We start from the raw sequence: 57,352 nt of genomic DNA, 5'->3' as shown, positions 1-57,352 counted from the left end.
TCTGCAGCGCACTCCACGATGTCGGGGCGGACGTCACCATGGTTCAGCGCTCGTCGACCCACATCATCCAGTCCGACAAGCTGATGGAATACGGGCTCGGCGATCTTTACTCGGAGCGGGCGGTCGAGAGCGGCGTCGACACTCATAAGGCGGACATGATCTTCGCGTCCCTGCCCTATCGCATCCTCCACCAGTTCCAGAAGCCGGTCTATGACAAGGTGAAAGAACTCGACAAGGACTTTTACGATGGGCTGGAAAAGGCCGGCTTCAAGCTCGATTGGGGCGATGACGGCTCTGGCCTCTTCATGAAATATCTGCGCCGCGGGTCTGGCTATTACATCGATATCGGTGCGGCCCAGCTCATCATCGACGGCAAGGTGAAACTCGCGTCAGGCCAGGTGAAGGAGTTCACCGAGACCGGCATCAAGCTGGAGGACGGCACCGAGCTGCCGGCCGATCTCGTGGTTTTCGCCACGGGCTACGGCTCGATGAACGGCTGGGTCGAAGACCTGATCGACCGCGACACTGCGCTGAAGATCGGTAAGGTCTGGGGCCTTGGATCCGACACCACCAAAGACCCTGGCCCGTGGGAAGGCGAGCAGCGCAACATGTGGAAACCGACGCAGGTGGAGCACCTTTGGATGCACGGTGGCAATCTCCACCAGTCGCGTCACTACTCGCTCTATCTCGCGCTTCAGTTGAAGGCCCGATACGAGGGCATACCGACGCCGGTCTACGGGCTGCAAGAGGTGCACCACCCGGGGATCTGATCCAGCATGCATCGGCCAATGCCAGTTCAGGAAGGGTCGGTCTTCGGATCGGCCCTTTTATTCAGCCATCCAAAAGATTCTTTTTCATCAACGGGATCACATTGCAGGGTGCGACGTTTTAACAACTGAAATCACCGTCGATACGGCCGGGAGTAAACGGGACGGTCTCGCGCGGATGATCAAAACCCGATCTCGAAAGGACCGTCATTATGTTTGGTTGGGCAATTCTCTTTCTCGTCGTCGCCCTTGTCGCGGCTGTTCTCGGCTTTGGCGGCATCGCCGGCACCGCTGTCGGCATCGCAAAGATCATCGCGGTCGTCGCGATCGTTCTGTTCCTGATTTCGCTGTTCATGGGTCGCCGCGGGCGCTCGCTTTGACGTAAACACCACCTTATCAGGCGCGGCGCCTTCAGGCGCCGTGCCTTTTTCAGCCACGCCCCTTCCGGCAACGGCCTTTACGCTCTTCTCAAAATCTCACCATCCACCGCTCCCGATCTTCCGTGCCATCGATCGCAGTCAGTGCGTCGTCGGTCGGTTGAGCCGTTCGGCCGTCGTAGAGGATGTGTCCGCCCCTGCGAACTCGAGAGCCATGAGCGTTTTCTTTCCAGACCCAACGCAAGTCGACCTTACGCAAATCGGTTGACTTCCGCCCATCAAACTTGTTGGCCTTTTCGCCGTGTCAGGGAGTATCGAGATGGCGACGAGTTCAAACCAGGACGCCGACAACGGTCGACAATATCTGGTCCAGTGCTTGAGCCAGATCGGGGCCGGCGACAAGGCCGCGCTCAAAGCCCTTTACGATCGCACCCAGGCGAAGCTTTTCGGCGTGGCCTTGCGTATCTTGAACGACCGGCGAGAAGCCGAAGACGTCTTGCAGGATGTCTATCTCTCGGTCTGGATGAAGGCCGCCGATTTCGACCCCGATCGCGCAAGCCCGATCACCTGGCTCGCGACGATCGCGCGGAACCGTTCCATCGATCGGGTCCGTCAGATCGGCCGGCGAGACGAAAAAGACATCGACACGGCCCTCGACGTCGCCGACGATACGCCCGACGCATTCGCTCATCTGAGTGCGGAGGACGATCGCAAACGCCTGGACTCTTGCATCGACGAACTCGACGAGAGGACGGGCACAGCCATTCGTACCGCGTTCTTCGGTGGGCAGACCTACCAGGAGCTTGCGGATAAAGCCGAGGTTCCTCTCGGTACCATGAAAAGTGTCATCAGGCGCGGCCTGATCAAGCTGAAAGGATGTCTCTCCCAATGAGCGACCTTCAGGATCAGTCAGAAGCAAGGCCCGACCTGGCGGCAGAGTATGTCGTGGGCGTCCTCGATGGCGCCGAGCGCCGGGCGGCCGAGCGCCGGATGCGCGAAGATGGCGCGTTCGCCTCCAGCGTCGTGTGGTGGGAAAACCGTCTTGCGCCGCTGGTTTCGGAAATCCGCAGCGTCGATGCTCCCGCCGTCGTGTGGGACCGTATCAGTGAAGATATCGACCGGATCGCCCGGGTCAGCGCCACATATCGCGGAAGAGCCGAGCAGACGAAGACGAAAACGAAGGCCAGCAGTGGCTACAGCGGCGTCTCGCCGATCTGGCGGACGCTCGCCGGCGCAAGTTCGCTTCTGGCAGCCGCCGCCTTCGTCGCCCTGGCGGTTCTCGTTCCGCCGGAGGGGTTCCGGACTGGCGCGCCGGAGGGGCAGATGCTGGCCGCGCGGCTTGCCTCCGATACGGGCGAGACCTTCTTCACCGTCCTCGTCGATCTGCAAAACCAGACGGCGACGCTGATCCCGGTCGACGGGATTGCCGATCAGGACCGCGTCCCCGAACTCTGGCTCATCGAAGATCAGGCGCCGGCACCGCGCTCCCTTGGCCTGCTTCAGGACGGGCAGCCTTTGACGCTGAAGCTTCAGCAGGTCGGCGAGAACGCGTCCGGCTCGACGCTCGCAATTTCGCTTGAACCGCAAGGCGGGTCGCCGACGGGCGCTCCGACGGGACCTGTCGTTGCGACCGGTGCTCTGGATCGCATCTGAAGCCGGAGTGCCAATGTCGTTTCAGGCAACGCAGAAACGAACATCGTTCGATGAAAGCGAAAGAAGTGAGGACTCCAGCCCCCTTTCGCGACTAATAGGCGCTGGATCGAGCTGAAGGGAGACACCCGTCTCAAGACCCGCCGGTCTTGAGACGGGTGTCATATTATTTCGCTTTGAATGCCAGCACGTTCGCGTCTGCGTCCGAACCAAAAGAGGCAGCCAGTCTCGTCGTGTTTCGACCGGCGCTCTTGGCTTCGTACAGGGCCTTGTCGGCGCGACTGTAAAGCGATCGAGCGGATTCACCGGGCCCCGTATCCATGGCTATGCCGATCGAAACGGTGACACTTCCACATGGCGTCAGGTCATGCATCGCTTTAGCGCGGACTGCATCGTGTATGCGGTTCGCGACGATAAGCGCCTGGTCCTGACGGGTCGATGGTAACAGGATTGCGAATTCTTCTCCTCCGATCCGAAAGAGGGCGTCGTCAGGATGATGAAGCTGCGCCTGCAAGGTGTCGGCCATGGAGCGCAGAACGTCATCGCCGACATGATGGCCGAACCGATCGTTGATCGACTTGAAGTGATCGACGTCGACGATGAGGAGAGACAACCGGTTTTCGAGGCGTTTCGGCGACATCAGGTCCTGCTGAAGAGCGGTGTCGAAATATCGTCTGTTGTTGACGCCGGTCAGCGCGTCTCGTGTCGCCAGACGGGCCATTTCCCTTACGGCGGACATCGCTTTTTCTTCGGCCTGTTCAGCCTTTCTCAAAGCAGCCGAAAGCGCGCTTGTCCGTTCCGCGATGCGATATTCGAGCAGATCGTTTGCCTCCTTCAGCGCATCCGCCTGGGCGGAGAGTGTTTTCGCCTGCTCGCCGATGTCGATCGATGCTGAAACGATCGCAGCGCCGAGCTTGTTGGCTTCATGGATCGGAAGCGTCGGTATTGTGACAGGACGGCCGGAACGCATGCCATCGGCTGCCGATGTAAGGGCTTTGCAGGACGCTTGAATGCGGCGTCCTGCAAACCAGAAGCCAGCGAAGAGGGCCGAGGCCATTGCGAGCGCAAACGATCCGACGATGACATGAGAAGCCCAGATTGGCGCTTCGACGAGCGACTTTGAAATACCCGTTGTCAGGGTCCAGTTGGTCCGACTTTCGGTTGTCCAGAAGCCGTAGACCTCGACTCCGGCCGGATTGACGCCTGACCAGGTACCGCTCAATGAATTGACGCTGCTGAAGCCGGGAAGGATCTGCCCCGTCTTCTCAGCGTCCCTGTCCGTTCTTGCGATGATGCGGCCTGTACGATCGACGAGAGAGCCGAAATATCCGTCGCCCAAATTTCTTTCGGCCAGGAGATCAGCAAAGGTCGCCATATCGATGAACGCCGTCACGACGTAACGTACATCTTCCGAAGGCGAGCGCCGCTTTCCCGGTCCCGCTTTGACCGGAACGGATAGGGCAATGGCGTAACCTTTTCCCGTCGGCGAGGGCAAAAGGTTCGAAACGAAATTCCCTTTCGTCTCCGCGACTATTTTGGCCTGATCATAAGCAAGCACTGACTCGAGCGTTTCGTTTACGCGCTCACCCGAAGCGTAGACTTCTTTGAAGAGCCGCATATCGAAAACCGATATTTCGCCCTTGAAAGCGAGCGCCTCCGCCAGGATGGCAAGCATTTCGCGGTCAATGCCGTCTGAGAACGCTGGAGAGCCGGCAATGGCATGAAGCGCTGCGATTTCCGCATCGACGACGTCGTGAACGACATGGAGCAGTTCTGCGTTCTGTTGTTGGCCAGCGGCAAGTCGCTCCTGCTTTTCTTTATAGGCATAATAACCAATCGTACCGCTGAGGATGCCGAGGAACGGCAGGGCGACAGCGACGCCGCAGACGATCACATATGTCTTCAAAAATCTTGGTCTTCGCAAGAACGAAACAATGTCCATTGTGATTCTCCGCCCCCTCACAACCACACCAATTTTAGATAAGACAAACTGAATTATTATCAGTCGATACGATTATCGAGACGACCAGAATAACTAATAAAAGCTTTGTTACGTATTCATATGTCGTTTTCCGACAACGTCGAAACATCCAGAGACAGCAGTTTGCTGCCAAGAAATACTTCTTCTTGCTTATCATCAGGACAGCTTCACTGAGGCCTTTCCATCGGATGGTCTCGAAGCAATCTGTCGCTTGCGTGCTCAGTTGGCCGGCAAACGGTGGCGGCAAGCGGACACCGATCAAGCGCCCGCGTTGGTTCACGCGGGCCGATGCGCTTGAGATTCCACGTTCTTTTCATGAGAATTTTCGCGCTAAGCCTCGCTCGAAGGCGTCTCGCCGCTATGCTTTTGAGAAAGAAAATGCTCGCAGAGGGATGAAGAACAATCCGATTGCGGGCAGCATGGCGTTGGGAGGCGCAGCGAGATGAAAGACAAGCCGCCCTTTTTCTATTCGGGAATGACAGTTCCCTTCGTTCTTCTCGTCACCTGCTTTGCAGCCTGGGGCATTGCGGCGAACATGACCGATCCCCTGGTCAACGTCTTCTCGAAGATCTTTTCCATGTCGGCCCTGCAATCGGCCTTCGTGCAGTTTTCCTATTACGGGGCCTACTTCCTGCTTGCCCTCCCCGCAGCCTTCATCACAAGGCGCTATTCCTACAAGACCGGCGTTCTCGTCGGCCTCGGCCTCGCGGCGATCGGGGCCTTCCTGTTTTATCCGGCGAGCATCTGGATGACCTTTGGCCCGTTTCTCGCCGCGCTCTTCGTTCTGGCGGCGGGGCTGTCGGTGCTCGAAACATCGGCCAATCCCTTCGTCATAGCCATGGGGCCGGAAGAGAACGCGACACGGCGGTTGAACTTCGCCCAGGCTTTCAATCCGGTCGGCACGAATATCGGCGTGTTTCTCGCCGCAACGCTCATCCTGCCGCAGCTCAATCCCGCAAGCGAGGCCGAGCGCGCGGCGATGGCGCCCGAACGGCTCGAACAGATCCAGCAGGCCGAGCTGAGTGCCGTGATGACGCCCTATGTGGGCATGGCCTGCCTGCTCGTCCTCATCTGGATCGGTATCGCCCTGTCGAAGGTGCCGAAAACGCGCGACGAGGAGGCCGGTATCTCCTCTCTCGACGTGGGGCCGACGATCAAGCGACTGGTCAAGAACCGCCATTACCGCTTCGGCGTCATCGCCCAGTTCTTCAACGTCGCGGCCCAGACTTGCACCTGGACGTTCACCATCCAGTATTCCCAGTCCGCGATCGGCGCCACGGAGTCTGCGGGTGGCGCATGGCTGCAGGCGAGCCTCATCGTCTTCCTGATCTCGCGCTTCGTGATGACCTATCTTCTGGGTTTCTTCAGGCCGTCGCTTCTGCTCTGCGCCATGGCCGCTCTCGGCGTCGTCCTGTGTCTCTACGCGGTGATCGTGCCAAATCTCAGCGGCGTCATCGCGGTCGTTTCCCTGTCGCTCTGTCTCTCTCTGATGTTCCCGACGATCTACGGCATCGCGCTCGAAGGCCTTGGCGAGGATACCAAATTCGGCGCGGCCGGCCTCGTCATGGCCATTCTCGGCGGGGCCTTACTGCCTCTCGTGCATGGCGCAACGATGGACGCCTATGGCGCGACCACCGCCTATGTGGTGCCGGCCGTCTGCTTTGCGTTCGTCGCGGCATACGGCATCTTCGACCTGATGGTGAGCCGGAGGCGGCACGAGGGTCAAACGATAGGCACGAATGCATGAAGGTTGCGTGAAACCACCCATGCATTGAGGCATGGGCGCATCCCACCCCGATGCGTTGTCGTTGCCCGTCGCAAAGGTCATATTGCAGTGCAGCAGAGACAAGAATGTCCGCACTGGAGTACCAACGATGCTGACGAGCTTCACAGCCCTCGACCACACCAAGCTTCAGAAGATCGACGAAAGCGCCGACCGTCTGTCGGGTGAGCCAAGAACCCGCATCCGCTTCTCGCTGCTTCCCCACCGGATCGCGGCACGCAACGCCCGCTGATACCGGCGGACCTTCGAAACCATCGGTTTCATGGGTCGTCGGCAGCCCGAGCGGCGTTTGAGACGTTTGCCGGGCGTGGATTGACCCAACGGGTCAATTCATTCGTCCGGCGGTATTATACCGTGCCCGGCCGGACTTGAAGCCGGCCAGACCCGGCTAAACGACCGCCGGGATCAGATGGACCCGGCCTCGACCATGTAGTTGTTGGCCGTGCACATCGCCGCATCGTCCGATGCGAGGAAGAGCACCATCCGCGCCACGAAGACCGGTTCGATGAGATCGGGCAGGCACTGGTTCGCCCTGTGGGCCTCGATCGCCTCATCGCTCACCCAGAGCTCTTTCTGGCGCTCGGTCATGATCCAGCCCGGCACGACCGTGTTCACCCGGATGCGATGGGGGCCGAGATCGCGCGCGAACGCGCGGGTCATGCCATGCACACCGGCCTTCGAGGTCGTATAGACCGGCATGCCGCCGGCTTTCTCCCACCAGGAATTCGAGCCCATATTGACGATCGAGCCCTTTCCGGCCTCGATCATATGCGGCGCAACGGCCTGCGTGACGAAGAACATGTGCCGGATATTCGTCGCGATGCGCTCGTCGTAATATTCGGGCGTCACGTCCTTCCAGTCATGCCGGTCGTCGCGGGCCGCATTGTTGACGAGGACGGACGGGGCACCGATCCGCGCAATGAGCGCGTCGATCGCCGGCTTGATGGAGGCCGCATCGCGCAGGTCGCAAAACTCGAAGGCGATCGAGGGACCGAGATCGGCGGCGAGCGCCTCACCGCCATCGCGATCGAAATCGAGAAAGCCCACCTTGCTGCCCTGATCGGCAAACGCGCGAACCACGTCCGCGCCGATCCCCGAAGCGCCGCCCGTGACGAAGACGGTTGCGCCGTCGAGGCTCGGATATCTGGCGAATTGCATGTGATTCTCCCATCTTGCCGCCGCTCGCGCGGCAGCTTTCGACGGGGTTCTAGCGAAGGGACCACCGGTCCGTCCATCGCAGTTTCGGCTGGGACCGACGGCCGATTGAACCCATGGTTTCAAAGGCCGTCGAGCGTCACATGCCGAAAATGCTCTCAAGCAGTGAGGGATTGCGAACCCGACCCTGAACGCTGACGCCCGGAGGCGGAGGCGTGTCGAACACCCGGCCGCGTCCGTCTGCGGTCCGCTGGCCACCGCCCACATCTTCGGGCGGGACCTGGCCGGCGGGCGCATAATAGGGATCGCCGTTCGGATCCATCGCCGGATCGTAGAAGCCGCCATCGGAGCCATCGGCGACCAATGGCTGCTGCGGCCCACCGATCTCGTAGCCGCCCGGCAGTGGCGAAGCCGGAATCCCCTTATGCGCGGCGGTCATGAACTTCTTCCAGGCTTCGGCCGGCATCGAGCCGCCCGTCACCTGACGCATCTTCGCGCCGTTGTCATTGCCCAGCCAGACGCCGGCCGTCAGGTTCGAAGTGTAGCCGATGAACCAAGCGTCCTTGTAGTCGTTGGTCGTGCCGGTCTTGCCGCCGGCTTCCCAGCCATCGAGCTGCGCGCGACGGGCCGTACCCGACGAGACGACGCGCGAAAGCATCGCATTCATCATCGCCACCGTATCGGGGTCGACGATCACCGGCGGAACCTCCGCACCACGCTCCCAGAGAAGCTTGCCGTCCTCGGTCGTGACCCGGTTCACCAGATGGGGCGTCGCCTCGTAGCCGCCGTTCGAATAGGGAACGAAAGCATCCGTCAGCTCCAGGAGCGAAACCTCGGACGTGCCGAGCGCGATCGCGGCATTGTCGGTAATCTCCGACTTGATCCCCATGCGATTGGCCGTCTCGATGACGGAAGCAGGGCCGACCGCCTCGATCAACTGGGCGGCGATGGTGTTGAGCGACTTCTGAAGGGCCACCGCGAGGGTTACCGGGCCGCGATATTTGTTGTCGTAGTTCGATGGAGTCCAGTTGCCGATCTTGACCGGCGCGTCGTTGAGCACCGTTTCCGGGCGCCATCCCTGCTCCATCGCCGTCTGGTAGACGAAAGGCTTGAAGGCTGAACCCGGCTGGCGGCGCGCCTGGAAGGCGCGATTGTACTGGCTCTTGGAATAGTCGACACCGCCAACAAGGGCGCGGATTGCGCCGGTACCGTCGATCGCGACGAGCGCGCCCTGAGACACGTTCTGCTTGGCGCTGTAGACGGTTTCCTTGATGACCTTCTCGGCTTCTTTTTCAAGGTCGAGATCGATCGTCGTCTCGACGATCACATCTTCCTTCACCTCGCCGATAAGGTCCTTCAGGTCGTCCATGACGACATCGGCGGCGTAGTTTTCCGCGCCGCTCCAGAAGCTCTTGGCCTTGATCGGCTCTTCGGCCCGCGCAGCCTTGAATTCCGCGTCGGTGATGTAGTTTTCCTCACGCATTGCGGCGAGCACGACATCCGCGCGCTCCTTGGCCGCTTCCGCGTCCCGCGCCGGCGAGAGGCGCGACGGTGCCTTCAGAAGGCCGGCAAGAAGCGCCGCCTCGTGCAACTCGACCTCTGACGCGCTCTTGTTGAAATATCGCCGGGCAGCCGCTTCGACGCCGGTCGCGCCGGAGCCGAAATAGACCCGGTTGAGATACATCTCCATGATCTGGTCTTTGGTGAACTTGTGCTCCAGCCACAAAGACAGGATCGCTTCCTGGATCTTGCGCTGAAGCGACTGTTCGGGGCTGAGAAAAATGTTCTTGGCAAGCTGCTGGGTCAGGGTCGAGCCGCCCTGCACCGTGGAGCCGGCCTGATAGTTCTCGACGGCGGCGCGGGCGATACCGATCGGATCGACGCCGAAATGGTCGTAGAAGCGGCGATCCTCGATCGCCATCACCGCCTGTGGAATCCAGGGGCTCATCTCGTCGAGCGCGACTTCCTTGCCGCCTGTCAGGCCGCGATTGGCGATCATCCGGCCATCGACCGAGACGATCTTCACATTGGGCGGACGATCGGGGATCGCCCAGGCTTCGCTCGGAAGCTTGACCGCGAAATAGCCCAGGAGAACCGCGACGCCGAGCGCACCCCAGACAGCAAGCGTCAGGCTCATGCGGACGAAATGGCCGAGGAAGCTGCGCTTGCGCCGCCCGTTTCCGCCACCGCCGCCGCCACCGCCGCCGGAACCAGACCGGCTCGCAGTTGACTTCGACCGGCCAAGGCCGAAGAAAGAGCGGCGCTCCTTGGGTGCGGAGCCGGATTTCTTGCGTCCGCGAGAGTTCGCGGCCATCGGAACGGCACGATCGTCCGCGGTCACGCGAAAATCGTCGCCGCCTTGTTTTTCGAAACCGCCATCGAAATTCGGTTCGATCCGTTCCTGCCGTCTGGCCGCCATCAGCGTGGCCCCCGCTTCTCAATCCATGCGATCATCTTTACCGCGTCATGCGGTACTCGGACCTTGAGGCGCGCCCCGCACCGGTCCCATCGCTTCCCCTCGTCCGCCTTTCGCAGCGAGACGGGTTACCGTTCGGTGCGCCCCTTAGCGGACGCCTTCCCTTCCAGACTCTAAATGCGGCGATTTAACGGGACCTGAACCAATTGTGGCAGCGCCCGCCGAAGCGGGCAGGCCCTATCATGCAAGCTGCCCATGAATCTCGAAAGCTGCTCCGTCGCAACCTTATCGAAAGCGGTGGGTTCGCCTAGCGAAACCCTTGTCGCCACACTGGAGTCAACATGCATATCGATCTCAGCGGAAAAACCGCACTCGTCACCGGATCGACCGCCGGCATCGGCCTTGCGAGCGCCATCGGGCTCGCGAAAGCCGGCGCGAAGGTCATCGTCAACGGACGCAGCGAAGACCGCGTGGAGGACGCGGTGCGCAAGGTCGTGAACGCCGCCTCCGGCGCCGATATCTCCGGCATCGCGGCGGACCTTTCGACAGCCGAAGGCGTGAACACGCTCGTCGGGAAGGCGGGCGATGTCGACATCCTCGTCAACAATGTCGGCATTTTCGGGCCACAACCCTTCTACGAGGTGGACGACGAGACCTGGGAGAAGTTCTTCCAGCTCAACGTCATGTCGGGCGTACGCCTGGCCCGCGCGCTTCTGCCGAAGATGACCGAGAAGGGCTGGGGGCGCATCGTCTTCCTGTCTTCGGAATCGGCCCTGAACATTCCGGCCGACATGATCCATTACGGATTTACGAAGACAGCGGTCCTGTCGCTTTCGCGCGGCCTTGCCAAATTCGCGGCCGGCACGGGCGTTACGGTCAACTCCGTTCTGCCGGGGCCGACCTATTCCGAAGGCGTCGAGGCCATGCTCGAAGACATGGCGAAGGAGAAAGGCATCTCCGTCAAGGAAGCCGGTGTCGAATTCGTGAAGTCCGAACGCCCGTCCTCGATCATCCAGCGCCCGGCCGAGGTCGAGGAGGTCGCGAACATGGTGGTCTATGCCTGCTCGAGGCAAGCATCGGCGACATCGGGTGCGGCTCTGCGCGTCGATGGCGGTGTAGTCGACTCGATCGTGCCGTAAGGACCTCCCCAAGGCCCTACCGACCAAACAGAAAGGCCCGCCGGTGTCTGTCCGGCGGGCCTTTTTCGTGAACCTCGCGAGGCCCCGTTCAGCTCTTGGCGAACGCCGCGATGTCGTCCACAAGCCTGTCCTGGCTGGTGTAATGCAGCCCGTGGGGCTCGCCGTCATAGGCCTTGAGTTCAGCGTCGGACAGCATTTCGGCGGTCTTCTTCCCTGAAATCTCGAACGGGACGATGCTGTCGCCGGTGCCATGAATCACGAGCGTCGGAACATCGAACGCTTTCAGGTCCTCGCGGAAATCCGTCTTGCCGAAGGCGTTGACGCAAGCGATCGTCGCCCGCAGCGAGCCCATCATCGCAAGCTGCTGGGTCCAGTTCAGATAAGCCGGGGACACGGCATCCGAGCCGTCGTCGACGCCGTAGAACTGCTTGCCGAAACCCGACAGGAAGCCCGGTCGATCCTTGTTGAGTTCAGCGATGAAGCTGTCGAAGGTGTCGGTGGGCAGGCCGTCCGGATTGCTGTCGTCCTTGGCCATGTAAGGCGTGACGGCCGATACCAGCGCGGCCTTGCCGACGCGTCGGCCCTCCGGCTGGTGCCGGGACATGTAGCGGGCAACCTCGCCGCCGCCCATGGAAAAGCCGACGAGAACGGCATCCTCGACCTGAAGATAATCCATGATGGCCGCGAGATCGTCCGACAGCTTGTCATAGTCGTAGCCGGAGGTCGGCTGTTCGGACCGCCCGAAGCCCCGGCGATCATAGGCAATCACCCGAAAGCCGCGCTCGACCAGCTCGTTCGCCGTATAGGCCCACATGTCCGCGTTGAGCGGCCAGCCATGGACGAGGACGATGGGCCGGCCCGTTCCCCAGTCGTTGAAGAACAGATCGACGTCGTCATTGGTGGTCAGATAGGGCATTGCGAACCTCTACGCGGAATTTGCAGTCGGTCCAGAAATGCAGAAAGGCCCCGCATCGTTGCGGAGCCTTGTAAAATGCCGTCGAAAAGCTCGCCGGGCTGAATCAGCCGGATACGATCTTACCAGAGATCGAGCGAGAAGCGCTTGGAGACGCCGAGGCCGAAATAATACTGGTCCTTGTCGCCTGCCTGCGTCGTGATCGGCGAATCGGCCGCATCACCCACGAGGCGATCCCAGGAGGCATCAGCCGTGACGAAATAGTCGGTGAAGATCTCGTAGCGCGCCTCGGCCGCAATGCCGACACTGGTGAAGCCGCCATCGGCATCATAAACGCTGAAGCGACCGCCGGAATTGACGAATTCCGCCGGGCTGACCGAGAAAAAGTCGCCCACATAGTCCGAGTCGCCGAAGGTGGCCGTCGGGCCAGCCTTCAGAAGAAGGCGGTCGGTCGGTCGCGCGATGAGGTTCGCGCCGATATCTCCGGTGAAGCCTTCCGCACCGTTAAAGGCATAGCGAACAGCGCCGTAAACCTCGGCATTTTCCCACTCATACCCGATCTTGACGCCGAGCTCGTAGGTGTCGTCCAGGGGATCGAGGCCGGCGAGGTCCGGGAAGTCCGATGGCTTGCGATCGCCGATATAGTTGATTGAGGGGCCGATCGAAAAGCCGCGTCCATCGCGGCCGCCAAAGGAGCCGATCCCCGGAATGTTTACATATTCGACCGAGGCGATCCCGAAGACCGCGGCCATGTAGTTGTCCGAGCTCAGATATTCCGGCTGGACAGCACCACCGATGCCGAGCTCGAAGACGAGATCCGCGTCGCCGTAGTCGTATGCGGCCGGCGCCGGCGGAGCCGGGTTCGGCTCATAGGTCTGATAGACGTCCGCCGCACCGGCATGAACTGCCGTGGCAAGTAGGATCGCGGTGACCGAGGCGGCGAGACGCATGCGCATGTCCTGATACTCCAGCTTGCAGCGCTTCTATGGTGCTGCCGCGTGCCGGAGCTTGTCTTGCTTCGTGTCACGGGCGGTCGCTGCTTGGATTGCAAACTGGAACGATTGCGCTTGGGGCGCAATTCACACAGGCGCCAAAAACGCTTGCCCCCAGCGGCTTTACCGTGAGCCGTTGCAGCGAGGGCACAAGTTGCGAACGCACGGTGAAAGGCCGGCTGCGACAATCAGGTAAAATTCCTCCCCGATAGGATGTGATTTCCCACCTTCCCTCCCTTGTAAGGAGACGTTCGCGCTTGCGAAACAATGCCCACCGCCGCAATGTAATGCGACCGAACCGGCGGACCTCGGACGATCGCATCAGACCGCCAGTCTTCTCAGGGAGTTGCCCGCGTGCCCATTCGCAAGATCCTCGTCGCCAACCGTTCCGAAATCGCCATCCGCGTCTTCCGCGCCGCCAACGAGCTGGGCATCAAGACGGTGGCGATCTGGGCCGAGGAAGACAAGCTCGCGCTGCACCGCTTCAAGGCGGACGAAAGTTACCAGATCGGACGCGGCCCTCATCTCGAGCGCGATCTCGGCCCCGTCGAGAGCTATCTGTCCATCGACGAGGTGATCCGCGTCGCGAAGCACGCCGAGGTGGATGCGATCCATCCCGGATACGGACTGCTCTCCGAAAGTCCTGAATTCGCCGATGCCTGCGCCGAAAACGGCTTCATCTTCATCGGCCCGTCCGGCGACACCATGCGCAAGCTCGGCAACAAGGTCGCCGCGCGCAATCTGGCGATCGAAGTCGGCGTGCCGGTCGTGCCTGCGACGGAGCCGCTGCCGGCGGATATGGGCAAGGTGCGCGAGATGGCCGAAGCGGTCGGCTACCCCCTGATGCTGAAGGCCTCCTGGGGCGGCGGCGGGCGCGGCATGCGCGTCATCCGTTCGGTGGACGAACTCGAGCGCGGCGTGACCGAAGGCAAGCGCGAGGCGAAGGCCGCCTTCGGCAAGGACGAGGTCTATCTCGAAAAGCTGGTCGAGAAGGCGCGTCACGTCGAGGTTCAGATCCTCGGCGACACCCATGGCAACGTCGTCGACCTCTTCGAGCGCGACTGCTCGATCCAGCGCCGCAACCAGAAGGTCGTAGAGCGCGCACCGGCGCCCTATCTCAACCACGAGAAGCGGCGCGAGATCGCCGGCTACGCGCGTCAGCTGGCCGATGCCACGAACTATGTCGGCGCCGGCACGATCGAATTCCTGATGGATGCCGACACCCAGGAATTCTATTTCATCGAGGTCAATCCGCGCATTCAGGTGGAGCATACGGTCACCGAGGAGGTGACGGGCATCGACATCGTCAAGGCGCAGATTCACATTCTGGGCGGCAAGAAGATCGGCGAGCCTGACTCGGGCGTGCCGAAGCAGGAGGACATCAAGCTCAACGGCCACGCCCTGCAGTGCCGCATCACGACGGAAGACCCCGAGCACGAGTTCATTCCCGACTACGGCCGTATCACCGCCTATCGCGGCGCGACCGGCTTCGGCATCCGTCTCGACGGCGGCACGGCCTATTCGGGCGCGGTCATCACGCGCTTCTACGATCCGCTTCTGGAAAAGGTGACGGCCTGGGCACCGACGGCGGAAGAGGCGATCCAGCGCATGGACCGGGCGCTGCGCGAGTTCCGTATCCGGGGCGTTGCGACGAACCTCACCTTCCTCGAAGCGATCATCGCGCACCCGCATTTCCGGGACAATTCCTACACGACCAAGTTCATCGACCAGACGAAGGAGCTGTTCGAACAGACCAAGCGCCGCGACCGCGCGACCAAGCTCCTGACCTATCTGGCCGACGTCACCGTTAACGGACATCCAGAAACCAAGGGCCGGCCGAAGCCTTCGGCCGATCACGCGAGCCCCGTGGTCCCGCGCTTCGATGCCCCGATCGTCGACGGAACGCGCCAGACCTTCGAGAAACTCGGCGCCCAGGGCTTCGCCGGCTGGCTAAGCGAGCAGAAACAGGTGCTTCTCACCGACACGACCATGCGCGACGGCCACCAGTCCCTGCTTGCCACGCGCATGCGCACCCATGACATCGAGAAGATCGCCGAGTCCTATGCGCGCGGCATGCCGAACCTCTTCTCGCTGGAATGCTGGGGCGGGGCGACCTTCGACGTCTCCATGCGCTTCTTGACCGAAGACCCGTGGGAACGGCTCGCGAAGATCCGCGAAAAGGCGCCGAACATTCTTCTTCAGATGCTGCTGCGCGGCTCTAACGGGGTCGGCTACACGAACTATCCCGACAATGTCGTGAAGCACTTCGTTGCCGAAGCCGCCAAGGGCGGGGTCGACGTGTTCCGCGTGTTCGACTGCCTGAACTGGGTCGAGAACATGCGCGTTTCCATGGACGCGGTCATCGAGTCGGGCAAGATCTGCGAGGGCGTCGTCTGCTACACCGGCGACATCTTCGATCCCGAGCGCTCGAAATACGATCTCAAATATTACATCCAGAACGCCAAGGAAGTGCGGGACGCCGGCGCTCACATCCTCGGCGTCAAGGACATGGCCGGCCTTCTGAAACCCGGCGCGGCGCGGGTTCTCTTCAAGGCGCTGAAGGAAGAGGTCGGGCTGCCGATCCACTATCACACCCACGATACATCCGGCATTGCTGCCGCGACCGTTCTGGCAGCGATCGAAGCCGGCGTCGATGTTGTGGATGCGGCGATGGATGCCCTGTCCGGCAACACCTCCCAGCCCTGCCTTGGCTCGATCGTCGAGGCATTGAAGCATTCGGACCGCGATCCGGGCCTCGATGCCGAGGCGATCCGCCGGATTTCCTTCTACTGGGAAGCGGTTCGCAACCAGTATGCCGCCTTCGAGAGCGATCTGAAGGGGCCGGCCTCGGAGGTCTATCTCCACGAAATGCCGGGCGGCCAGTTCACGAACCTCAAGGAACAGGCACGCTCGCTGGGCCTCGAGACCCGCTGGCATCAGGTCGCCCAGTCCTATGCGGACGTCAACAAGATGTTCGGCGACATCGTGAAGGTGACGCCCTCCTCCAAGGTCGTCGGCGACATGGCGCTGATGATGGTGAGCCAGGACCTGAGCGTGTCGGACATCATGTCCGGCAAGGACATCTCCTTCCCCGATTCGGTCGTCTCGATGATGCGCGGCGATCTCGGGCAGCCGCCGCAAGGCTGGCCGGAAGACATCCAGAAACTCGTGCTGAAGGATGAAAAGGCCTCCACAGCGCGGCCCGGCTCACTCCTCAAGGACGCCGATCTCGATGCCGAGCGCAAGACGATCGAGGAGAAGCTCGGCCACAAGGTCTCCGATCAGGACTTTGCGTCCTACCTCATGTATCCGAAGGTCTTCTTCGAATTCGCCAAGACCATCGAGAATTACGGCCCGGTCTCCATGTTGCCGACGCCATCCTATTTCTATGGCATCGAGCAGGACGAGGAGATTCTCGTCGATCTGGAGAAGGGCAAGACGCTCGTCATCCGCTGCCTCGGCTTCGGCGAGACCGACGAGAAGGGTGACCGCACGGTGTTCTTCGAGCTCAACGGCCAGCCGCGCCGCGTGAAGGTTCCGGACCGCGCCCATGGCGCCTCGGGCGGTGCCGCGCGGCCCAAGGCGGACGCGGCGAACCAGAATCATGTGGGCGCGCCGATGCCCGGCGTCATCTCGACGCTTGCCGTCGCCAAGGGCCAGGAAGTCAAGAAGGGCGACGTCCTCCTCTCCATCGAGGCGATGAAGATGGAAACGGCGCTTCACGCGGAACGGGACGGCACGATCGAGGAGGTCCATGTCTCGGCGGGATCACAGATTGACGCCAAGGACCTGCTGGTCGTCTACGCGGCCTGAACCCGCAAGACCGAAGACAGGAAAAAGCGAAGAGGGAGGCTTATCCCTCTTCACGCATGATGGCGCGGTGTCCGATATCGGAGCGCCAGAAGCCGTTCGACCACTCGACGCCCGCGAGCACGTCATAAGCCTTGCGTGCTGCCTCATGGACGCTCGCGCCCTTGGCCGTGACGTTGAGAACGCGCCCACCCGTCGCCGTCAGCCTATCGCCGTCGCGCGAGGTTCCCGCGTGGAAAATGAAAGCGTCCTCCGCCGTAAGCGGCAGCTTCGCGATCTCCGTTCCCTTCTCATAGGCACCGGGATAGCCGTTCGAGGCCATGACGATCGTCACCGCCCGATCGTCGGACCATTCCGGTGAGATGCCCGAAAGATCGCCCTTTGCCGCGGCGAGTAGGACCGGAAGGAGGTCGCTCTTCAGGCGCATCATCAGTACCTGGCATTCGGGATCGCCGAAGCGGACATTGTATTCGATCAGCTTCGGCCCCGTCTCCGTCAGCATCAGGCCGGCATAAAGCACGCCCTTGAAGGGGGCACCGGCCTCCGCCATGCCGCGCATTGTCGGCTCGACGATCTCGCGCATAGCGCGGGCAACGAGCGTGTCGCTCATGCCGATCGCGGGCGAATAGGCGCCCATGCCGCCAGTATTCGGTCCACGATCGCCATCGAAGACGCGTTTATGATCCTGCGCAGTTCCGAACAGGAGCGCGCGGCTGCCGTCGCAGACGCAGAAAAGGCTTGCCTCCTCGCCTTCGAGAAACTCCTCGATCACGAGTTCCGCGCCCGCGCCACCGAATTCGCCCTCGAAACAGGCGTCGATCGCGGCCAGGGCTTCTACTTTGGTCTCGGCGATGGTGACGCCCTTGCCGGCCGCAAGACCATCGGCCTTGATGACGATGGGACAGGCGCGGTCTTCGATCGCCGCACGGGCGTCGGGCGCGTTGTTGAACCGCGTGTAGCGTCCGGTCGGAATGTCATGCAGCGAGCAGAGATCCTTGGTGAAGCCCTTGGACCCTTCCAGTCGCGCCGCTGCGGCGGACGGGCCGAAGACGGGCACGGATTCGGCCTCCAGCCTGTCGGCAAGGCCTGCGACCAGCGGCGCTTCCGGCCCGATCACCACGAGGCCGATCGCCTTGTCCTTGCAGAAGGCAACGACCGCGTCGTGATCGCCGGCATCGAGATCGACGAGGCTTGCGCATTCCGCGATGCCGGGATTGCCCGGAGCAACGTAGAGCGTACCGAGCTCGTCCGACTGGGCGAGTTTCCAGGCGAGCGCATGCTCTCGTCCACCCGATCCGATGAGGAGTACGTCGATCGCCATTGAATGCTCCGTCTGGTAGAGGCTTCGGGTTCAGTCACCCGTGGCAAACGCGATACGAAGTGCAGCGATAGCCGGTCAAGTCATCAGGGCGTCATGCTGGTTCGCCCGGCCTGGCCGATCGAAGCTTCAGGCGGCGCGGACCTGTCTTTGAATTTCGATGTTGTAAGGCCATCGAACGGATTTCCGTTCAATGCCCGATGCAAGCCCATGCGGCAGGATATTTTCCGTAGAATGCGGACGAAAAAGCTTGACTGGCGCGCCGCGAACACGCTTTTTCCGGCACATGGCGAATCCCGATCCCAGCACCTTGGCCGATAAAGACCGCGTCGCAGACGCCCCATCCGAAAACTGGGTCTATCGCTACCTTCCACAGGCCCTGTGGCCCTATGCGCAGCTTGCGCGCTGGGACCGGCCGATCGGCTGGCAGCTTCTGATGTGGCCATGCTGGTGGTCGGCTGCCCTTGCGCCGCTCGCAGCGCCAACGACGGCCGTCCATATGGGCCTTCCAAGCCTCTGGCACCTGTGCCTGTTTCTGGTCGGCGCCATCGCCATGCGCGGCGCGGGCTGCACCTATAACGACCTCGTCGACCAGGACATCGATTCATCCGTCGCGCGAACGCGCTCGCGCCCCCTGCCGTCCAAGCGCGTCAGCCGGCGCGATGCCAAGCTCTTCATGGTGGCGCAGGCGCTGACCGGATTTCTGGTGCTGCTCCAGTTCAACCCGTTCGCGATCTTTCTCGGCATCGCCTCGCTCGGCGCCGTTGCGATCTATCCGTTCCTGAAGCGCTTCACCGACTGGCCACAGCTCGGCCTCGGCCTCGCCTTCTCATGGGGCGCGCTGATGGGATGGGCCTGCTATTGGGGCAGTCTCTCGCTCGCCCCGGTGCTGCTCTACCTCGGCTCGATCCTCTGGGTGATCGGCTACGACACCATCTACGCCCATCAGGACAAGGAGGACGACGCCCTTGTCGGCGTTCGCTCCACGGCGCAGCTGTTCGGCGAAAAGACCAAGCAGGCGATCATCCTCCTTTATGGCGGCACGATCGTCCTGTTTTTCCTCGCCTTCGCCTTCACCGGGAACGCGGTCGGGTGGCCCGCCTATCTCGGCCTTGCGATCGGCGCCGCACAGATGGGCTGGCAGATCATGAGCCTCGATATCGACAACCCGTCCGAATGCCTGCGGCTGTTCAAGTCCAACAGCGCATTCGGCTGGATCGTCTTCTTCGGGCTCGTCTTCTCGGCTCTGTGGTCCATCACCGCCGTCTGACCGGCGTTCGAAGGACGGTCCTTCGGGATCGGATCAGGCTTCCGCGACCTCGGAAGGGGCGCAGCGATAGCGCTGGAGTGCCCATTTCGGTCGGCCTTTCATGTGCTCGATGGCAGCCATCTGCCCGAACATGGCGCACTGCATGAGCGTGCCATGGAAAGACACATTTTCACGATGGCAATCGGTCGGTTCGGATTTCAGGCAAAGAAGCAGGGTCATGGCGATCATGGCGAAACCTCGTTCGCGTTAATGATTATCGCCGATCGACCTCCCGCTTGGATCGACGGGTTTGTCCGGATCGTCCACCCCGAATATCCCCCGGATATGACCTAGTGTAAGAAAAAGCTTGCACTGCACAATCCTAAAAATTAGGCATGCGACATATTTGTGCAGCGCGATATGGCGCTGCGCATGCTTTGGATCAGGAAGAGGCGATTCCGGGCGCGCTATGCGCCGATCACGCCGTCGCCGAGCTCAGCATGGCGCGGCCGGGTCCAGAGATCGGCCGGACGGACACCGTTTCGGCGAACGGTCCGCGAGCCAAACGTCCGCCCCGCACCCTTCACGGCATGCAGGACCTTCGTTCCCACCCCCGTCGAAGCGCGATCGTCCCACGCCTTGTTTCGGCGCGTTCGGATAACCGTTCCGATTTCACGATAGACGCCAAGCGCGGTCGCGACCGCCCAGGCCGCGCGCGCCGGCAGGGCAGCCAGTCCATCGGAGGCCGAGGCGTAATAGGGTTCGGCGAGATCGAGAAGGCGAAGCGCAAGGCCCGTGGCAGCATCGCGGTTTCGTGGCAAATGGATCGCATGCGCCGGAACGCCGGCCTCATCGAGCCATGTCCTCGGCACGTAGACGCGGCCCGCCTCCCCATCGTCGACGATGTCCCGCGCGATATTGGTGAGCTGGAAGGCCATGCCGAGGTCTGAGGCGCGATCGAGCGTCAGTGTCACATCGAAGCGCGAGCCGCTATCGGGGCGCACACCCATGACCCTCGCCATCATGACGCCGACGACACCGGCGACGCGATAGCAATAATCGAGCGTGTCATCGATCGTCTCGTAAACCCGGCCCTCGACATCCATTCGAAAGCCTTCGAGATGGGCCATCAGAAGGCTCTCGGGAAGATCGTGCCGGAGCGCGACGTCGCCGATCGCATCGAACGGCGCCTCTCCCGTGCTGCGCCCTCGCACGGCTGCGAGCGTCTTGTCCTCGATCTCCTTCAGGCGAGCGTGCTCATCGGCCTCGCTGACATGGCCCGGCCGGCGAAATCCGAGGATCTGATCGTCCACGACGTCGTCGCAATACCGACACCAGGCGTAGAGCATAAGGGCACTGGCGCGGGTTTCCCGGTCAAAAAGGCGGGCAGCGGCCGCAAAGCTCTTGGAGCCCTTCGCGATCGTCGCCTCGGCTTCTGCGGCCAGTGCCGCACGCTCACGCTTCTCGAAGGGGAGGCTTCCGGCGATCGGCCCGTCGAAGCGATCGGCAAAGCTCACGCCGGCACGCTCGCGAGACCCGCGTCCTCGATCATCAGGCCGGCCGTTGCCTTGGCCGAACCGACGACGCCGGGCACGCCCGCACCCGGATGGGTGCCCGCGCCGACGATATACATGTTCGGGATGCGGTCGTCGCGGTTATGCGGGCGGAACCATGCGCTCTGGGTCAGAACAGGATCGAGCGAGAAGGCCGAACCGAGATGGGCGTTGAGTTCGCTCTTGAAGTCGGCCGGGGTGAAGATGCGGCTCGTGACGAGATCGTCCTTCAGGCCCGGAATGTAGCGTTCTTCGAGGTAATCGAGGATCTTGTCGCGATATTTCGGCCCTTCGACCGCCCAGTCGATATCGGCATTGCCGAGATGGGGCACGGGCGAGAGCACGTAAAACGAACCCATTCCATCCGGCGCAAGCGATGGGTCGGTCACGCACGGGTTATGCAGGTAGAGCGAGAAGTCTCCCGCGAGTTCTTTGCCCTTGAAAATCTCGTCGATCAGCGGGCGATAGCGCGGCCCGAAGCAGACCGTATGATGGGCGATATCCGGGCGATGGGTCTTGAGGCCGAAATAGATGACGAAGAGCGACATGGAAAAGCGCTTCTTCTTGAGCGCGGCTCCGTGCTTTTCGCCCCGCTCGCTCCGGCCCATGAGTTTGGCATAGGTGTGGACGACATCGGCGTTGGAGGCGACGAGATCAGCGGGATAGCGATTGCCCGCCGCCGTCGTGACGGATGTCGCCCTGCCGTTCTCGATCGCAATGTCCTCGACCTCCGCATTCAGTTCGATCCTGCCGCCGATATCGGTGAAGAGCTTGACCATGCCGCGCACCAGCGCGCCGGTTCCGCCGCGCGGAAAGAACACGCCCCATTTGCGCTCAAGCGCATGGATTAGCGCATAAATCGAAGAGGTCGCGAACGGATTGCCGCCGACCAGCAGCGAATGGAAGGAAAAAGCCTGCCGCAGCTGGTCGTCCTCGATGAACTGGGAGACCTTGGCATAGACCGAGCGATAGGCTTCGAGCCGCACGAGCTGCGGCGCGGCGCGCATCATATCTTTGAAGTTGAGGAACGGGACGGTGCCGAGTTTCTCGTAGCCTTCGTGAAAGACGTCCTTCGAATAGGCAAGGAAGCGGCGGTAGCCCTCCACATCCTTCGGGTTCTTCGCGCCGATCTGGCGGTCGAGATCGTCCTGGTCGTCGGCATAGTCGAAGACAAACCCGTCTTCCCAGGCAAGGCGATAAAACGGTTTGACCGGCAGCAGCTCGACATAGTCGGAGAGCTTGGCCCCTGCCACGTTGAAAAGCTCTTCGAGCGCGGAGGGATCGGTGATGACCGTCGGGCCGGCATCGAAGGTGAAGCCCTGATCCTCGTAGACATAGGCCCGGCCGCCGGGCTTGTCGCGCTTTTCAAGGAGGGTCGTCTGGATTCCGGCTGCCTGGAGGCGGATGGCGAGGGCAAGCCCGCCGAAGCCGGCACCGATTACGACGGCGGTCTTCGTGTCTGAGGACAGCTCACGCGGCATCTGGTTCATGCGGGTGCCCCTTCCACCGAACTCGGCGACAGCACTTTCAGCGCGCTGATGACGCTGACGGGAGGCTTACCGGTGAGGATGCGCACCTTGTCTGCCCGCCGCAGCTTGGCGGCATAGAAGCGCGAGACCACCGGCTCGGGCAGACGATAGAAATGCTGCAGGATAACGTAACGCTTCAACGGATCACCGGCGAGATAGAGGAGTCGGTTCAGCATACGGAAGAAGCCCCGCTCCTTCCACGTGTCGACCGAGTGACGGCATGTCGCAGCATAGAGCGTTTCGGCGGAGTGGTCCGGCAGCCCGGCGATGATATCGGCGAGATGGACCGCGTCGGGCAGCGAATAGCCGGTGGTCGGATGGAAGAGCGCGGCGTTGAGACCGCTCGAAGGAACGCCCTGTTTCTCGCGCCAGAAGGCTTCGATATCGCCGGCAAGCGCAATCGGCAGGACACCATCTTCCTCTCGGACCACCCTCCCCTCGGGCCAGCCCTTTTCAAGCCGGTAGCGATCGATGTTCCGGCGGATCACGTCCCGGTCGAGCGCTCCGCCATCGGCATAGTAGGTGTCCTCGACGAGAAGCCGCGTCGCCGACATGGGCAAGAGATAGACAAACCGGTAGCCGTCCGCCTGGGGAACGGTCGCATCCATGATGACGGGCCGCGGAACGCCGTGCGGCTTCGCGAACTCGATCTCCTGGCCGAGAAACTTCTGGAAGCCGAGGCGCAGGTGCTCGCTCGCGCGATGGCCGCGGCCATCGATCACCGCACCGGCCTCGATCGTCTCTCCGCCCTCGAGGACCACCCGTTCGGCCCCAACTTCTGCGGCGCGACGTCCGGTCATAATCCGATCGCCGAGCCTTTCCATGAGGCAATCGCGAAACCGGTCGGACGGGGCGCTCATATATCCGGTCGACAAAGACCTGCGACGATCGGGGAACTGCACTTCGTTGGTCTGCCAGCGATGGCCGATAAAAGGTTTCATCCAGCGATGTTCGGCACTCGTCAGATCGTGCTCGTGGAAGGACCAGGTGTGGTTGCCGCCCACCTCGTCGCCGGCTTCAATGATCACGACATTGAGATCGGGGCGCAATTCGGCGAGGCGCCAGGCGATGAGCCCGTTTGCCAGTCCACCACCCACGAGGGCGATGTCGATCCGGTTCCTGTTCGAAGACGAGGTCAATCCCGCATTGCCTCGCCTGATTGAAGCATGGTCATTGCCATTTCGTCCCGCCTGCCCTTTCGGAATGCCGATCGCATTCGCAATTTGCCTTTCAGGCAAGGTAATCCATCGCGGTCCCGGCTCAAGTCTTCCGCAGTTTTGCGGTTTGCGCGAAAGGACGCGGGGCTCACCGGCTCAGAGCAGCTTGCGCTTCGCGACCAATCCGTGAACGAACCCGATCATATCATCGATTGCAGCCACGCCGCCGCTGGGATAAGCGCGTGTTACGACTGCCTCTCGGGCCGAACGAGACTTGGGGAGGAACACTCACCCCGAGGCCCGCCCCTTGACCGACGACATTCCTGACGACCTCGGCGCAAAGCCCGGTGCCGGCTCCGCGAAAACGCCCGATGACGACCGGTTCGCCGCATTCCGGAACGATCGGTTCCTCAGATACTGGCTTGCCCGTTTCCTGTCCGCCTTCGCGGTTCAGGTCGTCGTGGTCTCGGTCGGCTGGCAGGTCTACGATCTGACGCGCGATCCCTGGGATCTCGGGCTCATCGGGCTCTGCCAGTTCATGCCGGCGCTGGCTCTCGTTCTCGTCACGGGTGCCGTCGCGGATCGCTATTCGCGGCGCTGGATCATGGGCGCGATGGCTGTTCTCGAAGGCGTGAGCGTCATCGTTCTGATGATCTTCACCTGGGAAGGGCTCGTCTCGCCTGCCCCCATCTTCCTGATCCTCATCGTGCTCGGGATCGCGCGGGCGTTTTTTGGACCCGCCTCACAGGCGCTCGTCGTCAATCTCGTGACCCGCGACGAGCTCGCCAACGCGATCGCCTGGAATTCCTCGTCATGGCAGATCGCCTCGATCACCGGCCCCGTCGTCGGCGGTCTCCTCTACGGGCTCTCGCCCCTCATCGCCTATGGCACGGGCGTGACCCTGTTTTTTCTCTCCAGCGTTCTGGTCCTGTCGATCAAGACGCCTGCCCAGCGCCTCCCCACAGAAGCACCGAGCCTTGAGACGATTATCGCAGGCTTCCGCTTCATCTGGCATGAAAAGGTCGTTCTCGGCGCGATCTCGCTCGATCTCTTCGCCGTTCTTCTCGGTGGAGCCGTCGCGCTAATGCCGGTCTATGCGCGGGACGTTCTGGAGGTCGGGCCTTGGGGTCTTGGTCTTTTGCGGGCAGCGCCCGGCGTCGGCGCCATTCTCGTCGCCCTCTGGCTCACGGCCCATCCGATCAAGGACAATGCGGGGGCGATCATGTTCGCCTTCGTCGCCGCCTTCGGTGCATTCACCATCGTCTTCGGCCTCTCGACCGTCCCGTGGCTCTCCATCGTCGCGCTCGCCTTGATGGGCGCATCCGACATGATCTCGGTCTATGTGCGCGAAACCCTGATGCAGCTTTGGACGCCGGACGAGGTGCGCGGCCGGGTGAACGCGGTGAACATGGTCTTCATCGGCGCGTCGAACGAACTCGGAGAGTTCCGGGCTGGCACGATGGCCGCCTTCATCGGCGCGGTGCCGGCTGTCGTTCTTGGCGGCTTTGCCACGGTGGGTGTCGCGGGCCTCTGGGCCTATATGTTCCCGGATCTGCGCAGGGCAAAACACCTCGCCGCGCGGGACTGAGGCCGGGTTATCGTCGGCATCCAAACCGACTCAACAGGTCTGGGAGTTCGGCAAGCGTCTCGATGCTCCTGAACCGGTCTTCCATAACACCGGCGGGCGAATCGGCCAGCTCGTGTGCCCATGTCAGATCATGCGGGACGTGGACGGCACAGGCCCCGGCATCGAGGGCCGGCAGAATATCGGACTTGAGCGAATTGCCGACCATCACGGACCGCTCGGAACCGTCTCCATGAGCAGTGAAAATGCGTCGATAAACGTCGGCCGTCTTTTCGCTGACGATTTCTACGGCCTGAAAAAGATCACCGAGCCCTGAAGCCGCTAGCTTGCGCTCCTGATCGAAAAGATCGCCCTTCGTGATCAGGACGAGGCGATAGTCACCGGCAAGACCCTCTAACGTCTCGCTAACATTCGTCAGGAGTTCGACCGGATGGGTCAGCATGTCGTGGCCCATGGCGAGGATTTCGCTGATCGCCTGGGTTTCGATCCGCCCTTCCGTCATCTCAAGGGCGGTCTCAATCATGGAAAGGACGAAGCCCTTCACCCCGAAACCGTAGCGCCCAAGGTTTCTCTTTTCGATTTCGAGAAGCCGGTTCGAAACGAAAGCGCCATCCGCATGCGCATCCAGAAGACCGCGAAAGCGCTCCTCGGTGAGCTGGAAATGCTTTTCGCTGTGCCAAAGCGTGTCGTCGGCATCAAATCCGACGGTCGTGATGAAATTGCCGGCCATTTGAAATCTACTCCACGGCGACCTTCTCACCGAAGATCTTCGTCAGAAAGGCGTCGAGCCAGCGCTTCACCGGCTCGTCGTAGAGCGCGCGGCCGTGAAAATGATCCTTGCGATGCTGAGCACCGGGCAATGTGAGACGTTCGTGGCCTTTCGTAGTCCAGCGATAGACCATCGCAAGGGTCAATTCTGCGTGGAACTGAATGGCAAAGGCCTTCTCGCCATAACGAAACGCCTGATTCGGATACCAATCGCCCTCGGCCAGAAGGTCGGCCCCTCTCGGCAGGTCGAAGCCGTCCGTATGCCATTGATAAATCATGTCCGGCCAGTCGGGCAGAAATTGACGGCCTGCCTCTGTCGCCCGCAAAGGATAGTAGCCGATCTCGGCGAGCCCTTGCCTGTGCTGTTCGACCCGCGCGCCCAGATGCCTCGCCAGCATCTGCGCCCCGAGACAGATGCCGAGAAACGGCTTTTTCTCGTCTAGGGGTATGGAAAGCCAGTCCGTCTCGCGGTTGATGTAGTCGAGATTGTCGTTGACGCTTGGCGGCCCGCCGAAGACGATCGCACCGGAATGCCCATCAAGGGATTTCGGCAGTGGCTCGCCAAGCACAGGACGGCGAATGTCGAGCCGGACATTGTGGGCGTTCAATACCTGCCCGACACGGCCGGGCGTCGAGTTTTCCTGATGGAGGACGACCAGAATCGGCTTCATCCGCCGACCATCCATGCGATATCGCACGCCGTCCATCATGCCATTCGTCCGTTCGCGCTCATCGGTGTGAAACCGTGCATGCTCGTTCATGGGTCAGGTTCGCACCTTGTCGGCGAACTCCTTCTTCAAAAGCATCCGCTCGCGCCCCGAAACGCCGAGAAGTTCCGAAACGCGCCAGACGACATTGTCTTCCAGCTCGTGAACCTCGCCGTCTGCAAAGGTCACCTCCCAGAGATTGCGGACGAACTCGATCCGCGCCTCTTCGTCGAGGCGGCGCTTGAGAACGGATGTGAAGCGGTAAAGATCGACCGATTCGTCGCTCGCCCGCTCCCCTGCCGCGGCAACGTCGAGTGCCTGATCGCCGGAAAGACCGTAATCGTCCCTCAAGAGGTGGAGAAGACTCTGGCGTTCCTCTGCCGTGACGATTCCATCGGCGGAGGCGACGTGGAACAGAAGCGCCGCAACGGCGACGACGAGTTCGTCCTGACCTTCCGTTTCGCGCGGAGACGATTCCACGACGAACTGACCGAGAAAATCACGGAAACCGGAAAAGAGCGATCCTGCCATATCCTCGAAAACCTATCCTGACCCTCTGCGACCCGATCCCGTCGACCAGCACCAGACTAGCAACATTCGAAATTGCCGTCGCGCCGCATTCCACGCCAGCACGCTGAAGGGAAAGGCATCGGCAAAGCGTAATGCCGACCGCTTCATGGCCGCTCGGACCACATTTCGCCGCACCGCCAGACCTCAGATACGAAGGCCGATAACCGCCTGATCGCAATCCGCTTCCGCCAAGGGGAGCACATGGCTTTTTCAACCAGGTTGCCCCCCGTTCGGTTGCATCAGGACGCACGCAAAAATCGTGCAGCCAGCAGAGACAGCGCGTTTTGCACCTTAACGGCTGCTGGACGCACCCGTATTGTCGACCTTACCCTTGATGGCGAGAAGCGCGCTCGGATAGGCCGTTTCGCCGTTCCCGGAACTGTTCTGAGAAAGCGCGTATTTCGGACTTGGCCCGCCATTCTGTCCCTTCGTTCCATCGTCGGGCGCGGTCTGGATGGGTGTCGAAGCAGGGCTGGCCGAGCCACCGGACGATCCGATCACCCGTGCGCTTTCGCCATGATCGCGGGGGCGAGCATCGATCACCCGGCTCTCATTGCCGCTCTGATGTTCGACCGGTGATTTCCACTCGACGATACCGAGCTTGTGGGTGACCGGCGAGACCGGCCGCCATTCGTCGAGAATGACCCCGTCGGCCATCCAGACCGCATCGCGCGGCGCGGTGATTGCCTTGGCAAGCCATTCGCGAATACGTCCGACTTCTCCGCTCTGCTCTTCCTCGATATCGGCAAGCAGCAGGTAGACGCTCTCGGTCGGCCGCTTCTGAGCAGCTTCGAGCGCCGAAGCCCGCGCGAGATCGTATTCGCCAGCATCGAGAGCCGCGCGGGCGACCGCAATGACGGCCTCAGGATGCTTTTCGTGGAGCGACTGCAGCTTTTGTGCCCGGCGAAGCCTGTCTTTCGGCGAGTCGCCGGCCTTTGCATTGACATAGGCGTCGGCGATCTCCGGATGGGGCGCGTTGACCCAGGTCGCTTCGAGATAGCGCATCGCGCGGCGCGAATCATTGGACCGCAGGGAAGCATCGGCTGCAGCGAGAGCCGCCGGAACGAAATCAGGCGCGATCTTCTGGGCACTGCGCGCAGATGAACGCGCACCCTTCGGATCGGAATCGAGCTGATCCTTCGCCTTTGCCGTCAGAAGGATCGCGCGCATCCGCTTGGCGTCCTTCTCGCCGAGCATGTCGATCGAGCGCTGGGCTTCGAGAACTCTCAACGCGCCATCCCAATCCTTGCTGGAAGACTTGCGTTCGAGAACCGCCTCGGCCGCCCATGGCAGATTGGGCGCGATTCGCAGGGCCCGCTCGGCATAATATTCCTGGGCATTTTCGTCGCCGACGCGCTTGGCTTCCAGGAAAAGACCGCGAAGGGCGAGAAGCTTCGTATCCGGATCGCCTTCCATGTCGCGAAAGATCGAAACGGCGCGCTGGTGGTCTCCCTCGATCAATGCGGTCTGGGCATCGAGAAATCCGAGGATAGCCTTGTCGTCCTTGCCGACGCGGCCACGGCTCTTCTTGATCATCTGACGGGCAAGCATCGCGTTGCCGGCACCGGCCGCGAGAACACCACGCGAGAGATAGTCATGGCCCTTGCTGTGACGCCGGCTTGAACTCCACGAGGAAAACGCGCCTGGCGCCTGAAACAGCTTAGCGATGATCCAGACGACGACGATGGCCGCGACGATGATCGCAATCGCGCCCCCAAGGAACAAAAGCAGCGACGTCTCGACCGTCTGGCCGTGCCAGACGAAGGTGACGGATCCCGGATTGTCCGCCAGCCAGCCGAAGCCGAGGTAGAGCGCAAGGATCAGGATGAAGAATGTCAGTATGCCCCACATGTTTGGCAGTGGCTCCCGTTATCCTTGGTTGGTCTTTTCATTGGTGCCCGAGCCCGACGCGGAAGAGAGCGCGTCGGAAAGCACCTGATTGGCTGCGAGCCGTGCCTGAACGTCGGCGAAGAAATCGCTGCCGGCCTTCTGGGCATCTTCGGGGAGCGTCTTCCACTCCTCGACGAAGCCCTTGAGGTCGCCGGTCGAGATGTCGTTGTCGAGCCGGGCGATGATGGCATCGGGTGTGTTGACGTCTTCCGGGACTTCACCGCTCGACCGGGTTTCGACGAGCGATCTCAGGCCCGCCATCACCTGATCTGTCACCGGTGCATCCGTGCCAGGTCCGGTCAACGCCGCCGAAACCTTGCCCTCGACATCGGACCAGCGCTGGGCGAGCATCCCGTCCGTCGGAATGCCTTTGTCGGCATAGGGCTGCAGCGCCGCGACGGTGTTCGCCGAACCACCCGCACTGCTGTAGTTCTGAAGCTGCGTCGCGAAGGGATTGCCGTTGTCGATCGCGCTTTTCAACCCGGCCGCGGCAAGCGCGAGCTGGGCCTTGGAATTGCTCTCTTCGAGCGCGGAGATACGTGCATCGGCCGCTTTTGTAGCCTTCTCGATCGCGGCCTGCAGCTCCTGACGGGTTTCTCCGATAAAGGCATTGGCCTGATCAGCAGACTTCTGGGCGGCGGCAGCGGCTTGCCCGGCCCCGGTCGTTGAGGCCTGCAGGTCCGAGACACTGCCCTGCGTATCGCTCAGCGCCTTCTTGAAGGCGCTGATGTCGTCGGTCGCGCCGGTTGCATCCTGCTGACCGGAAGCGGCGGACGCTGCAGCGCTTTCGAGGGCTGTGATGCGATTGCCGAGCTGCTCAAGCTCCGCAGGCGAAAGGCCGGGGATGCCGTCGCTCGCCCCCTGATTGGCCGCAACGCTCGCTTCGATCTCCCGGCGGAGCGTCACCAGCTCGGTGGAGAGACGTTCGATATCCTGGCCGGTCAGGTCTTCGGAAACCACCGGCGCACCGGCGAGGCCGGCGCGGATTTCATCAAGATAGCCATAGGAATAGAGATAGGCCGTGACAACCAGCGCCACGAGGGCACCGACGAGACCGGCCACCAGAGCACCGCCGAAACCAAGGCCCGAACTCGCGCGGGGCGGAGTGGTGCCGGAACCTGAGCCAGCCATCGACGGCGTTTCTCCTCGTTCGGATGCGGGGCGGGCCGAAGCCTCCGTACGCCTCACCGGTTCCGGTGTGCGGGTCACGGCAGCCGGCCCCTGATAGCCACCTGTCTTCGACCAGTCCGAATTGCGCCCACGACCTTCTGCCGCGACGGGTTCGCCGATCGACGCATCGACATCGGCTTTGTCAGACTTGTCCTGAGGCGGAACGGCCGAGGCAGGCTGCTCGGCTGGGGATGCGAGAGTGCCCTGCGTCGTCTTGTCTGCGGAGGCTTCCACCGTCTTCGGCTCACCCTCGACATGCTTCGCGACGATGGAATCGCTCTCTTCGGACACCGTTTCGCTTCCGGTCCCGGCCGCTGCCGGCGTCACCGCAGCGTCGGATTTCGTGCCTGCGCCTTCGGGCGCGGCGCTTTCCGTCGCTACTGCTTCCGCCGACGGCTCGGCCTTCGACTGAGGCGTGTCCACCTTGGTCGACTCACCGTCGATCGTCTTGTTGCGCGAACGGTTTGGGCGAGAACGCCGCGGACGGTTCGTCATCGAGACAGCTCCATCGCTTCATGCGAAACCTTGAGCCAGCCATTCCGGCCGGCAAAATTCGTTGTCGCCAATTCGTCCCCCATTCACAAACCGAGCGCAAGTTTGCGCCCGCATATTTTTGAAACTAGGCCTTTAAAGCTGTTCGAAAAGCGAAACGAGCTTTGGCCGGTCCGAAATTTCGGCTTGCGAGCGCAGCTCCGGCATCAACGCCTCGGCGATTCGCCCGGACAGGCAAAGCAACCTGATCTTGTTGACGTCAGCCCCTAGATAGGGCGCGACACAATCTTGAAAGGCCGCAGCCTGAGCCTGCGAAAGAATTAACGCGGCATCGGCGCCATTGGTGCCATCGACGCCGAAACAGTCTTCAAATTCCGTCTTGCCTGGAACGCGCCGGACGACGTCGTAGACCTCCCAGGTCGACAGGCGAAGCGACGTGCCCGCGACAGCGGCTTCGAGCGATCCCGAGCGATTTCGTCCGGCCGCATACAGAAGCCGGGCTCCCCCGGACGGCTGGCCGAGGACGGTGCCGACCAGACGCGGAAGAAAAGACGCCTCGCCCGAACCCGCATGAACATTTGCAAAACCGGCAGCCCGAAGTGCTGCTCCAGTCGCCTCGCCGACGGCGAAGACCGGGAGCATATCCCTCGCGAACGCCTCGGCCATCGCAGGCACGGCCTGCGCGCTGGTCACGACAAAGCCGTCGAAGGAGGACGTGGGCGGCCCCTCTTCCAAACGAACCACGATTTCCAGCGGAAGAAGGCGCGGCTCGTGTCCAAGCGCGAGAAGCTGGCGCGCCGTTTGCCGTGCGGCGCCCTCCTCGCGAAGAACGAGGACCCGCGCCATCAGCCGGAGCTCATGGCTGCGGATCACCCCAACCATCGAAGAAATGGGGGCCGGCAGCATCGAGGACCGCGCGTCCGGCGCGCTCGCCGATGGCGATGGCCTCGTCCGCATCGCCTTCGTCGTGGACCTCGTGCACCTCGGTCCCGTCCGGCCTCAGGATCATACCGTGGAAGGTAATCCGCCTCTCACCATTCAGGACCGCGCGGGCGGCGATCGGCGTGCGACAGGAGCCATCGAGCACCCGCAGGAATGCCCGCTCGGCGTGGAGCGCGATCGAGGTTTCATCGTGGGCGATCGCCGTGACAAGCTCCAGAATCCGTTCGTCACCCTCGCGGCTTTCGATGCAGATCGCGCCCTGTCCGGGCGCTGGCGGAAAATCCTCGGGCTCCAGAATGTCGGTCGCATGGTGCTGCATGTCCATGCGGTTGAGGCCGGCGATGGCGAGCAGTGTCGCATCCGCCTGCCCCTCTCCCAGCTTGCGCAACCGGGTCTGCACATTGCCGCGAAAGATGATCGTGTTGAGATCGGGCCGAAGTCGCTTGATCAGCGCCTGGCGGCGCAGGGACGCCGAACCGACGGTCGCCCCTTCAGGCAGATCCGCGAGGGTCTTTGCGTCGCGTCCGATAAAGGCGTCGCGCACGTCCTCGCGCTCGAGAAAGGCGGTGATCTTCAGGCCGTCCGGCAGCGCTGTCGCCATATCCTTGGACGAATGAACGGCCAGATCGATCCGATCCTCGAGCAGGGCCGCCTCGATCTCTTTGGTGAAGAGGCCCTTGCCGCCGACCTCAGAAAGCGGCCGGTCGAGAATCCTGTCGCCGGACGTCGAGATCACCTCGATCGCGAAATCGTCTTCGGTGAGGCCATGGGCGGCGATCAGGCGGGCCCGGACCTCGCTTGCCTGTGCCAGCGCGAGCGGACTGCCGCGTGTGCCGATCCGGATGATCTTGTCCGCTTGCGCCATTTCGCCTCCGTTCGATAAGCTCGTCATTACCGGGCCCGACCTCGTTGAGATAAGTGCCGGGCTGATTCACGTTTCAATCGCATCGCAAGTCCGGCGTGGCAACGCTTGCCGCGCTTTTTGTCTGTCGTCGTCTGTCAGGCGATAGACAGAACAAGGTCTTCCCAGGCGCAGTTCGACCTGCCAAAAGGCCGCGGCAACAGGAGCGACACGGTCCATGACAATCGCCAATCCGACGAAAACAAGCCCTGTGATTCTGGGGATCGAAACGAGCTGCGACGAGACGGCGGCGGCGGTCGTGACACGCGGTAAAGATGGCGCACCCGCGATCCTCTCAAACATCGTCTACAGCCAGATCGAGGACCATGCCGCCTATGGCGGGGTCGTGCCGGAGATCGCGGCGCGCGCCCATGCCGAGGCACTCGACGGCATCGTGACGGCGGCGCTTGAGGAGGCCGGACTCTCGCTGGCGGATATGTCCGCGATTGCCGCAACCGTCGGGCCAGGCCTCATCGGCGGGCTGATCGTCGGTTCCGTCACGGCGAAGGCCATCGCCCATGCGCGCGGCATCCCCTTCATTGCAGTCAATCATCTCGAAGGCCATGCGCTGACCCCGCGCCTTACAGGCGACCTTGCTTTTCCCTATCTCATGTTGCTTGTTTCGGGCGGCCACACCCAGATCGTCCTCGTTCGCGGGCTGGGCGATTACGAGCGCTGGGGCACCACGATCGACGATGCACTGGGCGAGGCCTTCGACAAGACGGCCAAGCTCCTCAACCTCGGCCATCCGGGCGGACCGATGGTGGAACGCGCCGCTGCAAGCGGAAACCCGAAGCGCTTTGCCTTTCCCCGGCCCATGCGCGGCGAAGCGCGCCTCGACTTCTCGTTTTCCGGCCTGAAGACCGCCGTCCGGCAGGCAGCCGAAAAGAGCGCGCCTTTGAGCGAAGCCGATGTGAGCGATCTTTCGGCGAGCTTCCAGGCGGCCTGCGCCGATACGATCGCCGACCGCATGACCCGCGCCTTCGCGCGCTTTCGTGATGAGCTGCCAGATATCGCACGGCCGACGGTCGCCGTCGCTGGCGGCGTCGCAGCCAACCAAACGATCCGAACGGCGCTTGAAACCGCTGCGCAGAAAGCCGGATTCGCACTTGTCGCGCCGCCACTCCGCCTTTGTACGGACAACGGCGCGATGATCGCCTATGCCGGCCTCGAACGTTTCGAAGCCGGAATCGCCGATCCGCTCGAAACGCCGGTCCGTTCGCGCTGGCCGCTCGACGAGGCGGCCCAGCCCCTGATCGGCTATGGACGCAGAGGAGCCAAAGCGTGAGCCGTCTTACAGTCATTGGAGCGGGTGCCTGGGGCACCGCGCTTGCAAGCCTCTATTCACGGGCAGGACACGATGTCCTGCTGCTTGGCAGGAATGCCGATGCCATGGCCGCGATCAACGAGACCCGGTCCAACGCGGTCTATCTGCCCGATGTGGTTTTGCCGCCCTCCCTCCGGGCGACCCATGACGCGGAAGAGGCGTTGAACAACGCCGAGGCCGTTCTCTTCGTCGTACCGGCGCAATCGCTTGGCCAGGCGGCGGAGGCTTTCGGCGATCTCATTCCCGAAAAGGCGCTGCTGGTTCTCTGCGCCAAGGGCATCGAGCGCCGGAGCGGACGGTTCGCCTCCGCCATCATGGCGGATCGCTTTCCGCAAAATCCCATCGCGGTTCTGTCGGGACCAAGCTTTGCGGCCGACGTCGCCAATGGATTGCCCACAGCCGTGACGGTCGCGGGCCAGTCGATCGACATCGCCGACGACGCGGCCGAACTCCTGTCGACTGGAACCTTCCGCTGCTATGCGAGCGACGATATGGCCGGCGTCGAGGCCGGCGGCGCGCTGAAGAACGTTCTCGCGCTCGCCGCCGGAATGGCGAGCGGCAAGAACCTCGGCGAATCGGCGAAGGCCGCTATCGTTACGCGCGGCTTCGTGGAATTGCGGCGGCTCGGCGCGGCCTTCGGTGGCCGGGCGGAAACCCTGATGGGGCTATCTGGGCTGGGCGATCTCATACTGACCTGCTCCAGCACCCAGTCGCGCAACTTCGCCTATGGAATGGCGCTCGGCAGCGGGATCGACCGTACCAATATGAAGCTTGCCGAGGGCGTTTATTCGGCGGGTATCGCGGCCCATCTCGCGCGGGAGCATCACATCGAGGCTCCAATCGTTCAGGCCATCGCGGAAATCCTCGCCGGGGAGATTTCCGTGGATGATGCCATGCAGGCTCTTCTGTCCCGCCCCTTGCGCCGGGAAGTCGAGAGCGCGTAACGCTTCGGCCTGTAATTTACAGTGAGGAGACCCCGATGCAGTTTGCCATCATTTGCGAAGACAAGCCGAATAGCGTCGACAAGCGCCAGTCGACGCGCCCGGCCCATGTCGACTACCTGAACGGCCTCGGAAAGACCCTGATCTTCGCAGGGCCCTTCCTGAGCGAGAACGGCGATCCCTGCGGCAGTCTCGTCGTCATCGAAGCGGCCGACCAGACGGAAGCCGAAGCAATCGCGGGCCGCGATCCCTATGGCCACGCCGGCTTGTTCGCCAGCGTCACCGTCCGGCCCTACCGGCTTGCCTTCAACACCACCACCAGCTCTTAAAGGACAGATCCTGCATGCGTTACTGGCTGTTCAAATCAGAACCGTTCAAATGGTCCTTCGAGCAGCAGAAGGAAAAGGGCGATGCCGGCCAGGAATGGGACGGCGTTCGCAACTATCAGGCCCGCAACTTCATGCGCGATATGAAGGTGGGTGATCGCGGCTTTTTCTATCACTCGAACGAGGGCAAGGAAGTCGTCGGCATCGTCGAGGTGATTGCCGAAGCCCATCCCGATTCGACGACCGACAGCGACAAGTGGGAGTGCGTCGACATCAAGGCCCTGATGGACGTGCCGAACCCGGTGACGCTCGATCAGGTGAAGGACGAGCCGCGCCTCAAGGACATGGTTCTCGTCAACAATTCGCGGCTCTCGGTTCAGCCGGTCGAGGAAGCCGAGTTCAAGCTTGTCTGCGAAATGGGCGGGCTCGACCCGAAAACGGCGATGGGCGGCTGATCGCGCCGCCCGCTCGCTTATGATCCTAGACGAAATCCAGCTGTCCGCATTGCGATAGCGGATTTCAGAGTCGCGTTCGTGGCGGATCAGCCTGCGGCGTTTTCGCCGAAGCCAAGCGGATTGCCTTCGACGATCGTGCCCGAACCCTCGTCTTTTCCGTCCTTCGACCACTGAAGCTGGTTGCCGTCGATGGTCGCCTGATAACAGCCGAAATCCGTGCCGGGATAGCAGACGCCTTCATCCGTGATCTCGTACGTCCCAGAGCCGGAGGCATCCATATAGGTGCCGTCCTCGCCGAAATAGCTGGTATATTCGGCGCTGCCCATATCACCCTGAAAGGTGTTGCCGACGAGGGCTTCACGGATGTCCTCGGCAGAAGACTGGGCGAAGGCCGGCGCTGTGAAGGCAAGGACTGTGGCTGCGGCGGAGGCGAGAATGGAAATGCGCATGGATGTCTCCCGGTTGTGAGTGGATGCCGGCGGAAAGCCGACGTCTCCTCTTTCAACTTGGGCGAACCAGAAAATTGGCGAGTACGCGATCGCTCACGGAGGCGTCATGCCGCTGCGGATTTCCTGTGTGCCACGACTCGCTTCGTCACTTTTCCGGCAATTTCAGCCATCGTCGTCTCCAGCCGATTGCGCTGGGTGAGAGTGCCGAGCAGATCCGGCGCGTATCGCGACACGAGATAGTCGCGCTGCTCAGACAAGATGGCCAGATGCCGGGCGGTCTTGACCCTGAGGATGAGCTTGGAGTTTTGCGCCATGTCCGCGCGCTTGTTCAAATCGTGGTGCAAGGACCGGATGACTGCCGGTTCGATGCCGTCCATCAACAGCCAGACGTTGAGATAGAGTTCGATCGCGTGGATTGCGGCAAGGCGAAACGGTGCCATGGTCTTCGGTGAACCGGCCTTGCATAGATTTACAAGCGCCGTGGCGGCATGCCGATACTCCTCGGCGAGCCGGAAAATGTCTGCCGGGTCGCTCCGGCTTCCCGGATATGGATCAGCTTGCAATTCCATCGCCTCGCGACATAGGTCGGAAGACGAAAGATATTGCTACCCGAGACGATAGGGGAGACGAACGGTTTTCATTTCGCTTGTCTTGGTAAATCCAAACGGACCCAAGATGCGTCGAATTGACGATACGAGGCCGGGAACGATGCGTGCTTCAGAACATTTCAGGAACAATTGAAACGAGTTTGGAGTCCTGACATGTCCGATGCACCGAAGATCGATGCCCCATCCAATGCCGAGAAGGATCCGGAGGACTGGACGACCGGCAACGAGCCGATGACGGGTGCGCAGGCATCCTATCTGAAGACCCTGTGCGAGGAGACCGGAACGCCCTTCGACGAGACGCTCGACAAAGCCAATGCCTCGATCATGATCGACAAGCTGCAGGAGGCCAGCAACCGCGTCGACAACGGCTGACCGACCGCGTTGGTGCGGACCGCCTCCGGCTTGGTGAACACTGTGGCAAGACCTCGCATTTCGCCGTCAGGGCTTGAACCAGTTTAGAAGAATTCCAGACTCTTTGCGACGATTAGCAAGGAGTCTGGTTCATGAGCCTGGTCGGCAATGTCGGGGAACTGTTCTTCGAAGACGAGGAAAATCGGGTCTGCAAGGATATCCCCGAAGAGGCCTGCCGCGATCAGCCGAAGAATGCCGGGATCCATTTCATCAGCTTGACGGCGACGAAATCCGGCGACGGGTTTCTCGACCCGAAATTGATCCTGCCCTGGCTCCTGCAATCGGTCGGGGCGCCGGGTGCTGCCATCGGCCTTCTGGTGCCGATACGCGAGTCGCTCGCTCTTTTGCCACAGATCTTCGTCGCCCACCGGGTGCGCGCTCTGGCGCAAAGAAAATGGGTCTGGGCGCTGGGCAGTGCGATCGAGGCCGCCGCGATCTTCGCGATGGTCGCCTGCCTTCTGGTGTTGGATGGGGCGGCGGCTGGATGGACGGTTGCGCTGCTTCTGGCGATCTTCGCCCTTGGCCGGTCGCTGGCCTCGGTGTCGTACAAGGATGTGCTCGGCAAGACGATCTCGAAAACCAAGCGCGGATCGATCACCGGCATGGCCGGCTCGATCGCGGCTGCGTTCGTCCTTGCCTATGGAGCGGCGCTGGCGTTCGATATCCTGCCGCTCGAACGGACGGTTCTTCTCATCGGGCTCGCCGTCGGCGGCGCGCTTTTCGCGCTCGCAGCGTTCTCCTTTACCCTGCTCGCTGAGGAAGCCGGCGCAAACGAGGGCGCGGAAAACGGGTTGAAGGCCATCATGACCTATGGCCGGCAGGCCTGGGACGATGGGCAGTTCCGGCTTTTCGTCATCACGCGTGCGCTTCTGACCGTTACCGCCCTCGCCCCGCCCTATCTGGTTCTGTCAGCCGGTGAAAATGGCACGAGCGGTCTCGGCACCCTCGGCAGTTTCGTCCTCGCTTCCTCGATCGCCGCGATCCTCGGTTCCTATGTCTGGGGCTCGCTGTCGGATCGGTCGAGCCGCAAGGTGTTGATCTATTCGGCGATCGCAGGCTTCGTGGTGCTCGCCGCATCCTCCGTACTCGCGACGATCCAGAGCGCGCAGGGCTGGTGGCCCATCGCCGCGCCCTTCGCGCTGTTCCTCCTGATGCTGTCCTATCAGGGCGTGCGCCAGGGCCGAAAGATCCACCTCACGGACATGGCGAAGGCCGAGGATCGGGCCGTATATACTGCGGTGTCGAACACGATGATCGGTATCGTCCTCCTCGCCATGGGCGGCTTCGGCTTCCTCGCCGATCAGCTGGGATCCGGCTTCGTGCTCGGCGCATTCGCTGCGTTTTGTCTGGCCGCCGTCTTCGTGGCGATGAGACTTAACGAGGTTCAGGAGGACTGATCGGCTTCGGGGTCTCCTGCCTCGTCTGCGTCGCCCGCCACGTCGACGAGACCGGCCGCGACCGGATCGACTTTCAGCATGCCTACCTCAAGATCGAGCTCCGGCACGGCGGCCTCGGAAAACGGGACCATCAGGGTCGCGCCCTCGTCCGGCGCGATTTCCAGAATATCGCCGGCCCCGAAATTATGGACCGCGATGACGATGCCGACCGCCTCGCCCTCGATGGTTTCGACCGCCAGCCCTTCGAGATCGTCGAGATAGAACTCGTCGGTTTCTTCGGGCTCGGGCAGGAGAGCCCGTTCGACGAAAAGCTCACGCCCGTTGAGGCGCTCGGCGTGATTGCGGTCGTTCACCTCGTCGAATTTCACGACGATGACGGTCTTCTGCGCCCGCGCCGATTTCACCGTGAACCGGTTGCCCTGGTCGTCCTGAAGCGGACCGTAGACGCCGAGATCGGTCGGCTCCTCGGTGTAGGATTTCACCCTCACTTCGCCGCGCACGCCGTGCGCGCCGCCCACCACACCGAGGAGAACGGGATTTTCGAGCTTCATGGACACCTGACCCGGACACCGACAACGAAAAAGCCCTGCCGTCCGGCAGGGCTTTCTCCATACTCATTCAAAACGCGCCTTCAAAGCTTAGAATGGCGTTCAGGCAGCTTCCATCGAGGCTTCCGGCTGCTTTGCGCCGGTCATCAGCGCCACCGCGTCGTTCATCGAGGCCTGTTTGGGGTCGATGACGCACAGACGCTTGCCCAGGCGATGGACATGGATGCGGTCGGCGATCTCGAAGACATGGGGCATGTTATGGGAGATCAGCACGATCGGGATGCCGCGCGAGCGCACGTCCTGGATCAGCTCCAGCACCTTTCGGCTCTCCTTGACACCAAGCGCCGCCGTCGGCTCGTCGAGGATGATCACCTTCGAACCGAAGGCCGCCGCCCGCGCCACCGCGACGCCCTGGCGCTGGCCGCCCGAAAGCGTTTCCACCGCCTGGCCGATGCTCTGGATGGTCATCAGACCGAGTTCGCTGAGCTTCTCGCGGGCGATCTTTTCCATCTGGGCGCGGTCGAGCATGCGCAGATACTTGCCGAGAAAGCCCTGTTTGCGGATCTCCCGGCCAAGGAACATGTTGTCGGCGATCGACAGGGCGGGCGAGAGGGCGAGCTGCTGATAGACCGTCTCGATGCCGGCTTCCCGCGCCTCGATCGGCGAGGTGAACTTCACGGGCTTGCCGTTCAGCTTGATCTCGCCTTCGTCCGGCACAACGGCGCCGGAGACGGCCTTGATCAGAGAGGACTTGCCCGCGCCGTTGTCCCCGATCACGGCAAGGATCTCGCCGGGATAGAGATCGAAGTCGGAATGGTCGATCGCGGTGACGCGGCCGTAATTCTTGACGATGCCGCGTCCTTGCAGGGTCGGTGTCACTTTCTCACTCATGACGAGATCCTCCGGATCCACTGGTCGATCGCGACCGCAACGATGATCAGCCAGCCCGTCGCGAAGAGCTGCCACAGGACGTCGACGCCGGCGAGGCGCAGACCGGAATTGAAGACACCGACGATAATGGCGCCGATCAGGGGCCCGAGGATGGAGCCGCGACCGCCGAAGAGCGAGATGCCGCCGATCACCACAGCGGTGATCGATTCAAGGTTCGCCTCGAAGAAGGAGGTGGGCGAGATAGACCCGACGCGGCCGATGGAGGCCCAGGCTGCAACGGCGCAGATGATGCCGGCCAGGACATAGACCCCGATCAGGGTGCGATCGGTGCGGATACCGGAGAGATCCGCCGCCTCCTTGTCGTCGCCGATCGCATAGATATGCCGGCCGAACGCCGTGCGGTTGAGAACGAACCAGAGGACCGCGAAGATCACGATCATGAGGACGACGCCCCAGGTGAGCACGGCACCGCCAAGGTTGAATCGTTCGCCGAAGAGCTTGAGGAGCGGCGCATCGGCATCCAGCGTCTGGGAGCGGATCGTCTCGCGATTGGAGAAGTAGTAGTTGAGCGCCAGGAAGATGTTCCAGGTGCCGAGCGTGGTGATGAAGGGAGGCAGCTTCACCTTCGTCACGAGAACGCCGTTGAGGAAGCCCGTTCCCGCACCGCAGACGAACCCGATGAGGATCGACAACGGAACCGGAATTCCGAATTCGACCGACAGACGGCCCATGATGACGGAGATCATCATCATCACGGCGGCGACCGATAGATCGATGCCGGCGGTGAGGATGATGATGCTTTGCGCCGACGCGAGAATACCGACGATGGCGACCTGCTGCATGATCAGCGACAGGTTGAAGGCGGAGAAGAAGTTGGGCGATACGAGGCCGAACGCCACCACGGACATGACCAGAACGATGACCGGAACCATCGTCGGATTGCCGTGGAGGAAATGCTGCGCGGAACGGAGCGGACCGCGCGAACGGTGTTCGAACTTGGCGACCGAGCGGTCGCTATCCTTGAGGGACGCTTCGTAATCGGCCCCTTTGCCAGATGTTTCACTCATGGCGTGAACTCTCCCGGGAAGAGATCGAGGGCGCGTTCTCCCGGTCATTCGGGGGAACGGAGAATCAAAAATTCACTCGATGGACAGGAAGCGACCGGTTCCTCGCCGCAAGGCGTCCGTCGGGCCGCTTCACGGTCGCGCGCCTTGATGATCGCGCGACCGCAAGATCCAGAACGAGCGGCGGCTCAGCGCCTGCTCAACTCAGCTCAGCTCAGCTCAGGGCATCAGCCCCAGCAGCGATCGAGGCCTTCCTGGACCGAGATCGAAGGGACCCCGTCGACAGGCTTGTCGGTTACGAGATTGACGCCGGTGTTGACGAAATCGAGCCCATCGCTCGGCTGCGGAACCGTGCCGTCCTTGGCGTATTGGGCGATCGCCTCGATGCCTTTCGACGCCATGTCGAGCGGGTACTGCTGCGAGGTTGCGCCGATAATGCCCTCCTGGACATTCTGGACGCCGGGACAACCGCCGTCGATCGAAACGATGATCGCCTGATCTTCGATGCCGAAGGACTTCAGGGCCTCGTAGGCGCCGGCAGCGGCAGGCTCGTTGATCGTGTAGACGAGATTGATGCTCGGGTCCTGCTGGAGCAGGCTTTCCATCGCGGTGCGCCCGCCCTCTTCGTTGCCGTTCGTCACGTCGTGACCGACGATACGCGGATCGTCTTCGTCACCGATCGTGTTTTCGTCCTTGATGTCGATACCGAAACCGGAGAGGAATCCCTGATCGCGCAGAACGTCGACCGAAGGTGCCTGGGGCGTCAGATCGAGCATCGCGATCTTGGCGTTTTCGGCTTCGTCGCCCATTGTGGCCCTGGCCCACTCGCCAATGAGTTCGCCAGCCTTGAAGTTATCGGTCGCGAAGGTCGCGTCGGCGGCATCGATGGGATCGAGCGGCGTGTCGAGCGCGATCACGAGAATGTCCTTGTCGCGCGCCTGCTGAAGGACGCCCGTGATGGCCTTCGTGTCCGACGCGGTGATCAGAATGCCCTTGGCGCCGGCCGCGATGCAGCTCTCGACCGCCTGGACCTGGGTCTCATGGTCGCCGTCGATCTTGCCGGCATAGGTCGACAGGTCGACGCCGAGTTCCTTGGCCTTTTCCGTCGCACCTTCCTTCATCTTGACGAAGAACGGGTTGGTGTCGGTCTTCGTGATGAGGCAAGCCTTGGTGTTGCCGTCCTGAGCGGCGGCAGGCATTGCGAAGGCGGCGGCTGCGACGAGCGCTGTCGTGCCGAGAAGCGTGCGGAATGTCACGATGAAATCCTCCCTGATACAAAGTCTGGCCGGGTCTATAATCGACCTGTGACCATCGCCGCTCTGCCTCCCATGGTCAGAGCGTTCGAGGTGAAAAAAACACCGAACCGGGCCGGCTGTCAATAGATAACTCATAGAAAGTTATTTATTGTGCAAACGCCTTTTTCCGGGCATTCTCAAGCACGGTGAGCGCATGTTTCAAAAGCAAGCATGCTCTATCGGGCGCGGCGAGACAATGCCGAGCCAAATGGGAGGATAGACAATGTCGAATAGCACCGTGGAAGGCCACCCAGTCGATCTGCGCGACCGTGGGTCCAATCAGTCCGGGCTGCGTGCGCATAACGAACGCGCGGTGCTGTCGCTGATTCGCCGCCACGGCGAGATGGCGAAGGCCGATATCGCGCGGCGCACGGGCCTTTCCGCCCAGACCGCGTCTGTCATCATGCGCTCGCTTGAGCAGGAACAACTGGTCGTGCGCGAGGAGCCGCGGCGCGGCCGCGTCGGCCAGCCCTCGGTGCCCATGCGGCTCAATCCGGAAGGCGCGCTCTCCTTCGGCCTGAAGATCGGGCGGCGCTCGAGCGAACTTGTCATGATGGACTTCGTCGGCAGGATCAGGCTCAGCCGTATCGAGCGCTACGTCTATCCGAAGGTTTCCGAGATCTGCCGATTCGTCGAAGACGCCCATCGCGAACTGATGGCCGAGATCGATCCGAAATTGCAGGCGCGAATCACCGGTCTCGGCGTCGCGATGCCCTTCGAGCTCTGGTCCTGGGCTGCCGAGATCGGCGCGCCGGAAGACGAAATGGCGCCCTGGCGCGATTTTGATGTGGAGGCCGAACTTTCAGCGCTGACCGGCCTGTCGGTCTTCGTGGCGAACGACGCGACGGGGGCCTGTGCGGCGGAAAACGTATTCGGGGGAGCCGATTGCGCCGATTTCGTCTACTTTTTCGTCGGCGCCTTCGCCGGTGGCGGGATCGTCATCAATGGCGACCTGATCCCCGGACGCCTCGGCAATGCGGGTGCGCTGGGCTCCCTACCCATCCCGCGAAAGAGCGGCGGCGCGGGCCAACTCATCGAATTCGCTTCCGTCAACAAGCTCGAAACGCTGATCGCCGAGGCGGGCGGCGATCCGGCGGCGATTGTCAACGACGAAGCCGCCTGGGACGAACTGGGCGAGGTTCTCGATCGCTGGATCGAAGAGGCAGCCCACGGTCTTGCCTATGCGACGCTTTCGGCGAGCGCCGTCTACGATTTCGAGGCGGCCGTCATCGATGGCGCCCTGCCCCGGCCGGTTCTGTCGCGTCTCATCACCGCGACGCGCGAGAGTTTCGAAAAGCTTAACCACAAGGGTCTTTCGCCTGTGGAGCTCAGAGCCGGGAGCGTCGGTCCAGGCGCGCGAATACTGGGTGCGGCGAGCCTACCCCTCTTCGCCCGCTTCCTCCTCGACCAGCGCGTATCCTATGCCGAGAGAAGTTGAGGCAGCCTCGGCATGACGAACCGTCGGGCCTGAACTTCGTTACAATTCAGCCCATTAACCCCAACCGCAGCCCACCAGTTGAACCAGCGACCCATATGTCTAGGGTTGTAGAGACAACAAGAATCAGGGATGCAGAGAATGCTGGAACGCCGCCAGACCCGCCGCCGCCGCGTATGCCTATCGGCCCAGATCGTGGGCGACCTGACGTCCGAGCCTCAGGATGTGCGCCTGCGCACGATCTCGGACGGCGGTTTCGAGATCACAACGGCGCAGGCAAGGCTTCCGGGCGAGGACGTTCTCGTCCTTCTCGATCGCGACGCGGGCAAGCCAAGAAGCGCGACCGTCGTTTGGCGCAGCTTCGATCGCTTTGGCCTCAGCTTCACGCCAGGCTCGCGTCCCTCGGACGACGCCGTGCCGGGTCCGCTTGCGAAACTGCTCCGCGAGGCCTGATACCTCTATCGATGACAAGAGATCGTCGAGCCTAACGAGGTCCATGGCGCGCATGATCGCGATGGACTCTCCCTGCGCGCCAAGCTACCTCTGACCCCATGAAAAAAGGCGATCACCTCTTCCTCGTCGACGGCTCGGCATACATCTTCCGGGCCTATCACGCGCTCCCGCCGCTGACGCGCAAATCGGACGGCCTGCCGGTGGGCGCGGTCTCCGGTTTCTGCAACATGCTGTGGAAGCTGGTGGAGGAATCGCGCGATACGAATGTCGGCGCCGTTCCAACCCATTTCGCGGTGATCTTCGACTATTCCTCAACGACGTTCCGCAACGAGCTCTACTCCGAATACAAAGCGAACCGGGAAGAGCCGCCGGAGGATCTCAGGCCGCAATTCGGTCTCATCCGCGATGCCGTGCGCGCCTTCGATCTGCCCTGCATCGAGAAGGAAGGCTTCGAGGCCGACGACCTGATCGCGACCTATACGACCGAGGCCGTCGCGGCTGGCGGCAATGTGACCATCGTCTCTTCCGACAAGGACCTGATGCAGCTCGTCGGGCCGAACGTCATCCTCTACGACCAGATGAAGGACAAGCGCCTCGGTCCCGAAGAGGTGAAGGAGAAGTTCGGCGTCTACCCCGAGAAGATGATCGATCTTCAGGCGCTGGTCGGCGATACCTCGGATAATGTTCCGGGGGTTCCCGGCATCGGGCCCAAAACCGCCTCGCAACTGCTCGAAGAGTACGGCGATCTGGAAACGCTTCTCGCCAAGGCTGACGGCATCAAGCAGAAGAAGCGGCGCGAGAACCTGATTGAATTCGCCGACCAGGCCCGGCTCTCCAAGAAGCTTGTGACGCTCGACTGCGCGACGCCGCTCGACACGCCGCTCGACGATCTCTTTATCCATGAGCCGGACGGCGAGAAGCTCGTCTCGTTCCTGAAGGCGATGGAATTCACGACGCTCACCCGGCGCGTCGCGGCAACCCTCGATACCGATGCAAGCGAGGTGGTGAGCGCCAAGCTTGACATCGAGGATGCCCCGCGTGGGCCTGACCTCGACGCCTTCGAGACGAACGAAGCGATGGGTGACACGGTGTTTCCCGCAACCCCGCAGCGTCTCGCCGCCAAGGTGAAGGACGACGCGGCCGCACAGACGATCGATCGCTCCGCCTATGTCACGATCCGCGATCTCGATACGCTCGAGACATGGCTCGCTCGCGCCCGCGACAAGGGCGTGATGGCCTTTGACACTGAGACGAGCGAGCTTTCGGCCTTCAAGGGCGATCTCGTCGGCGTCTCGATCGCCATCACACCCGGCGAAGCTGCTTACGTGCCCCTCGCCCATGTGAGCGCCGATGCCGATCTTCTGAGCGATCCGGAAAGTGCCGAGGCGCTCGGCGGACAAATCCCGATGAACGAGGCGCTGGCGGCCCTGAAGGATGTGCTGGAAGACAGAAGCGTCCTGAAGATCGGCCAGAACGTGAAATACGATCTCCTCGTGATGCTCCAGCACGGCATCGCGATGACGCCGATCGACGATACGATGCTGATCTCCTATGCCCTCGATGCCTCGTCCGGGCTTTCGGGCCACGGCATGGACGAGCTTTCCGAAAGGTGGCTCGGCCACAAGCCGATCACTTACAAAGAGCTTTGCGGCTCGGGCCGGACCGCCAAGCCCATCGCGGCGGTCGAGATCGACCGGGTGACGGAATATGCTGCCGAGGATGCCGATGTGACGCTCCGGCTCTGGCAGGTGCTCAAGCCGCGCCTTGCCGCCGAAGGCCTCGCCCATGTCTATGAGCGGCTGGAACGGCCGCTCGCCTTGGTGCTTGCCCGCATGGAGCAGCGCGGCATCATGGTGGACCGGCAGATCCTCTCACGGCTGTCCGGCAACTTCGCCCAGAAGCAGGCCGCGCTCGAAGATGAGATCGCCAAGATGGCGGGCGAGGAGTTCAACCCGGGAAGCCCGAAGCAGCTCGGCGAGATCCTGTTCGGCAAGCTTGGCCTGCCCGGCGGAAAGAAGACCAAGAGCGGGCAATGGTCGACCGATGCCCGCGTTCTTGAAGATCTGGCCGCCGAAGGCCACGACCTGCCGCGCCGGGTCGTCGACTGGCGCCAGCTCACCAAGCTGAAGGGCACCTATACCGATGCCCTGCCCCACCACATGGACGAAAACGGGCGCATCCACACCTCCTTCTCCATGGCCTCGACGACCACGGGCCGGCTCTCCTCTTCGGAGCCGAACCTCCAGAACATTCCGGTGCGAACCGAAGAGGGACGCGCGATCCGAACCGCTTTCGTCGCGCCGAGGGGCAAGAAGCTGCTATCGGCCGACTACTCCCAGATCGAGCTGCGCATTCTGGCGCATATCGCCGACATTCCGCAGCTGAAGGATGCCTTCCGCAACGGCGTCGACATTCATGCCATGACCGCCTCGGAGATGTTCAATGTCCCGGTCGAGGGCATGGAGGCTTCTGTCCGACGTCGGGCGAAAGCCATCAATTTCGGCATCATCTACGGAATTTCCGCCTTCGGGCTCGCCAACCAGCTGGCGATCCCGCGCGAAGAGGCCGGCCAGTACATCAGGAAGTATTTCGAGCGCTTCCCCGGCATTCGCGACTACATGGAAGAGACCAAGGCTTTTGCGAAGAAGCACGGCTATGTGGAGACGCTGTTCGGCCGGCGCGCGCACTATCCGGATATTACCGCCAAGAACCCGCAGATCCGATCCTTCAACGAGCGCGCCGCCATCAACGCGCCGATCCAGGGGACGGCTGCGGACGTGATCCGGCGCGCCATGGTGCGAATGGAAGATGCGCTTTCAGAGGCAGGCCTCTCCGCCATGATGCTGCTTCAGGTGCATGACGAACTCGTCTTCGAGGTCGAGGATGACCAGATCGATGTTACAATTGAAGTCGTGACTAAAGTCATGGAGACGGCTTCATCGCCGCGCGTCACTTTGTCCGTGCCTCTGGAAGTCGAAGCCAAGGCAGCGTCCAACTGGGACGAGGCGCATTGAGCCAAATACCTGCATTCGCTGGCGAAACAGCGATTTAGAGCCTGTCTGATCAAAGCTTGGGCATGCGATCAAAACGATCGGAGCCACTGTCGGGAAGCCGACCAAAGCTTCCCGTGGTTCCCCATTCACCGCAGGTGTGCGAGATGAAAGCGTTGAACACTATTTCAAACACTTGAGATTGGGACGGGAATCAACAAGTTCTCGAAGGAGCGCGTTACCGCGATCGATCCCACCCATGTTGGCGACCTTCAAGGGACGTGGCAACCAAGGATGCTGTGTGGGGGCAAGCGGTTGAGTCTATAGAGGGTGCGGATGGATCAGCAAGAGACCAATGAACGGGACGGGTTCTCGTTGCCGAGCGGCATGACCACAGCTGCGCTATCCAAGCTTCCCCTGGCTTTGGTTCTGACCAATCCGCATCTCGAAGATAATCCGATCATCTACGCCAACCGGGCGTTCGAGACGATCACCGGCTATTCGGCCGCCGCCATCATTGGACGGAACTGCCGCTTCCTGCAGGGCGATAACACCGACAGGGAACAGGTCCGCCGGATAGGCGAGGCCCTGCGCGACGAGGAAGACATCACCGTCGAGATTCAGAATTATCGCGCCGACGGCACGTTGTTTCTCAACAAGCTGATGATCACCCCGCTTTACGACGATCAGAACAATCTGCAGTGCTTCCTGGGTGTTCAGCGCGATCTCACGGTTGAACAACAGGCGTCCGACAAGAATCGCTCCGATACGGCACTTGGTGAAATCCAGCACAGGGTGAAGAACCATCTGTCGATGATCATCGGCATGATCCGCATGCAAGCCCGGGTCAAGACGAGCGAGGAAAGCTTCTCCGCCCTCGCGCGCCGCATCGAGAGCCTTCAGCTTCTCTATCAGGAAATGACCGATGCCGGCGTCGGCTCTTCGCAGTCTGAGACGGTTCCGCTTGGCGCCTATGTGAGTCGGATCGCCTCGACGATCGGCCATCTCGACGGTCGCAGGTCCGTGCGCGTCAATGTCGACTGCGACGCGATCACGCTGAAGGTCGATCGCGCCGCCCGGATCGGCCTCCTCTTCTCCGAGCTCCTCACCAACGCGCTGAAACATGCGTTTGAGGGCCGCCAGGAAGGCTTGGTCGAAGCACGGCTGAAGATGTTGTCGTCGGGCGTGATCCGCCTCACCGTCGTCGACGACGGTGTGGGTCTCGGCGAGGACCAGGCCTGGCCGTACAATTCCAAGAAGCCGCCCCGCGAACTCGATCGCGAGTCCATGCAGAAGGCCGTCGACGACACGCAGAAGAAGGCGGACGCAGAAAAGGGTGGCAACGAGGCGCGTCAGATCGCGTCCTCCCTCGGCATGGGCAAGGGCGAGCGAAAGCCCGCCGAGAAAGCCAAGGGCGGTGCCCTCACCGAAGAAGCCCGAAAGCGGGAAGAGGCGGTGGCAAGCGAGGATCCGAACGCGCAGGACAGCGGCGGCCTCGGTGGCCGCATCGTGATGTCGCTGGTTCGCGGCCTCAATGCCAAACTCCACGTCAATTCCGATACGGTGGGCACCACCGTCACCGTGGACATTCCTCCCGATTCCTGATGTGTCTCGGCTCTGGAAGTTCTCGCAAGGCCGGGGTATTCGAAATTTGACTGAAGAAGATATGCGCGACCGGCTGATCGTCGGCCTCGATGTTTCGACGCGCGACGAGGCGGCACGACTTATCGAGACACTCGGCGATACGATCTCCACCTACAAGATCGGCTACCAGCTCGCTTATGCCGGCGGCCTGCCCCTGGTGAGCGAACTCGCGGCTGCGGGCAAATCGGTTTTCCTCGACCTGAAACTTCTCGATATTCCGAACACCGTCGCCAAGGGCGTGGAGAGCGCGCTCACCCTTGGCGCCTCCATGCTGACCGTTCACGCCTATCCTCATGCCATGCGCGCGGCGGCCGATGCGGCGAAGGGTAGCGATCTGCTGGTGCTCGGCGTCACGGTGCTGACGGCACTGGACGACGACGATCTGCGTGAGGCGGGCTACGAAACGAACGTCGAAAACCTCGTTGCCCATCGCGCCAAGGCCGCCCGGCAGATCGGCATCGGCGGCCTTGTCGCCTCGGCGGCCGAAGCCCCGTCGATCAGGGAGATCATCGGCCCGGACATGGCTCTCATCACGCCCGGTATCCGGCCCTCCGGCTCTGTGAGCGGAGACCAGAAACGGGTGGTCACGCCGGGCGATGCGCTTGCGAAAGGGGCCTCCCATCTCGTCGTCGCGCGCCCCATCATCGCGGCGGCCGATCCGCTCGCTGCCGCAAAGGCGATCCTTGCCGAAATGAGCGGCGCGGCGTAGAGCGCAACGACTATTGTGGCTGCGCCAAGGATAAAGTGGATATGCCGAAAGGATATTGGATCGCCAGCGTCGAAGTCCGCGATCCCGATCGCTACAAGGACTATGTCGAGACCGCGAAGCCGGCCTTCGAAGAGTTCGGCGGGCGTTTTCTCGCACGCGGCGGTCCCGTGACAGCGCTGGAAGGCGAGACCCGCCCGCGCAACGTCATCATCGAGTTCGACAGCGTCGAGCAAGCAAGGGCATGCTACCAAAGCCCGCAATACCAGAAGGCAGTCAAGATCCGGCAGGCGATCGCTGATGCCGATCTGTACATTGTCGAAGGGCATGACGGATAGCCGAAAACCACCGAAGAGCGGACGCAAGGCTTTCAAGGGCATGGCACCGAAAGGCTACGTCATCCGCATGATGGAGCCGGGAGAGGTTCCGGCGCTTCTCACGGTGTTCAAAAGCGCTCGTCAATCGGCATCAGGGGCAAAAGACGCGCCGGATATTCACGCCTTCACGCGTCATCTTCTCGCGCATGAAGTCTTCGTTGCGATCGACAAGACGATCGGCGAGCCTGTGGGATACGCCGCTGCGGCAGCAGAAAGCGATCTTTACTGGCTTTCGGAACTTTCCGTCGATCCCGGCGCCGAAGACACCGATCAACTGCGCGGCCCTTTGCTCAAAGCCGTTGCAGAGCGCGCACACTGGTTCTTCTATCGTGCCCTCGGGCACGCGATCGGCGCTGACGCGTATTGCGATGCCGCATTTTACGTGAATCATGGCTTCGTCAAGATCCCGGAAGCGGATCTGCCGGCGTGGTTGAACGAGAAACGGCTCTCTTCCGCCCGTGACGGTGACGGAGAAAGCCAAGTCGTCATGCTGAAATGGCTCTGAAGCATCGGCCCGGAACATGGGCACCGGTTTTCGGAAGATCTGCTGCGAAATCCGATGATGGGCGCATCAGAACCTCTTTCGATATCGGATCTGCCGCAGCGAGCTCTAGCAGCATTCTTCAAATTGACCGAGCCCGATATTTGTGCACTGCACCATATTCTGGTAAGAACAACAGAAAGAGGACGTAAACCGACCCCATGTTGTATTACTTTTACGAATGGAACCAGGCGATGCTCGCGCCGCTTCGTGCGGCTGCGGACGCGACCCGGATCGCTTACCAGAACCCCCTGAACCCCGCCTCGCGAACGACCGCCGGCCGCGCCATCGCCGCCGGCGCGGAGTTGTTCGAGCGAACGACCCGCGTTTACGCGAAGCCGGAATTCGGTCTCAAGGATACCGTTGTCGGCCACACCCATGTGCGGGTGGACGAAAAGGTGGTTCTCGACAAGCCATTCTGCCGGCTTCTGCATTTCGAGCGCCAGCTGCCCAAGGAACGCCCGGCCGATCCGCGTTTCCTGATCGTCGCGCCGCTCTCCGGACACCACTCGACGCTCCTTCGCGGCACGGTCGAGGCGCTGCTGCCCTACGCGGACGTTTATATCACCGACTGGAAGGATGCGCGCGAGGTTTCGGTCGACGAAGGCAAGTTCGATCTTGATGACTACGCCCAGTATGTCATCGACTTCCTGCATTTTCTCGGCCCCGACAGCCATGTGCTTGGCGTCTGCCAGCCCTCCGTGCCGGTGATGATGGCGGTCGCGCACATGGAGAAGCAACAGGACGATTGCTATCCCGCGACGATGACGCTGATGGGCGGCCCGATCGACACCCGCATCAATCCGACGGCCGTGAACCGGCTTGCCGAGGAAAAGGGCATCGACTGGTTCCGCGACAACGTGATCATGACGGTGCCGTTCCCGCAGCCCGGCTTCGGCCGGCGCGTCTATCCGGGCTTTCTCCAGCTCACCGGTTTCATGTCGATGAATCTCGATCGCCATATGATGGCGCATAAGGATTTCTTCTGGCAGCTCGTGAAGAACGATGGCGATTCCGCCGACAAGCACCGCACCTTCTACGACGAATACAACGCCGTGATGGACATGACGGCGGAGTTCTACCTCCAGACCGTCGAAGAGGTCTTCATCAAACACGCGCTTCCCAAGGGCGAGATGAAGTTCCATGGCGAGACCATCGACCTTGGCGCCATCAAACGTGTCGCTCTCCTGACGGTCGAGGGCGAGAACGACGACATCTCCGGCGTCGGCCAGACCGAGGCCGCGCAGGACATCTGTCCGAACATTCCCGAAGATATGCGTGTTCATTACGTGCAGCCGCAGGTTGGCCATTATGGCGTCTTCAACGGTTCGCGCTTTCGCTCGGAGATCGTGCCCCGCATCGTCGACTTCGCGCTGACCCATGGCACCACCCACGGGACAGCGAACCTGCCGAAGAAGACCGAGATAACGAAGCGCGAGGGCCGCAATTTCGGTGCCTTCGCCGAACGCCGCGCCAAGGCGGGAACGCTCGGCCAGTCTCTCGGAGCCGGCGGCGAGACCGGTATCGCCGATCCGCTGCGGTTCGCCGACAATCCCTTCGCCGCCGGCGAGCGCATGATGCGTGCCTTCGCGGAGCCCGCCGAACGGGCGATGGCCGAGAGCATGAAGCAGGCACAGCCAGCCAAAAAGGCTGTCGAAGCCTCGAAGGCGCCTGCAGCCGTCCCTGCGCCATCGGAAGCAAAGTCCACCGAGGCGAAGGCCGAGCCGGCCAAGTCCGAGCCCGCGCAGGCAATCGAGGAGCCCGTCAAGAGCGAAGCTGCGAAGCCCGCGCCATCCGCGGGCGAGACGAAGGCAGAGGCTTCTCCGAAGGCGGACAAGACGGATGACGCTCCGGCAAAAAGCGAGGCCAAGAGCGAACCCAAGGCCGAGCAGCCCACCAAGAGCGAGCCGGCAGCTTCGGAAGCAAAAGCCGACGCCGCCGACGCGAAGCCTTCAACGGTAAAGGCCGACGAAACGGCCAAGGCTCCGCAAACAAAGGCGGCCGAACCGGAAAAGCCTGCGTCCGATAACAAGGCGTCCGCCAAGGCAGACGAAGTAAAGGCTGACGCCGCTGCTGACAAAGCCGATGGCCCAACGCCAAAGGCATCGGACGACAAAGCAGCCGAACAGAAGCCAGTTGAAGCAAATGCCTCCGAAAGCAAGGCTGCGCACACCAAGCCAGTTGAGCAAAAGCCGGCTTCCACCGCCGACAATGCCCAGTCGAGCGAAGCGGCAACCAGCCAGGCCACGTCCGACTCGAATTCCGCGAACGGGAGCAAGCCCGCAGAAGAGTCACCGAAGACCGAGGCGAAGAGCAGCGATCAGTCGACTAGCTCAGGCAGTGGTAACGACACGTCTGCGTCATCAGCATCTGCTGCGACCGCTACAAAGGCCGAGACCGTCAAGGAGCCGGCCCAGGCCGCCAGCGCCTCGACGGCTAGCAAATCAACGAGCGCCAGAAGCGGTCGATCGACCGCCGGCGCGAATACGCGGCAGCGCTCCCGGCGCACACGCCGGAAAAACTGACAGGTCTGATCAGACAGCCTTCGTGAAAACGGCCCGGCTCGCGCATCCGCGAGCCGGGCCGTTTTATGTTTTCGCCTCTCGCGAAACGGTTGCGAGAAGATCAGAAATCGAGATCGGCATAGTGACGGACCGGCGGAACGCCCCTCACCTTCTCGGCCAGGAGCGGGCGGAAGGACGGCCGGGACTTGATACGGCTATACCATTCCTTGGCGGCCGGCTCGTTTTCCCAAGGGATCTCGCCGAGATAATCGAGCACCGAGAGTGCGGCGGCGGCCGCGAGATCGGCCTGGGACATGCGAGGACCCGCAAGCCAGTTCCGGTTTTCGGCAAGCCAGCCGATATAGCGCAGGTGATGGCGGGAATTGGCGCGCGCTGCACGGATGGCCGATGCATCCGGCGAACCGCCCCCCTCCTCCTTCGGCATTTCGAGCTTGAAAACCCGCTCGCGCACCAGATAGCGCGTCACTTCCTGATCGAACTTCTCGACGAACCATTCGGTCAGCCGCCGCACTTCGGCGCGATCGATGGGTTTTTCCGGCATGAGCCGCTTTTCGCGCGCGAAGACGCCACGTGTTTCGTCGATATATTCGCCGACGATGACGCCGCCGACGATCGGCGCGCCGCCGTCCTCGATCAGGACCGGCAAGGTCGCCGCAGGGTTCATCGACAGGAATTCGCGCCGACGCTCCCAGGGCCGCTCCTCGACGAGATCGAGCTTTTCGCCATACTCGCCGGCGAGAAGCCGAACATAGCGTGACGTGGCGGACATGGAGTGGTGGTAGAGTTTCAGCATCAGGCGGGATCTATCGCATTCAGGTAATCTTTTGCAGGTACTGACAGGCCGAACGGGGAATTTTCATGTCTTTCACAGCGTTTACGGGCTGACACGCCTGCTTGCGCACGGTTGCAGAAATGCGTCAACGGCAGGTGAAGATTTACGAAGGGCAAGACGCGGTCAGACCTTCTGAGGCATGAGAGCTCCCAGCCGTTCGGAACACGCCGGACGCGACACGTCACGACGCCAAAACTTGAGGACAGCGAATGGATACCGGCTCAATCTTCGATGCCGTCATTCTGGGAATTACCGAGGGCCTGACCGAGTTCCTACCGGTTTCCTCGACCGGGCATATCCTGCTGCTCGGCCATTTTCTCGGCTTCCGGTCGACCGGATTCGTCTTCGAGATCGTCATCCAGCTGGGCGCTATCCTCGCGATTCTCGCGGTCTATCTCGCCAAGCTCTGGCAGCTCTTCATTACCCTCCCCTCGAGCCCCAGGAGCCGCCGCTTCGTTGCGGGCATTCTGATCGCGTTCCTCCCGGCCGCCTTCATCGGGGTTCTGGCGCATGACTTCATCAAGACGGTGCTCTTCGAAACGCCGCTCGTCATCTGCGCGGCCCTCATCGTCGGCGGCATCCTGCTTCTCGTCATCGACAAGATGCCCCTCAAGGTTCGCTATACCGACATCATGGACTATCCCCTCTCGCTCTGTCTCAAGATCGGGATCTTCCAGTGCCTCGCCATGATCCCAGGCACTTCGCGCTCCGGCGCGACGATCGCCGGCTCGCTGCTGATGGGCACCGACAAGCGCTCGGCGGCGGAATTCTCGTTCTTCCTCGCAATGCCCACCATGCTCGGCGCCGTGGTCTACGATCTCTACAAGAACAGAGCCGCCCTGTCGGCGGACGATATCGGACTGATCGCGATCGGCTTCGTCTGCGCATTCGTCGCTGCGCTCATCGTCGTGCGCACCCTGCTCGACTTCGTCTCGCGGCACGGTTTCGCGCCCTTCGCCTATTGGCGCATCTTCGTCGGCATCGTCGGAATCATTCTGGTCTTCACGCTTTCACCTGCAAAATCCGTTGCTCCGCAAACAGGCGGTGCGGTGGATGGCTACGCGATCGAGAACGGCGCCGACACTATCCCTGACGTTGCACCCGAAGAGAGCACCGGCGGCATCAATCAATAGCGCGGAATCACCTCAGCGCCGGATTGCGTCGGGATATCAGATCCCGCAAACGTTCCTGGGCCGCTTTGCTGCCGGCGGCCCCTTGAATCCCGTGGCTTCAAAGGTCCGCCGATAGGAGCCCGAACAATCCGCGCCGGATCAGTTCGGCCGCCAGAACGATCAGCAACAGCTTGAGCAGCTTCCGGAAGAGCTTTTCATCGAGGCGGTCGAGCACCCGCGTTCCTGCCACCGTCCCGAGAAATCCGGTTGCGATCATCGCCGCTGCCAAGAGGGCATAGGGGCCGAGAGCCACGCCCGCTGCGAGAAATGCGGCGACCTTCAATGCGTGCTGAGCGGCGGTGACAGCCGCCATGGTCGCGACGACCTCCTTGCGATCGTTGAAGGCGCGGGTGAAGAGAACCGCGTTTAGCGGCCCGCTCGCCCCGATGAACATTGACAGAAACGTCGTGACGGCGCCGGCGAGCGCATATTGCCAATTGGCAAGCCGTCCGAGCGCCGGAAGCTTCAGGAAGATCGTCAGGAGAATGAAGCTGCCGAGGGAGAGGCGCAGAATCTCTTCCGGCAGCGTCACCACGGTCTCTGCGCCAATTCCCGCGCCGATCAGCCCGCCCAGAATGAAGGGCAGCGCCTTGTCCCATCGCACCGAACGCCGCTGAATGACCAGCCGCCCCGCATTGGAGGCGAATTGAACGACGCCATGCAAGGGGATCAGCACCGCGACGGGAAGAACGAGGCTCATCAAGGCAAGCAGCGTCACGCCCCCGCCAAGGGCGAAGGCGGCCGTGAGCGCGGAGGTGAAGAAGCTCGCGACGATCAGGCTGAGACTGATCCAGAGACTGAGGTCGGGCGCGAGCCACTCGGCCAGGGTCATAGGCCGGCCGGATCGGCAGGCGGCATCTTAAACAAGGCCGTCCTGGTTCTCGGCATCGAGCCCGCCGGAATGGCGAACGGGCTTGGTAAACTGACCCTGGGGGCGGAAGCGGACGAGATAGGTCGGCAGGATCGTGTCCACCGTGCGGGGGCGGATCGCGAAAGCGTCGAGCGTGCGGCTGTCGGCGGTCGCCTCTTCGGACACGATGTTGTCGGCCTGAAGCTGCCTGACCTGATCGACCGTCAATGGCGCGCCGGGCAGGAACTCGGTGTATTTCGCCATCGAGTTCGCAAACGAAAACGGAACCGTGACGAAGCGGCGCTTGCGACCGATCACCCGCAGCATCTCTTCCATCAGCTGGCGGAAGGTCAGAATCTCCGGCCCGCCGAGTTCGTAGATTTTTCCGCCAGCCACCTCGCCATCGACCGTTTTCGCCACCGCCTCGGCGACATCGACCACATAAACCGGCTGGAACTTCGTCTTGCCGCCACCGAGCAGCGGCAGAACCGGCGAGAATCGCGACATCTCGGCGAAACGGTTGAAGAACTCGTCCTCCGGGCCGAAGATGATCGACGGGCGCAGGATATAGGCGTCGGGCCGGGCCGCGAGCACGGCCTTTTCACCGGCAGCTTTCGAACGGGCATATTTGGATTTCGAGCCCCCGTCCGCGCCGATGGCGGAAATCTGGGTCATGTTGATGCCTTCGGCCTTCGCGGCCTCGGCGATCAGTTTTGCGCCTTCCGCCTGAAGGCCGGAAAAGGTCTGTTTGCCGCTTTCGGCGAGAATGCCGACAAGGTTGACCACGTGGTCCGCACCCTTGACCGCACGCTCCACCGACCATGGATACCGCAGATTGGCCTGGATCGGCAGGATCGCGCCGATATTGCCGGCGGTCAGCACATGATAAGCGAGATCAGGCCTGCGGCAGGCGATGCGCACCCGGTGTCCGCGCTTGGCAAGCGCCTGGGTCACGTACCGGCCCAGGAAGCCGGAACCGCCGAACACCACCACCGTCTTTCCCGTATCGACCGTCATCGCTCGTCGCTCCTTCTGCCGTGACCGCCTTTGGACACCCGATTGCACGCTTGGGCTCCGGACTGTCTCGTATCGTCGGACACCTATAACGTAACACATGGATTTCTCCAGAACTTTGGAGAGGGGAAGCGGTCAAAAGACCGCATCGCGCGGCATCATGGGGTCACGTCCGTCAAGCTGGTGTAATTTTCTGGGTGGCCTGAGGTCATGATCAGGCGGCTTTCATGGTTGTGATGGTGAGGATCGGATCGATCTCCTCCTTGTCGATCTCTGCGAAGGCCTCG

Annotated in this window: 51 protein-coding genes and 1 pseudogene (1 of these 52 cut by a window edge); 26 read left to right on the top strand and 26 right to left on the bottom strand. The window is 62.1% G+C overall.

What is annotated here, in order from left to right; all coding sequences use genetic code 11:
• The 4 genes from ABDX79_RS12380 to ABDX79_RS12365 all read left to right on the top strand — a co-directional run.
• On the top strand, positions 1-770 hold the 3' end of the coding sequence (locus ABDX79_RS12380) for a flavin-containing monooxygenase (protein WP_346220760.1). 1,057 nt of this gene lie to the left of the window's left edge; the window shows 770 of its 1,827 coding nt (coding positions 1,058-1,827); its start codon lies off the left edge, out of view; the stop codon is at positions 768-770.
• A gap of 209 nt (positions 771-979) precedes the next feature.
• The gene (locus ABDX79_RS12375) at positions 980-1,147 is read left to right on the top strand and encodes a DUF1328 domain-containing protein (RefSeq protein ID WP_346220603.1); all 168 of its coding nucleotides are present in this window, start codon (positions 980-982) and stop codon (positions 1,145-1,147) included.
• Between the two features lie 316 nt (positions 1,148-1,463).
• Positions 1,464-2,036: a sigma-70 family RNA polymerase sigma factor gene (locus ABDX79_RS12370; protein ID WP_346220602.1), complete on the top strand. Its 573-nt coding sequence runs from the start codon at positions 1,464-1,466 to the stop codon at positions 2,034-2,036.
• Positions 2,033-2,797 carry an anti-sigma factor gene (locus ABDX79_RS12365; RefSeq protein WP_346220601.1) on the top strand — a complete coding sequence of 255 codons (765 nt, stop codon included), beginning with the start codon at positions 2,033-2,035 and terminating at the stop codon, positions 2,795-2,797. The genes ABDX79_RS12370 and ABDX79_RS12365 overlap by 4 nt, the downstream gene beginning before the upstream one ends.
• Before the next feature lie 163 nt (positions 2,798-2,960).
• Here ABDX79_RS12365 and ABDX79_RS12360 read toward each other — a convergent pair whose 3' ends face one another.
• Entirely contained in the window at positions 2,961-4,700 is a 1,740-nt protein-coding gene (locus ABDX79_RS12360; protein ID WP_346220600.1) for a diguanylate cyclase, read from the bottom strand.
• Positions 4,701-5,217: 517 nt separating this feature from the next.
• On the opposite strand from ABDX79_RS12360, the gene fucP reads away from it, so the two are divergent.
• Both fucP and ABDX79_RS12350 read left to right on the top strand, forming a co-directional pair.
• Positions 5,218-6,522, top strand: coding sequence for an L-fucose:H+ symporter permease (gene fucP / locus ABDX79_RS12355; RefSeq protein ID WP_346220599.1), 1,305 nt, complete (start codon positions 5,218-5,220; stop codon positions 6,520-6,522).
• A 127-nt stretch (positions 6,523-6,649) separates the two neighbouring features.
• Positions 6,650-6,790: a hypothetical protein gene (locus ABDX79_RS12350; RefSeq protein WP_346220598.1), complete on the top strand. Its 141-nt coding sequence runs from the start codon at positions 6,650-6,652 to the stop codon at positions 6,788-6,790.
• Between the two features lie 173 nt (positions 6,791-6,963).
• Here ABDX79_RS12350 and ABDX79_RS12345 read toward each other — a convergent pair whose 3' ends face one another.
• Positions 6,964-7,716, bottom strand: a complete 753-nt coding sequence (locus tag ABDX79_RS12345; RefSeq protein ID WP_346220597.1) for an SDR family NAD(P)-dependent oxidoreductase — start codon at positions 7,714-7,716, stop codon at positions 6,964-6,966.
• Between the two features lie 136 nt (positions 7,717-7,852).
• Positions 7,853-10,132: a transglycosylase domain-containing protein gene (locus ABDX79_RS12340; RefSeq protein WP_346220596.1), complete on the bottom strand. Its 2,280-nt coding sequence runs from the start codon at positions 10,130-10,132 to the stop codon at positions 7,853-7,855.
• Between the two features lie 338 nt (positions 10,133-10,470).
• Here ABDX79_RS12340 and ABDX79_RS12335 point away from each other — a divergent pair, with 338 nt between their 5' ends.
• On the top strand, positions 10,471-11,268 hold the full coding sequence (locus ABDX79_RS12335) for an SDR family NAD(P)-dependent oxidoreductase (protein ID WP_346220595.1): 798 nt from the start codon (positions 10,471-10,473) through the stop codon (positions 11,266-11,268).
• Positions 11,269-11,356: 88 nt separating this feature from the next.
• On the opposite strand, the gene ABDX79_RS12330 is transcribed toward ABDX79_RS12335, so the two are convergent.
• A complete protein-coding gene (locus tag ABDX79_RS12330; protein ID WP_346220594.1) occupies positions 11,357-12,184 on the bottom strand; it encodes an alpha/beta fold hydrolase in 828 nt (275 codons plus the stop codon).
• Between the two features lie 119 nt (positions 12,185-12,303).
• Positions 12,304-13,137: a MipA/OmpV family protein gene (locus tag ABDX79_RS12325; RefSeq protein ID WP_346220593.1), complete on the bottom strand. Its 834-nt coding sequence runs from the start codon at positions 13,135-13,137 to the stop codon at positions 12,304-12,306.
• 390 nt (positions 13,138-13,527) lie between these two features.
• Here ABDX79_RS12325 and pyc point away from each other — a divergent pair, with 390 nt between their 5' ends.
• Positions 13,528-16,986 carry a pyruvate carboxylase gene (gene pyc, locus ABDX79_RS12320; RefSeq protein WP_346220592.1) on the top strand — a complete coding sequence of 1,153 codons (3,459 nt, stop codon included), beginning with the start codon at positions 13,528-13,530 and terminating at the stop codon, positions 16,984-16,986.
• A 40-nt stretch (positions 16,987-17,026) separates the two neighbouring features.
• Here pyc and purD read toward each other — a convergent pair whose 3' ends face one another.
• Positions 17,027-18,298 (bottom strand): phosphoribosylamine--glycine ligase, encoded by a 1,272-nt coding sequence (gene purD, locus ABDX79_RS12315; RefSeq protein WP_346220759.1) that lies wholly within the window; start codon positions 18,296-18,298, stop codon positions 17,027-17,029.
• A gap of 289 nt (positions 18,299-18,587) precedes the next feature.
• On the opposite strand from purD, the gene ubiA reads away from it, so the two are divergent.
• Positions 18,588-19,571, top strand: coding sequence for a 4-hydroxybenzoate octaprenyltransferase (gene ubiA, locus ABDX79_RS12310; protein ID WP_346220591.1), 984 nt, complete (start codon positions 18,588-18,590; stop codon positions 19,569-19,571).
• 33 nt (positions 19,572-19,604) lie between these two features.
• Here ubiA and ABDX79_RS12305 read toward each other — a convergent pair whose 3' ends face one another.
• The 4 genes from ABDX79_RS12305 to crtY all read right to left on the bottom strand — a co-directional run bounded on the left by ABDX79_RS12305 (position 19,605) and on the right by crtY (position 23,771).
• Positions 19,605-19,799: a hypothetical protein gene (locus ABDX79_RS12305; RefSeq protein WP_346220590.1), complete on the bottom strand. Its 195-nt coding sequence runs from the start codon at positions 19,797-19,799 to the stop codon at positions 19,605-19,607.
• Between the two features lie 218 nt (positions 19,800-20,017).
• Complete coding sequence (locus ABDX79_RS12300) at positions 20,018-21,067, bottom strand: phytoene/squalene synthase family protein (RefSeq protein ID WP_346220589.1); 1,050 nt, start codon at positions 21,065-21,067, stop codon at positions 20,018-20,020.
• On the bottom strand, positions 21,064-22,593 hold the full coding sequence (locus tag ABDX79_RS12295; RefSeq protein ID WP_346220588.1) for a phytoene desaturase: 1,530 nt from the start codon (positions 22,591-22,593) through the stop codon (positions 21,064-21,066). The genes ABDX79_RS12300 and ABDX79_RS12295 overlap by 4 nt, the downstream gene beginning before the upstream one ends.
• A complete protein-coding gene (crtY, locus tag ABDX79_RS12290) occupies positions 22,590-23,771 on the bottom strand; it encodes a lycopene beta-cyclase CrtY (RefSeq protein ID WP_346220587.1) in 1,182 nt (393 codons plus the stop codon). Before crtY ends, ABDX79_RS12295 begins: the two co-directional genes overlap by 4 nt.
• Before the next feature lie 325 nt (positions 23,772-24,096).
• Between crtY and ABDX79_RS12285 the strand changes: the two genes are divergently transcribed.
• Positions 24,097-25,377 (top strand): MFS transporter, encoded by a 1,281-nt coding sequence (locus ABDX79_RS12285; RefSeq protein ID WP_346220586.1) that lies wholly within the window; start codon positions 24,097-24,099, stop codon positions 25,375-25,377.
• A 7-nt stretch (positions 25,378-25,384) separates the two neighbouring features.
• On the opposite strand, the gene ABDX79_RS12280 is transcribed toward ABDX79_RS12285, so the two are convergent.
• The 5 genes from ABDX79_RS12280 to ABDX79_RS19730 form a co-directional block, all read right to left on the bottom strand.
• Positions 25,385-26,104 (bottom strand): HAD family hydrolase, encoded by a 720-nt coding sequence (locus ABDX79_RS12280; RefSeq protein WP_346220585.1) that lies wholly within the window; start codon positions 26,102-26,104, stop codon positions 25,385-25,387.
• 7 nt (positions 26,105-26,111) lie between these two features.
• Positions 26,112-26,849, bottom strand: a complete 738-nt coding sequence (locus ABDX79_RS12275) for a glutamine amidotransferase (protein ID WP_463671170.1) — start codon at positions 26,847-26,849, stop codon at positions 26,112-26,114.
• 57 nt (positions 26,850-26,906) lie between these two features.
• A complete protein-coding gene (locus ABDX79_RS12270; protein WP_346220584.1) occupies positions 26,907-27,380 on the bottom strand; it encodes a tellurite resistance TerB family protein in 474 nt (157 codons plus the stop codon).
• Positions 27,381-27,710: 330 nt separating this feature from the next.
• Positions 27,711-29,270, bottom strand: a complete 1,560-nt coding sequence (locus ABDX79_RS12265; protein WP_346220583.1) for a heme biosynthesis protein HemY — start codon at positions 29,268-29,270, stop codon at positions 27,711-27,713.
• Positions 29,271-29,288: 18 nt separating this feature from the next.
• A complete protein-coding gene (locus ABDX79_RS19730; RefSeq protein WP_463671169.1) occupies positions 29,289-30,215 on the bottom strand; it encodes a COG4223 family protein in 927 nt (308 codons plus the stop codon).
• Positions 30,216-30,678: 463 nt separating this feature from the next.
• On the opposite strand from ABDX79_RS19730, the gene ABDX79_RS19725 reads away from it, so the two are divergent.
• Entirely contained in the window at positions 30,679-30,891 is a 213-nt protein-coding gene (locus ABDX79_RS19725) for a hypothetical protein (RefSeq protein ID WP_463671163.1), read from the top strand.
• A 215-nt stretch (positions 30,892-31,106) separates the two neighbouring features.
• Here the strand turns inward: ABDX79_RS19725 and ABDX79_RS12255 are convergent, their stop codons facing one another.
• Both ABDX79_RS12255 and hemC read right to left on the bottom strand, forming a co-directional pair.
• Positions 31,107-31,817, bottom strand: a complete 711-nt coding sequence (locus ABDX79_RS12255) for a uroporphyrinogen-III synthase (RefSeq protein ID WP_346220581.1) — start codon at positions 31,815-31,817, stop codon at positions 31,107-31,109.
• 10 nt (positions 31,818-31,827) lie between these two features.
• Positions 31,828-32,778, bottom strand: coding sequence for a hydroxymethylbilane synthase (gene hemC, locus ABDX79_RS12250; protein ID WP_346220580.1), 951 nt, complete (start codon positions 32,776-32,778; stop codon positions 31,828-31,830).
• Between the two features lie 214 nt (positions 32,779-32,992).
• Between hemC and tsaD the strand changes: the two genes are divergently transcribed.
• Genes tsaD through ABDX79_RS12230 form a run of 4 tightly spaced genes read left to right on the top strand, consistent with a single transcriptional unit; the run spans position 32,993 to position 35,863 of the window.
• The gene (tsaD, locus tag ABDX79_RS12245) at positions 32,993-34,102 is read left to right on the top strand and encodes a tRNA (adenosine(37)-N6)-threonylcarbamoyltransferase complex transferase subunit TsaD (protein WP_346220579.1); all 1,110 of its coding nucleotides are present in this window, start codon (positions 32,993-32,995) and stop codon (positions 34,100-34,102) included.
• The gene (locus ABDX79_RS12240; RefSeq protein WP_346220578.1) at positions 34,099-35,085 is read left to right on the top strand and encodes an NAD(P)H-dependent glycerol-3-phosphate dehydrogenase; all 987 of its coding nucleotides are present in this window, start codon (positions 34,099-34,101) and stop codon (positions 35,083-35,085) included. The genes tsaD and ABDX79_RS12240 overlap by 4 nt, the downstream gene beginning before the upstream one ends.
• Positions 35,086-35,120: 35 nt before the next feature.
• Complete coding sequence (locus tag ABDX79_RS12235) at positions 35,121-35,411, top strand: YciI family protein (RefSeq protein ID WP_346220577.1); 291 nt, start codon at positions 35,121-35,123, stop codon at positions 35,409-35,411.
• A 14-nt stretch (positions 35,412-35,425) separates the two neighbouring features.
• Positions 35,426-35,863 (top strand): EVE domain-containing protein, encoded by a 438-nt coding sequence (locus tag ABDX79_RS12230; protein ID WP_346220576.1) that lies wholly within the window; start codon positions 35,426-35,428, stop codon positions 35,861-35,863.
• Positions 35,864-35,949: 86 nt separating this feature from the next.
• Here ABDX79_RS12230 and ABDX79_RS12225 read toward each other — a convergent pair whose 3' ends face one another.
• Together ABDX79_RS12225 and ABDX79_RS12220 are read right to left on the bottom strand one after the other, a co-directional pair.
• Positions 35,950-36,312: a hypothetical protein gene (locus tag ABDX79_RS12225; RefSeq protein ID WP_346220575.1), complete on the bottom strand. Its 363-nt coding sequence runs from the start codon at positions 36,310-36,312 to the stop codon at positions 35,950-35,952.
• A 104-nt stretch (positions 36,313-36,416) separates the two neighbouring features.
• Complete coding sequence (locus tag ABDX79_RS12220) at positions 36,417-36,752, bottom strand: hypothetical protein (RefSeq protein ID WP_346220574.1); 336 nt, start codon at positions 36,750-36,752, stop codon at positions 36,417-36,419.
• Between the two features lie 321 nt (positions 36,753-37,073).
• Here ABDX79_RS12220 and ABDX79_RS12215 point away from each other — a divergent pair, with 321 nt between their 5' ends.
• Both ABDX79_RS12215 and ABDX79_RS12210 read left to right on the top strand, forming a co-directional pair.
• The gene (locus ABDX79_RS12215) at positions 37,074-37,292 is read left to right on the top strand and encodes a DUF3072 domain-containing protein (RefSeq protein WP_346220573.1); all 219 of its coding nucleotides are present in this window, start codon (positions 37,074-37,076) and stop codon (positions 37,290-37,292) included.
• A 131-nt stretch (positions 37,293-37,423) separates the two neighbouring features.
• The gene (locus ABDX79_RS12210) at positions 37,424-38,728 is read left to right on the top strand and encodes an MFS transporter (RefSeq protein WP_346220572.1); all 1,305 of its coding nucleotides are present in this window, start codon (positions 37,424-37,426) and stop codon (positions 38,726-38,728) included.
• Here ABDX79_RS12210 and rimM read toward each other — a convergent pair.
• The 4 genes from rimM to ABDX79_RS12190 all read right to left on the bottom strand — a co-directional run bounded on the left by rimM (position 38,716) and on the right by ABDX79_RS12190 (position 42,487).
• Entirely contained in the window at positions 38,716-39,279 is a 564-nt protein-coding gene (gene rimM / locus ABDX79_RS12205) for a ribosome maturation factor RimM (RefSeq protein WP_346220571.1), read from the bottom strand. The genes ABDX79_RS12210 and rimM overlap by 13 nt on opposite strands.
• 99 nt (positions 39,280-39,378) lie before the next feature.
• The gene (locus tag ABDX79_RS12200; protein ID WP_346220570.1) at positions 39,379-40,167 is read right to left on the bottom strand and encodes an ATP-binding cassette domain-containing protein; all 789 of its coding nucleotides are present in this window, start codon (positions 40,165-40,167) and stop codon (positions 39,379-39,381) included.
• Positions 40,164-41,234, bottom strand: a complete 1,071-nt coding sequence (locus ABDX79_RS12195; protein ID WP_346220569.1) for an ABC transporter permease — start codon at positions 41,232-41,234, stop codon at positions 40,164-40,166. Before ABDX79_RS12195 ends, ABDX79_RS12200 begins: the two co-directional genes overlap by 4 nt.
• A 224-nt stretch (positions 41,235-41,458) precedes the next feature.
• Positions 41,459-42,487, bottom strand: coding sequence for a substrate-binding domain-containing protein (locus tag ABDX79_RS12190; protein WP_463671162.1), 1,029 nt, complete (start codon positions 42,485-42,487; stop codon positions 41,459-41,461).
• A gap of 262 nt (positions 42,488-42,749) precedes the next feature.
• Between ABDX79_RS12190 and ABDX79_RS12185 the strand changes: the two genes are divergently transcribed.
• From ABDX79_RS12185 to ABDX79_RS12150, 8 genes and pseudogenes are all read left to right on the top strand, one after another.
• Positions 42,750-43,964, top strand: a complete 1,215-nt coding sequence (locus ABDX79_RS12185; RefSeq protein ID WP_346220568.1) for an ROK family transcriptional regulator — start codon at positions 42,750-42,752, stop codon at positions 43,962-43,964.
• Positions 43,965-44,102: 138 nt separating this feature from the next.
• Positions 44,103-44,414: a PilZ domain-containing protein gene (locus tag ABDX79_RS12180; protein WP_346220567.1), complete on the top strand. Its 312-nt coding sequence runs from the start codon at positions 44,103-44,105 to the stop codon at positions 44,412-44,414.
• Positions 44,415-44,512: 98 nt separating this feature from the next.
• Positions 44,513-47,428, top strand: coding sequence for a DNA polymerase I (polA, locus tag ABDX79_RS12175; RefSeq protein ID WP_346220566.1), 2,916 nt, complete (start codon positions 44,513-44,515; stop codon positions 47,426-47,428).
• A gap of 312 nt (positions 47,429-47,740) precedes the next feature.
• Positions 47,741-49,009 carry a PAS domain-containing protein gene (locus ABDX79_RS12170; RefSeq protein ID WP_346220565.1) on the top strand — a complete coding sequence of 423 codons (1,269 nt, stop codon included), beginning with the start codon at positions 47,741-47,743 and terminating at the stop codon, positions 49,007-49,009.
• A 61-nt stretch (positions 49,010-49,070) separates the two neighbouring features.
• Entirely contained in the window at positions 49,071-49,757 is a 687-nt protein-coding gene (pyrF, locus tag ABDX79_RS12165) for an orotidine-5'-phosphate decarboxylase (RefSeq protein WP_346220564.1), read from the top strand.
• A gap of 41 nt (positions 49,758-49,798) precedes the next feature.
• Positions 49,799-50,092 carry a DUF1330 domain-containing protein gene (locus ABDX79_RS12160; protein ID WP_346220563.1) on the top strand — a complete coding sequence of 98 codons (294 nt, stop codon included), beginning with the start codon at positions 49,799-49,801 and terminating at the stop codon, positions 50,090-50,092.
• Positions 50,082-50,636: a GNAT family N-acetyltransferase gene (locus tag ABDX79_RS12155; RefSeq protein WP_346220562.1), complete on the top strand. Its 555-nt coding sequence runs from the start codon at positions 50,082-50,084 to the stop codon at positions 50,634-50,636. The genes ABDX79_RS12160 and ABDX79_RS12155 overlap by 11 nt, the downstream gene beginning before the upstream one ends.
• 197 nt (positions 50,637-50,833) lie before the next feature.
• Positions 50,834-52,090 (top strand): annotated as a pseudogene (locus ABDX79_RS12150) (polyhydroxyalkanoate depolymerase); the annotation flags it as partial.
• A gap of 1,207 nt (positions 52,091-53,297) precedes the next feature.
• On the opposite strand, the gene ABDX79_RS12145 reads toward ABDX79_RS12150, so the two are convergent.
• Positions 53,298-53,990: a glutathione S-transferase family protein gene (locus ABDX79_RS12145; RefSeq protein ID WP_346220561.1), complete on the bottom strand. Its 693-nt coding sequence runs from the start codon at positions 53,988-53,990 to the stop codon at positions 53,298-53,300.
• A gap of 248 nt (positions 53,991-54,238) precedes the next feature.
• Between ABDX79_RS12145 and ABDX79_RS12140 the strand changes: the two genes are divergently transcribed.
• On the top strand, positions 54,239-55,162 hold the full coding sequence (locus ABDX79_RS12140) for an undecaprenyl-diphosphate phosphatase (RefSeq protein WP_346220560.1): 924 nt from the start codon (positions 54,239-54,241) through the stop codon (positions 55,160-55,162).
• Between the two features lie 97 nt (positions 55,163-55,259).
• Here the strand turns inward: ABDX79_RS12140 and ABDX79_RS12135 are convergent, their stop codons facing one another.
• A complete protein-coding gene (locus ABDX79_RS12135; protein ID WP_346220559.1) occupies positions 55,260-56,033 on the bottom strand; it encodes a TSUP family transporter in 774 nt (257 codons plus the stop codon).
• Between the two features lie 27 nt (positions 56,034-56,060).
• On the bottom strand, positions 56,061-57,068 hold the full coding sequence (locus ABDX79_RS12130) for a complex I NDUFA9 subunit family protein (protein WP_346220558.1): 1,008 nt from the start codon (positions 57,066-57,068) through the stop codon (positions 56,061-56,063).
• Between the last annotated feature and the right edge of the window lie 284 nt (positions 57,069-57,352).

Source organism: Fulvimarina fulva (assembly GCF_039652615.1).
Classification (GTDB): domain Bacteria; phylum Pseudomonadota; class Alphaproteobacteria; order Rhizobiales; family Rhizobiaceae; genus Fulvimarina.
The sequence above is the reverse complement of the archived record's forward strand: the minus strand, read 5'-3'. Positions and strand labels throughout refer to the sequence as shown.

Coding starts and splice junctions, on each gene's coding strand:
- ABDX79_RS12160 (WP_346220563.1), top strand. CDS start 49,799: ATGCCGAAAGGATATTGGATCGCCAGCGTCGAAGTCCGCGATCCCGAT.
- ABDX79_RS12295 (WP_346220588.1), bottom strand. CDS start 22,593: ATGAACCAGATGCCGCGTGAGCTGTCCTCAGACACGAAGACCGCCGTC.
- ABDX79_RS12130 (WP_346220558.1), bottom strand. CDS start 57,068: ATGACGGTCGATACGGGAAAGACGGTGGTGGTGTTCGGCGGTTCCGGC.
- ABDX79_RS12325 (WP_346220593.1), bottom strand. CDS start 13,137: ATGCGCATGCGTCTCGCCGCCTCGGTCACCGCGATCCTACTTGCCACG.
- ABDX79_RS12215 (WP_346220573.1), top strand. CDS start 37,074: ATGTCCGATGCACCGAAGATCGATGCCCCATCCAATGCCGAGAAGGAT.
- ABDX79_RS12275 (WP_463671170.1), bottom strand. CDS start 26,849: ATGGACGGCGTGCGATATCGCATGGATGGTCGGCGGATGAAGCCGATT.
- hemC (WP_346220580.1), bottom strand. CDS start 32,778: ATGGCGCAAGCGGACAAGATCATCCGGATCGGCACACGCGGCAGTCCG.
- ABDX79_RS12200 (WP_346220570.1), bottom strand. CDS start 40,167: ATGAGTGAGAAAGTGACACCGACCCTGCAAGGACGCGGCATCGTCAAG.
- ABDX79_RS12330 (WP_346220594.1), bottom strand. CDS start 12,184: ATGCCCTATCTGACCACCAATGACGACGTCGATCTGTTCTTCAACGAC.
- ABDX79_RS12375 (WP_346220603.1), top strand. CDS start 980: ATGTTTGGTTGGGCAATTCTCTTTCTCGTCGTCGCCCTTGTCGCGGCT.
- ABDX79_RS12235 (WP_346220577.1), top strand. CDS start 35,121: ATGCAGTTTGCCATCATTTGCGAAGACAAGCCGAATAGCGTCGACAAG.
- ABDX79_RS12180 (WP_346220567.1), top strand. CDS start 44,103: ATGCTGGAACGCCGCCAGACCCGCCGCCGCCGCGTATGCCTATCGGCC.
- ABDX79_RS12135 (WP_346220559.1), bottom strand. CDS start 56,033: ATGACCCTGGCCGAGTGGCTCGCGCCCGACCTCAGTCTCTGGATCAGT.
- tsaD (WP_346220579.1), top strand. CDS start 32,993: ATGACAATCGCCAATCCGACGAAAACAAGCCCTGTGATTCTGGGGATC.
- ABDX79_RS12350 (WP_346220598.1), top strand. CDS start 6,650: ATGCTGACGAGCTTCACAGCCCTCGACCACACCAAGCTTCAGAAGATC.
- ABDX79_RS12210 (WP_346220572.1), top strand. CDS start 37,424: ATGAGCCTGGTCGGCAATGTCGGGGAACTGTTCTTCGAAGACGAGGAA.
- ABDX79_RS12145 (WP_346220561.1), bottom strand. CDS start 53,990: ATGCTGAAACTCTACCACCACTCCATGTCCGCCACGTCACGCTATGTT.
- rimM (WP_346220571.1), bottom strand. CDS start 39,279: ATGAAGCTCGAAAATCCCGTTCTCCTCGGTGTGGTGGGCGGCGCGCAC.
- polA (WP_346220566.1), top strand. CDS start 44,513: ATGAAAAAAGGCGATCACCTCTTCCTCGTCGACGGCTCGGCATACATC.
- pyrF (WP_346220564.1), top strand. CDS start 49,071: ATGCGCGACCGGCTGATCGTCGGCCTCGATGTTTCGACGCGCGACGAG.
- ABDX79_RS12280 (WP_346220585.1), bottom strand. CDS start 26,104: ATGGCCGGCAATTTCATCACGACCGTCGGATTTGATGCCGACGACACG.
- fucP (WP_346220599.1), top strand. CDS start 5,218: ATGAAAGACAAGCCGCCCTTTTTCTATTCGGGAATGACAGTTCCCTTC.
- ABDX79_RS12230 (WP_346220576.1), top strand. CDS start 35,426: ATGCGTTACTGGCTGTTCAAATCAGAACCGTTCAAATGGTCCTTCGAG.
- ABDX79_RS12140 (WP_346220560.1), top strand. CDS start 54,239: ATGGATACCGGCTCAATCTTCGATGCCGTCATTCTGGGAATTACCGAG.
- ABDX79_RS12220 (WP_346220574.1), bottom strand. CDS start 36,752: ATGGCACCGTTTCGCCTTGCCGCAATCCACGCGATCGAACTCTATCTC.
- ABDX79_RS12335 (WP_346220595.1), top strand. CDS start 10,471: ATGCATATCGATCTCAGCGGAAAAACCGCACTCGTCACCGGATCGACC.
- ABDX79_RS12345 (WP_346220597.1), bottom strand. CDS start 7,716: ATGCAATTCGCCAGATATCCGAGCCTCGACGGCGCAACCGTCTTCGTC.
- ABDX79_RS12305 (WP_346220590.1), bottom strand. CDS start 19,799: ATGATCGCCATGACCCTGCTTCTTTGCCTGAAATCCGAACCGACCGAT.
- ABDX79_RS12195 (WP_346220569.1), bottom strand. CDS start 41,234: ATGAGTGAAACATCTGGCAAAGGGGCCGATTACGAAGCGTCCCTCAAG.
- ABDX79_RS12370 (WP_346220602.1), top strand. CDS start 1,464: ATGGCGACGAGTTCAAACCAGGACGCCGACAACGGTCGACAATATCTG.
- ABDX79_RS12270 (WP_346220584.1), bottom strand. CDS start 27,380: ATGGCAGGATCGCTCTTTTCCGGTTTCCGTGATTTTCTCGGTCAGTTC.
- ABDX79_RS12170 (WP_346220565.1), top strand. CDS start 47,741: ATGGATCAGCAAGAGACCAATGAACGGGACGGGTTCTCGTTGCCGAGC.
- ABDX79_RS12185 (WP_346220568.1), top strand. CDS start 42,750: ATGTCGAATAGCACCGTGGAAGGCCACCCAGTCGATCTGCGCGACCGT.
- ABDX79_RS12255 (WP_346220581.1), bottom strand. CDS start 31,817: ATGGCGCGGGTCCTCGTTCTTCGCGAGGAGGGCGCCGCACGGCAAACG.
- ABDX79_RS12225 (WP_346220575.1), bottom strand. CDS start 36,312: ATGCGCATTTCCATTCTCGCCTCCGCCGCAGCCACAGTCCTTGCCTTC.
- ABDX79_RS12265 (WP_346220583.1), bottom strand. CDS start 29,270: ATGTGGGGCATACTGACATTCTTCATCCTGATCCTTGCGCTCTACCTC.
- ABDX79_RS12155 (WP_346220562.1), top strand. CDS start 50,082: ATGACGGATAGCCGAAAACCACCGAAGAGCGGACGCAAGGCTTTCAAG.
- ubiA (WP_346220591.1), top strand. CDS start 18,588: ATGGCGAATCCCGATCCCAGCACCTTGGCCGATAAAGACCGCGTCGCA.
- ABDX79_RS12365 (WP_346220601.1), top strand. CDS start 2,033: ATGAGCGACCTTCAGGATCAGTCAGAAGCAAGGCCCGACCTGGCGGCA.
- ABDX79_RS12340 (WP_346220596.1), bottom strand. CDS start 10,132: ATGGCGGCCAGACGGCAGGAACGGATCGAACCGAATTTCGATGGCGGT.